This window comes from Phytohabitans aurantiacus, assembly GCF_027923225.1.
Classification (GTDB): domain Bacteria; phylum Actinomycetota; class Actinomycetes; order Mycobacteriales; family Micromonosporaceae; genus Phytohabitans; species Phytohabitans aurantiacus.
The window spans coordinates 56319-112783 of the sequence record NZ_BSDI01000021.1; the positions used below are offsets into that span (position 1 = coordinate 56319).

Genomic DNA, 56465 nt, shown 5'->3' on the forward strand with positions numbered 1-56465 from the left:
CGGCTGGCGCTGTCCAGCGACCCGCAGTGGATCCTCGGACTGCCCACGGCCGGCACCGAGCAGCTGGTCAAGGCGGCACTCGACGCGGCCACCCGGTGGCGGGTGTACGCGGTCGCCGGTGCCAGCCCCGCCCAGTCCCGGGTAGCCCTGGTCGCCCACCGCGGCTTCTACCTGCTGTCCCAGCGCGTCAGGGGCACCGCGTGACAGCGCCATCCCCGGCCTCGCTGACCAAGTTGCTGTCCGGTGCCGTCGACGCCTCCATGGCGTACCTGCGCAAGGCCGACCCCGACGCGGCCAGCGACGTCGACGCGCTGCGCCGCCGCGAACTGGGCCGGCCGTCCATCGTGGTCGTCGGCGAGACCAAGCGCGGCAAAAGCTCCCTGATCAACGCCCTCATCGGCGTACCCGGACTGTCGCCTGTGGACGTCGCGGTGGCCACCGCGACGTACCTGGAGTTCGCCCACGGGCCGCAACCCGCCGCGAAGGCCTGGCTGCCCGGTCGGGAAGACCCGGTGCCGTTCGGCCTCGACGCCCTGCGGGACTGGGCGACCCCGTTCGGGCGGCTCCCCGAGGGCATGCGGCCGCCCCGGCGGGTCGAGGTCACCCACCCGGCGCCGCTGCTGCAGTACCTGACGCTCGTCGACACCCCCGGCACCGGCGGCCTCGACCCGCTGCACGCCGAGATCGCCCTCGACGCGGTCGAGCGGGCCACCGCGCTGCTGTTCGTCGTCGACGCGTCCGCGCCGTTCGCCAAACCCGAACTCGACTTCCTCATCGAGGCCAGCAAACGCGTCAACTTCGTCGTGTTCGCGCTGACCAAGACCGACGCGTACCCGGGCTGGCGCACCATCTGGGAAGACGACCGCGCCCAACTGCAGGCCCACGCACCCCGGTTCGGAGCCGCACCCTGGTACCCGGTCTCCGCCCGCCTCGCCGAGCTGGCCATGACCCTGCCGAAGGAGGCCGCGCAGGAGCTGATCCGCGAATCCCGGATCGCCGAGCTCCAGCACGCCCTCATCGACCTGGCCGGCAAGGGCCACCTGCTGCAGCAGTCCAACGTGCTCCGCGCCGTACGCAGCGAGATCATCCGGCTGGACCTGCGCGTCGGCGAACGCATCAAAGCCACCGACCCCGACCCGGCCGACATGGCCAAGGCCAAAGAGGACCGCGCCGCCCTCGCCGCCCGCAAGCGCACCGAGTCCCGGCAGTGGTCCCTGGCCCTCAACACCGAGACCCAGCGCGCCCGCGTCGAGGCCACCGGCCGGCTGCGCAACTACATCACCTCCCTGCAGGAGGAGTACCTCAACCGGATCGACAAGGGCAAAGGCGACGAGATCAAAGGGCTGCCGCAGGAGGTCGACAAGGCCCTGCACGCCCTGTCCGTGCGGCTCTCCCACGACCTGGAGTTCCGGTTCCGCAAGGTCGCCGAACGCACCCTCACGCAGGTGTTCGGGCCGCACGAGCTGCAGTTCGTGCTGCGCCGGCTCAACGCCACCCTCCGCCACGCCCTCGCCACCAAACCCCGCCGCGAAGGCGCCGCCGGCGCCGACAACGTGATGATCGCGATGTCCGCCGGCGGCATGGCCTTCATGGCCGGTCGCGGCGCCATGGCCGGCGCCTCCGCGCTCGGCGCCGGCGCCCTCGTCGGCGGCGGCCTGCTGATCCCCGTCGCCGGACTCGGGCTCGGCCTGGCAGCGGGCGCTTTCATCCTGTACCGGCGGCGCGTGCAGAACGACCGCCAGCAGGCCCGAGTATGGCTGCGCGAGGTGCTCGGCGAGGCCCGGGCAGCCCTGTCCGACGAGATCATGCACCGGTTCACCGACCTGCAGTACGGGCTCACGCTCGCCCTCGACGACGCCATCGAGCGGCGACTGCAACAGCTCGACGCGCACATCGCCGAAATCGACAAGGCGCTCGCCGAAGACAAAGCCGAACGGGGCCGCCGCAAAGCCGCCCTCCAGGCCGAACGCGAAGGTCTGCGTGGCCGCCTCAAGCAGCTCGACGAGGTCCTGTCCCGCGCCCGGTCCCTGCTGCCGGCACCCGCCACAGAGGAGTGACGACCCATGACCGATCACGAGTGGCCGGACCCGGACTTCGACCCGGAGTACGGGAGCGAAAGCGCCGACACCGCTGACCTGAGCCAGCCCTTCGACTTCCCCGCCGACCCTCCCTACGGCTCCTCGCCCGACTTCTCGCCCGACTTCTCGTCCGACTTTTCGAACGACGCCTCAGCCGGCGCGCCGCTCGACGACCCCCTCGACGCTTCCTTCGACAGCTCCTTCGACGCTTCCCTGGACGGCTCCCTCGACAGCTCCCTGGACGCCGGCAGCGGCGACGACGCGTTCGGGGACGACTTCGACGACACCGACGCTCCCGGTGACGACGGCGGCGACCCGCCCGTCGGGGCCGACCCCGACCTCGACCCGACAGCCGACCACGACGGCCAGCCGGCGTTCCCACCCGCCCTGGACCTGGACCCCACCCCCGAGCCCGTCGACGGCTTCCCCTGGGCCGACCCGACCACCCTCGGCGAAGCCCCGCTGACCGACCCGGCCGCCGCGAACACCGCCGCCCCCGACCCTGCCGACCTGGCGTCGTACGCCGCCCAGGACCTCCCCCCAGGCGCCGACCCCTGGACCGCCCTGTCCCAGTCCGAAGACCCAGCGACGAGCTCGCTAGCCCGCTTCTGGACCCCCGGCACCTGACCCGTGTCCGCCGACCTTGCGCGCTAGGGGGCGGGTAGGTCGCCGACGATGGGTTCGAAGTCCTCGAAACGGCGAGCGGCGTAGGTTTGCTGGACGCGGTCGTCGTACTCGTCAAGCGTCAGGCGGCCCTCAGCGATCGCCGTCTGCAGGCGCCCCACCACCCGCTCACGGTCGGCGTCGGTGACCCGGGACAGGCGCGGGTTTGCCGGCGAGCCCTCGGCGCCGTGGAGCAGCGACCTGAGCACCACCGTGAGCCGGGACAGCTCGGCGTCAGTCGTCGCGGTCCGCGCGGCGTGCAGCAGGTCCAGAGTCTCGGCCGGCTCCAGCGCCCCGGCCCGGCCCGCCGCTTCGACGGCCCGGATGACCGGCTCCCGCTCGGCGTCGCTGGCGAGCCCGTCGAGGTTCTCGACCCGTGGCAGCAACTCGCCGTACGTCTTGGCGGCGTGCACGGCCTGGAGCCGCTTCCCGTACTCGACCGGGCTGAGCCGGCCGTCCGTGAGCGCCGCCATCAGCGCCTCACCGGCCCGCTGCCGGTCCGCGTTGGAGATCCGCAGATGCGCCCCGTCCCGCACCCCCGCCTGCCCCGACCGCGGCGGTACCGGCCAGCGCCGAGCCGCGAGCGGTCGAGCCGCCTGCCGCCCCTCCGCCAGCGTTCGCGGCGCCTCACTGGCCGCCGGCCGCCCCTCCGGCGTGAACCAGCGCGGCCCGGCCGGCGGTCGAGCCGCCTCACCGGTCTCCGCCGCTTGCGGCTTCCCGCCCGCTCCACCGATCCCCTCAGGCGCCCACCACGACGACGCCGACCGCCCGGCCGCCGCAGTCTCCTGCCGCGCCGGCGCCGGCTGCTCGGCATCCTGCTGCGACGGCGAGCGGTGTGGGGCCGCGGTCGCCTCCGGCGTGGGCCAGCGCGGCTCCGGCGACGGAAAGGTGGGGCGCGGAGGCGGCGACGGCCGGGACGCGGCCGCTCTCAGCGCTTCCAGCGACGCCGACAACGGCCCAGCGCTCTGCGTCCCACGGCCTGGCGCCGCCGCGGCTCCGGACCCAGCGGCCTCCGCCGCATCCGGCGACATTGGTGGCGGATTGGGCGCCCCCGACCCGCGCGCCCCAGGCTCCGTAGTGCGAGCAAGCGGCGTGGACCCCGGGTCGGCGGCGTTCGCGGACGCAGGCGTCGCACGTCGTGACGGTGGCAACGGCGGCGGTGATCCGGGAACAGCTGACCGCGGCGCCGCGGAGGACGCCGTCGCCCATGGTCGCGGTGGAGGTGGCCGGGAGACGGCGGCCCTCAGCGCGTCCAACGGTGAAGGCGACGGCTCGGACACCGCGGCTTCCAGCGCGTCGAGTGGCATCGGCCGCGATCCGGCGTCGGCCTCCGAGGGGACGACCACGACAGCACGGCCAGCGCCGGGCGCATCCGAGGGGCCGCCGACCCCGACGGTAGGGCCGGCGCCGGGCAGAGCGGACGGCGCCGCCTCGGCCGCTCTGGGTGGCGCTGTGGCTTCCGGCGTCTCGCGTGTCGGCGGGCTCGGATCGGCGGCGTAGGTGAGCCGGTCGCAGATCGACCGGTACTCCGATTTGGACAGCCGGCCGGCGGATCGATCCAGCCACGCCTGCTGCCACTGGGCGCGTCGCGCTAGGGCCGCCGCGAGCTCCGGAAAGGCGTCTGGTGCCGCGTCACCGTCGAAGAAGCTGGCCAGCACGGCGCGCAGCTCTCCGGCCGTGCGCGCGTTGGTGATCACGTCGCTCAGCCACCAGCCACCGTCGCGGGCGCCACGGTCCTCCGCGCCGACCAGGACGCCGACGTACAGGCGGTCGGCGGGATCCGGTGCCGTGTCGGCGGGAGCGTGCACGAAGCGGGGTGCCGGCAGCCCCTCCGCGTAGTGATCCGGGGCATGCTGGGAAGCAGTGTTGCCCAGTGCGCGCGTACGCCTCCGGTGCTCCTTGTCGGTCAGCTTCCCGATCGCGTGCGCGTACGCCAGCAGTGCCCGCACCTCTCGCCGGCTCGACCGAATCACCCTGACCACGCTGAGAGGGTAGCCAGCCGAGCCGGTGACCCGACATCGCGCTCCTTTCCCAGGCTGCGCGTTGCTTTGCTCTGCGCTTCCTTGAGAAGACACCTCGGCGGCCGCTGCTGACCGTGTTCGTGCTGCCCGTCAAAGCGCGGCTCCGGCGGCGGAAGGGCCGATCGCGGAGGCGGCGACGGCTGGGACGCGGCCGCCTGAGCGCGACGCCGAACTGCCGGGCGGGGTGCTTGCGTGTCCATGCCGCCCCGATCAAGGGCATTCGCATGGATCAAGGACAAACACACGCGGAAAGAGATCCAACCACGTGCATTCGCCCTTGATCGGCGTGCACGGCGTGGCGACACGCCGTCACGGGCCGGCCTGGGCGCGGACGCACGCGGAAAGGAGATCCAACCACGTGCATTCAGCCTTGATCGGCGGAGAGAGCAGCCGGCGGAGCGCAGCAATCGGCGGAGAGAGCGGGCGGCGGGCGACCCCTCAAGGACTACGCCGGGGTCAGCTGGCGGCCAGGATCACCAGGACGATCAGGGCGATCACCACCATCACGCCGAGCGCGACCGTCCACACCAGAGTCGGCTCCTCGTACCAGGCGCGGGGCGGGGCGGGGCGCGGCGAGACGGGTACCGCGCTGACCGGCGGCGGCTTGCCCACCGCCGCGCCGTAGCCGGCGGGGGGCGGGACCGGCTGGGCGGGCCTGCCGTGGCCGTACGCGCTGGGCAGGCTGTAGCCGGGGGCGACCTGGCCGCGCGGCTGAGCCGGCGGCTGGGCGGCGGCCGGTGGGTGTGCGACCTGGGGCGCCGTCATGGGTGGGCGTGGAGCCTGGGGGCGGCTGATCGTCGGCGGGCGGGGCGGCGCTACCGGGCGGGCGGGGGGCGAAGAAGCAGGGTGGGCGGGCGGCAAGGAAGCAGGGTGGGCGGGGGGTTGGGTAACAGGGCGAGCGGGCTGTGCAGTGACCGGGCGGGCCGGGGGTGGGGCGACGCGGGGTACGCCCGAGTGGACGGGGCCGGTCGGCTCGGCGGCGGCCGCCCCGAAGAACAGGGCGCCCTCGGCCACCACCGTCTCGGGCTGTTCGAGGGTCGTCGGTGCCACGCCCAGCTCGGTGTGGATCAGGTGTGCGGCGATCGGGATACGGCTGGAGCCGCCGACCAGGAAGATGCCCACCAGGTCCGGCGGGGCCATCCGGGCGGCGGTGATGGTCTGGGCCAGGCAGTGCACCGTCTGCATCACGTACTGCCGGATCAGCCCCTCGAACTCGTCGCGCGTGATGTGCGCGGAGATGTCCAGAGCGGGCAGGTGCACGTCGGCGCTGGTCGTGCGGGACAGCATCTCCTTGGCGCCGCGCACGTCGTCGTACAGCAGGGCGCGCTGGCGGCGCTGGCCGGCGTCGGCGGGGCTGACCAGGCTGTTCCACAGGGTGGTGCGGGTGTCGGAGTACCCGCGGCCGAGGTGTTCGACGAGGGCCTGGTCGAAGTCGAGGCCGCCCAGGTCGGACAGCCCGTGCTCGGCCAGCACGTCGAAGCCGGTCGCCGAGCGCCGCACCACGGTCGCGTCGAACGTGCCGCCGCCCAGGTCGTAGATGGCCAACGCGCGGCCGACGGGGACGGCGCTGCCCAGTACAGCGGTGTAATAGGACGCGGCCGCGACCGGCTCCGCGACCAGGCGCGGCGCGGGCAGGCCGGCGACCCGCGCGGACTCCAGCAGTACCGCGCGGCGCTGCTCGCCCCACCGCGCCGGGTGGGTCATGCGCAGCTCGTCGGCGGCGGCGCCGAAGTGGCGTTGCGCCTCGACGGCGACGCGGCGCAGCACGGCGCCGATCACCTGCGGCACCGACTGTTCCTGCTCGCCGAGCAGGACGACGCCGTCGTCGACGCGGCGTTTGGGGTTGGGTTCGAAGCGGGCCGGGTCGAGGCGGGCGGAGCGTTCGGCGTCGCGGCCGACCAGCAGCCGGCCGTCGGGGTTGAGGTAGACGGCGGACGGCAGCAGCGGCGAACCGTCGAACAGCAGCGGCCGGGCGCGGCCGTCCGCGCCGCGCACCATCGCGACCGTGTTCGACGTGCCGAAGTCGATGCCGAGCACCCGCATGGCCGTCACCCTACCGTCGCCGCGGAAGTGCATACTTCGCGCGTGAAGCGCGAGGACGAGCGTTCCGGGTCCGCCCCCGCGGTCGTGAACGAAAGGCAAGCACAGTGAGCGCGTACCTGGATGATCCACCGCTGGCTTTCGCGCACCGCGGCGGCGCGGCCGAGGGCGACGAGAACACCGCCGAGGCGTTCGCGCGGGCGGTGGCGCTCGGCTACCGGTACGTCGAGACGGACGTGCACGCCACCTCCGACGGCGTGCCGGTGGTGTTCCACGACACGACCCTCGCGCGGGTGGCGGGCCGGCCCGAACGGATCGAGGACCTGAGCTGGGCCGAGCTGACGACGGTGTGGCCGGCCGTGCCACGGCTCGACGACGTGCTCGCCGGGTGGCCGGAGATCCGGTTCAACATCGACGTCAAGGCGGCCAGCGCCATCGAGCCGACCGTCGAGGCCGTGACCCGCGTCAGCGCCGGCGACCGGGTGCTGCTGGCCTCGTTCAGCGACGCGCGGCTGGCCCGGCTGCGGCTGCTCGCCGGGCCGAAGGTCGCCACGTCGCTGGGCATGCGGTCGGTGGCGCGGCTCAAGGCCGCGTCGGTCGGCGGATGGCGGATCACAATGCCACCATCCGCGGTCGCCGCGCAGGTCCCGGTCCGCTACGGCCGCGTGCGGCTCGTCGACCGCCGGTTCATCGGGTACGCCCACCGGCTGGGCCTTCAGGTGCACGTGTGGACGATCGACGACCCCGCCGAAATGCACTACTTACTTGATCTTGGTGTGGATGGCATCATGACCGATCGCGTGGACGTGTTGCGCGACGTCTACATGAGCCGGGGCGTCTGGCCCACCGAAGGGAACCCGTGACCACCACCACCGAGCCCGCACCGACAAGTACCCGTTCCGAACGCACCGGCTGGTACTTCTACGACTGGGCCAACTCCGCCTTCCAGACCACGGTCATCGCCGTGTTCCTCGGGCCCTTCCTCACCGCGGTCGCCGAGAAGGCGGCCGGCTGCCCGCTCGGCGCCGACGAGTGCGACGCCAACGTGCACCCCCTCGGCATCACCGTCGCGGCCGGCTCCTTCTACCCGTACATGGTGTCGCTGTCGGTGCTGCTGACCGTGTTCGTGCTGCCCGTCATGGGCGCGGTCGCCGACCGGTCGGCGCACAAGAAGCGGCTGCTGGCCGGCGCCGCGTTCATGGGCGCCGCCGCCACCTGCGGGTTCGCGTTCGTGACCGGTGAGCGGTACCTGCTCGGCGGCGTGCTGTTCCTCATCGCCAACATCTCGTTCGGTGCCAGCATCGTCGTCTACCACTCGTACCTGCCGCAGCTGAGCGGCCCCGACGAGCGCGACAACATCTCCAGCCGCGGCTGGGCACTGGGCTACCTGGGCGGGTTCCTGCTGCTGGCGCTGAACCTGGTCGCGGTCACCCTGTTCAGCGTCGAGGGCGACGACCAGCGCACCCTCGACATCGCCCGGTGGTCGATCGTGTCGGCCGGCGTGTGGTGGGGGCTGTTCACCCTGGTACCGCTGAAGTGGATGCGCGAACACCCGGCGCTGCACGCGAGCACCGGCGCCAACGTGATCCTCGACGGTTTCGTCCAGCTCGCCCGCACGGTGCGCGGCATGCGCGCGTACCCGCTGACGCTGTTCTTCCTGCTCGCGTTCCTGGTCTACAACGACGGCATCCAGACGGTGATCGCCCTGGCCAGCCAGTTCGGCAGCGAGGAGCTCGGCCTGGAGACGAACACCCTCATCATCACCATCCTGGTCGTGCAGCTGACCGCGTTCTTCGGCGCGCTCGGGCTGGGCCGGCTCGCCGGGAAGGTCGGCGCCCGCAAGACGGTGCTGCTCAGCCTGGTGCTGTGGACCGTCGTGGTGCTCGCCGCGTACTGGCTGCCGTCCGAGGCGCCGCTGCCGTTCATCGCCCTCGGCGCCGCCATCGGCATCGTGCTGGGCGGCAGCCAGGCGCTGAGCCGGTCGCTGTTCAGCCAGCTCATCCCCAAAGGCAAGGAAGGCGAGTACTACGGGTTCTACGAGATCAGCGACAAGGGCACCAGCTGGCTCGGGCCCCTGGCGTTCGGCCTGGTGTTCCAGCTGACCAACAGCTACCGGGTCGGCATCGTCGCACTGGTGGTGTTCTTCGTGGTCGGGTTCGTGCTGCTGGCCATGGTGCCGATCCGGCGGGCGATCGTGGCGGTCGGCAACACGCCGCCGCGGCTGCTGTAGAGGTTAGGCTCGCTCATGGACCGCTTCGTGCAGCCCGTCCCGCCCCCCGACGACCCGTACACCGGCGACCCGCTGCTGCGCTCCTGGCTGGAACGCACCCTCGGCGCCGCCGGCCACGCCGCCGCCAAGAGCAGGCTGACCGCGCTCGCCGCCGACGTGTCCGGGCCGCTGCGGGCCGCCCACGCCGACGCCGAGGCACACCCGCCGAGGCTGGTCCAGTACGACGCGTGGGGCGCCCGCGTCGACAAGATCGAGACGTCCGCCGGGTGGCAGGCACAACGGGCCGCCGCCGCCCGGCACGCCGTGGTGGCGCTGCCGTACCTGCCGGAGGCGCGCGGCACGTGGGGTGCCGCGGCACGCACCGTGCAGCACGCCCTGCTGCACCTGTACGGGCCGGAGTCGGCGACGTTCTCGTGCCCGGTGGCGATGGCCGACGGCGCCGCCGCCCTGCTGGGCCACCCCGACGTCGACCGGCCGGCCCGCGACGAGTGGCTGCCCCGGCTCATCAGCACCGACCCGGACGTGGCCGTCACCAGTGGACAGTGGATGACCGAGTCGGCGGGCGGCTCCGACCTGTCCCGCTCGTCCACTGTGGCGGCTGTCAAAGACGGCGACTGGCGGCTCAGCGGCGAGAAGTGGTTCTGCTCGGCCGTCGACTCGGCGATCGCGGTCGCCCTGGCCCGGCCCGCCGACGCCGGGCCGGGCAGCCGGGTGCTCGCCCCGTTCCTGGTACCGCGATACCAGGAAGGTGTGCGGGTGCACCGCCTCAAGGACAAGCTCGGCACCCGGGCGCTGCCCACCGCCGAGGTGGGGCTGCGCGACGCGTACGCGATCCCGCTGGGCGACCCGCACGAGCCCGGCCTGGTGCGGGCGATGACCCTGGTCGTCGTCACCCGGGTGCACAACGCGGCGGCCGCCGCCGGTGGCATGCGGCGCGGCCTGGCGTACGCGCGGGCCTTCGCCACGGCGCGGCGGGTCGCCGGCGGGGTACTGGCCGACTCGCCGCTGCACCGGGCCACCCTCGGCACCCTCGCCGTCGACGCGGCCGGGGCGTTCGCCCTCGCCGCGCACGCGTTCGCGCTGCTGGGCCGGGTCGAGGTCGGCGCCGACCCGGACGCGGCCGCCGAACTGCGGATCGTCGCGCCCCTGGCCAAGCTGGCCACGGGGCGGCTCGCGGTCTCCAGCGCCAGCGAATACGTGGAGGCGTTCGGCGGTGCCGGCTACGTCGAAGACACCGGCGTGCCCCGGCTGCTGCGCGACGCCCAGGTCCTGCCGATCTGGGAGGGTACGACCAACGTGCTGTCGCTGGACGTGCTGCGCGCCACCGCCCGCGAAGACGCCGCCAAGCCGCTGCTGGCCCGCCTCGACGCCGCCGTCGACGTGGCCCGAGGCTTCTCACCGACCCTCGCCGACACGCTCGCCGCGACGACCGCCGCCCTGCGCGACGAGGCCGCCGAGATCGCCGGCGACCCGGGCGGCGCCGGCGTGGTGGCGGGGGCCCGCGGGTTCGCGCTGCGGATGGCGTACGCGCTGGCGGCGGCGCTGCTGTTCGAACACGCCGCCTGGGGCGACGAGCAGGGCGAGGCGGCCGCCCGCCTGTGGACCAGGCGCTGGCTACGCCGCGAAGACATCGCGGTAGACGCCCACCACGAACTAGACACCCTCGCCTAGCCCACCGCGACCTCGCCCCGGCGATGCAGCGACGGTGCAGGTTCGATGAACGGGCGTTGGGACCCTTGCGGTGCCGCCGGACGGCGGCACCGCAAGGGAGGTCCACATGCGCGCCAGAATCCTCGCCTCGCTCCTGACGGCGCTCGGCATGGCCGCCGCCGCGGCGGTGTCCGCCGCACCGGCTCAGGCGGCGCCGACGTGCTACGTGTCGTACCGGCTGGTCGGCTCCTGGCCGGCGGCCGGCACCAACCCGGCCGGCTTCCACGGTGAATTCATCCTCACCACCGACCCCGGCGTCAAAACGAAGGGCTGGCGCGTCGAGGTGCACTTCCGGGCCGGCGTGGAGCTGAACTCCAACTGGAACTCGGTGGTCGTACTCGACGCCGCCCCGGTCTACGTCTTCGGCAACGCGTCCTGGAACTTCGAGATCCAGCCGGGTGGGACGACCAAGTTCGGGATGTTCGGGAAGAAGACCGCCAACAACATCTCCAACCATCCGTACTCGGCGGTCTGCGCCCCGCTCTTCTAGGCGCGGCGGCGGGCGCGGGCGGCCCAGATGGCGTACGCGGGATCCCGGTCGAGGTTGTGGCGGTCACGGTCGTAGCGGCGGGTGGTGCGCGGGTCGGCGTGGCCCATCGCGTCCTGGACGTCTTCCAGCGGTACGCCCTCGGCGCGGGCCGTGGTCGCGAACGCGTGCCGCAACGAGTGCGGCGACAGCTTGGCCCACGCCGGGATGCCGGCGTCCCGGGCCAGGCGCCGGACCAGGCGGAACACCGCGTGCCGGTCCAGCCGCGCCCCGCTGGCGGTGACGAACATCGGCTCCGCGCCCGCTCCGGCCAGCGCCGGTACCGGTGTGGACGCGGGGCGGTCGGCCAGGTACTCGTCGAGGGCGGCCGCGGTACCCGGAGTCAGCGCGCGGCGGCGTGGCTTGCCGCCCTTTCCGATGAACCGCACGCTGCGATGTCCCCGCTCGTAGCCCAGGTCGTCCAGGTTGAGCGAGACCACCTCGCCCACCCGCAGGCCCAGGTCGGCCAGCAGCGCGATCACCGCGCGGTTGCGGACGGCGGTGGGCCCGGTCGCCGAGTCGGCGGCCGCCAGCAGCGCGTCGACCTCGTCCGGGGCGAGGCCGACCGTGGCGGAGTGGTCGCGGGCGACCTGGGGGCGGTCGGCGCCCGAGACCGGGTTGCCGTCGACGGCGCGCAGCTTGACCAGGAACGCGTACCAGCTCGACAGCGCCGACAGCTTCCGGGCGACGGTGGCCGGGGTCAGCGGCCGGCCGCTGCGCGGGTCGACGGTGGACTCCAGTGCGCGCGCGTACTCGTTGACGTCCAGGAACGACGCCGACAGCGGTGCGGTACCGCGGTTGTCGCACCAGGCGAGCCAGCCGGCGATGTCCCGGCGGTACGCGGCCCGGGTGTGATCGGACAGCCGCCGGTTACGCAGCCACGCCTCCGTGAAGTCGGCGCCGCCGCTCGAGAGGGACAGCTGAGCGGCAGGCGGGACGACCGGATGCATGCCGCCCATTGTGGTCCGGTCGTCACCACCCGCCGCGCACCTCGGTGCGCCGGGTGTGTCCCCCCATCACGCACCCGTGATCAGGGCGTCCCTCAAGTCGCCCTAACGACTTGAGGGACGCCCTGATCACGGGGTGGGCAGGATACCTGCCAGGTTCTGTCAGGGTCGCGGGCTAGCGTCGGGGTGTGCGGGCGAGCCGACTGCTGTCCCTGCTGCTGCTCCTGCAGAGCCGCGGCCGGATGACCGCGCCCGAGCTCGCCGCCGAGCTGGAGGTGTCGGTGCGCACCATCTACCGGGACGTGGAGTCGCTCGGCGCCGCCGGGGTGCCGGTGTACGCCGACCGCGGCCCGGCCGGCGGCTACCAGCTGGTCGACGGCTACCGGACCCGGCTGACCGGCCTGACCACCGACGAGGCGGAGACCCTGTTTCTCGCCGGGGTGCCCGGCCCCGCCGCCGAGCTGGGCCTGGGCGCGGCACTGGCCGCCGCCGAGCTGAAGCTGCGCGCCGCCCTCCCGCCCGAGCTGGGCGAACGCGCCGCCCGCATCCGCCAGCGGTTCCACCTGGACGCGCCGGGCTGGTTCCGGCTGGCCGAGCCGGTGCCGCACCTGGCCGCCCTGTCCGACGCGGTGTGGCAGGGGCGGCTCGTGAACGCCCGGTACCGGCGGTGGAAGGCCCCGCGCGAGGTCACCCGCACGCTCGCGCCGCTCGGTGTGGTGCTCAAGGCCGGCCGCTGGTACCTGGTGGCGGCCCGCGACGGCGAGCCGTTCGCATACCGGGTGGGCAACGTCCTGGACGTCGAGATCCTTGACGAGGGCTTCGAGCGGCCGCCCGGATTCGACCTCGCCACGTTCTGGCAGGAGTGGACCACCCAGTTCGAGGAGAAGGTGTACAGGGGCGAGGCCGTCGTGCGGATGACCCCGGACGGGCTGGCGCGGATGCCGCACATCTTCCCGCCGGCGATGTCCCGCGGCGCCGCCGCCCGCGCGGGCGAGCCCGACGAGACCGGCTGGCTGCGCACGGTCGTGCCGATCGAGTCGGTCCGGCACGGCCTCACCGAGCTGCTCAAGCTCGGCGCCGACGTCGAGGTACTGGCACCGGCGCCGCTGCGAGCGGCGTTCGCCCGCACCGCGCGGGAGTTGTCGACGCTGTACGACGAGGAGACCCTGTACGACAAGGAGGACGAGACGATGTCGCTGCCAGAGGACATGGGGGCACACAACGCACAGCTGATCGAGCAGTTCCGGGCCAACGGCGGCACGTCGCCGACCGGCGGGCCGATGCTGCTGCTGACCACGACCGGTGCCCGCACCGGCCAGCCCCGCACCACACCGATGATGTTCATCCCCGGCGACGAGCACCTGATGGTGATCGCCTCCAACGCGGGCGCCCCGAAAACCCCGGACTGCTACCACAACCTGGTCGCCGACCCGGCCGTGACCGTGGAGGTCGACGGCGACACGTACCGGGCCAACGCGGTGGTGCCGCGCGGCACCGAACGCGACCGGCTGTTCGCCGGCGTCGTCGACAAGTACCCGTTCTTCGCCGACCACCAGGCCAAGGCGGGCCGCACCCTGCCGGTCGTGGTGCTGGTCAGGAGCGACTGATCAGCGCCTCGACGCCGTCGAGCACCCGGGCGAGCCCGAACTCGAACGCCCGCTCGGGGTCGTTCGGGGCGTCGAACGCCTCACCGGCGGCGGTGCCGACCCGCGACGACACCGGGTACTTCTCCGGGTCGAGCACCTGGGCGAGCAGCGGCGCGTACCCCTCCCACCACTGGGCGTCGCTCATCCCCGAGCGCTGCTGGATCTGCACGGCCGCCACCGCCGCCCGGGCCGCCCCGTGCACGTAGTCGCCGACCAGGGTCACCACCAGGTCCATCGCCACGTCGGGCAGGCCGGTGCCCTCGACCGCGCCCAGCTCGTACTCGTACCGGGCCATCAGGTTCGGGCCCATCGGCGGCCGGCTCGTCGACACCTGCAGCAGCCACGGATGCCGCAGGTACAGGGCCCACTTGTCGCGCGCCACCCGCTCCAGCCGCGCCCGCCAGCCACCCGCGACCTCGGTGCGCGGCAGCTCACCGAGCACCGTGTCGAGCATGACGTCGACCAGCTCGGCCTTGCTGGGCACGTAGGTGTACAACGACATCGCCGTGACGCCGAGCCGCTCCGCGACCCGGCGCATGGACAGCGCCGCCAGTCCCTCGCCGTCGGCGAGCGCGATCGCCGCCTCAGCGATTTGGGGTACTGTCAGCCGCTGCTTCGGGCCGCGGCGGCTCGGCTCCCGCAGCCCCCACAGCAGCTCGACGGTGCGGGCGGGGTCACCGCTGCCACTGTGCCAGCCGTCTTTGGAATCAGTTGTCACTTCGTACAGCGTATGGCAGGTCGAACACGGACCCGAGCCGGTGCTTGGCCGGTACCCGATGAATGTTGTGCGGGTCGATGAGGAACGCGGTCATGCCCGCCCTCGACGGGCCCTCGAAGTCGGCGGCGTAGGTGTCGCCGACGAAGGCGGCGGCACCAGCCGTCACACCCAGCGCGGACAGCGCGGTGTCGTAGATGCTCGGGTGCGGCTTGCGCCACCCCACCTCCACCGACATGATCACCGCGTCGAAGCAATCCTCGATGCCCATCGCCGCGAGGTGGCCGGGCACCAGCGGCGGGTGGTAGGTGTTCGTGACGACGGCGAGCCGGTACCGGCCAGCGAGGCCCCGGATCAGGTCGGCGATGCCGTCCGGGTAGCGCACGCCGGTGCTCCACTCCCGCACGTACTCCTCGACGAACGCCTCGACATCGGCGCGCGCCGGCGTCGTGCCGAGCGTGGCGGCGAGAAACTCGGTGCCGACCTCCACCATGGAAAACTCGTGGTCGTCGACGTCGCTGCGCCGGTCGAAGTCGGCGCACAACGCCGCCCACCTGGCCAGAAACTCGGTGTAGCTCAGGTCGGCGCCGAACCGCCGCAGCATGGCGTGCGAGGCGTGGTAGCCCTGCTCGGTGCGGCTCTCGGAGTAGTGCACGAGCGTGCCGAAGAAGTCGAACAGCAGATGAGTGGGGTGGATGTCGGGCACGGCTTGCATCATGTCAGGCGGGCGGGTGCGCGGGCTCGACCGACCTGATGAAGACCGTCAGCGACGTCTACGACAGCGTGCCGTGCGACGAGATCTGATGGGCGTAAATCATTTGAGCCTTCCTCGGGCGTTGTCGTAGGTTGCGTGCGGCCCCGCCGTCGCCGTGAAGACAGAGGACGAACCGCGTGACCCCACCTGCTCTTTAGACCTGACCCTTCTCCACTCACCTGCGAGCTGACCCTCCGGTCGGCTCTGCCGGGCTGCCCGTGTGCGCCCGCTCATGCAGCGTTTCGAGGCCGCGCCTAATCGGCCTCGTGTCAGGTCTTCAGAGAGATCACCATGTCTTCACAACCTCATATCGTGCTGCCCTGGACCGTCCGTCGGACCAGGCTCCCGCTGCTGTCACTGCGGTGCCTGGACTGCCGGTCGGAGTCGGCCACCACCGGCGAGGGCAAGTTTCGCGTCAACGCCAACGGCAAACTGCTGGACGTGTGGCTGCTGGTCCGCTGCGTATCCTGCGATCGGACGAGCAAGCTCACCGTGTACGAGCGGGCACGGGTACGGTCCATTGATCCGGCCGAGCTGGACGGCTACCACACCAACGACCCGGAGCTGGTGGCGTCCACGCTGCTGGATCCGCTGATGGCCCGCCGCAACCGCTTCACCCTGGACTGGACGGACGCCTGGCGCCTGCACGCCCCGCCGGCACGGCTGGACGGGCCGTGGCCGGTACAGGTGGAGGTCGTCTTCGACGATCCGGTGCCGGTGCGCCCGGACTGGCTCATCGCGCACGGGCTCGGCCTGAGCAGAAACGAGGTGTTGCGCCGGATCAAGTGCGACATCCCGCTGCGCCGTACGACGATCGCCGGCTTCACCTTCACCGTGATGGCCGTCGACTAGGCCGGGCGTTTCGGGGGCGGCTTCGGTACTTTGGAGCCGCCCCCGGTGTTACGCGTAGTGGTGGGCCAGGTTGGTGGCGAGGGCGCGCAGGTGAGCGGTGACTTCGGCGGGGCCGTGCACGGTGATGGCGCTCCCGAACGGCAGTAGTGCTCGCACGTCCTCCAGACGCTGGAAGCGAATGGTCACCTTGTGGCCGGTGGCGGATTCCTCATCGTCGTCCCGGACCAGTCGCAGGCCGAAGATCCGTTGCGCCCGCTCGATCTGGGCCTGGTCGACGGTGGCGCTGACCTCGATCGGGTGGTTGTGTGCCCATTGCTCGACGAGCGCCGCGGCGACGGTGGCCAGGGACTGGTTCGCGCGGATCCGTCGTGGCTGGTCGACCTCCTTCCACGTCGTGATCCGTTCGAGTCGGTACATGCGTGGCACGCGGGCACAGTCGGCGACGAGGTACCAGATGCCGGCCTTGGCGAACAGCCCGTAAGGATCCACGACCAGGTCGCGTGGGCACGACTCGCGCGGGCTGTCGTACACGATCCGCAGCTGGCGACCCCGCCGCACCGAGCCGAGCAGCGAAGCCGGACTCGTGCCGGAAGCTCGGGTGTGGAGCCAGGGACGGCTGTCCACGTGCACCACGTCGGTGAGCGGCAGAAGCTCATCAGCTCGACGTGACCGGGTAGCGGCGATCTTGGCGAGCGCGCGGCGGCTTTCGACCGATGCGTCGAGCTCCGCGCGTTGCTTCTCATCCAGCCCGATGAGCGAGAGATGATCACGCTCGCCGGGCGTGAGTCGCGTGAGGTCGAGCCCGGACCCGGGCAGCATCGTCACGCCGCCGAGGCGGCCCCGGTGTGCGGTCACCGGCAGGCCGGCGTCGCGCAGCCAGTTCAGGTCGCGGGTGATGGTGCGAAGGGAAACCCCGAGCGCCGAGGCGAGTTCCTGTGTGGTCGCGCCATCCCTGGATTCGAGGAGCAGCATCAGGGTGAAGAAGCGGTCAGGGGTCACGAGATCAAGTTTTTCAAAAATTGCGACACGATACGGCGCATATTCCGGCCAGGCTGGTGGATGCCTACCTACGACCCGTGAGAAGGAACAACCATGACCAGCACATCCGTCGTGTCCATCGTCTACGTGAACGACGCTCCCGCCGCGGCTCGCTTCTACGGCGACCTGCTCGGCATGAGCCCCTCGTTGGAGACGCCGGGATATATCACCTTCGGCCTCGGGCCAGGCGCTGACCTCGCTGTGTGGTCCGGCCAGTTCGCGGACCTGTCACCGGACGTCCCGCGTACCAGTGAGGTCTGCTTGGCCATCGACGGTGGCGGACCCGACGAGATCAACGCGATCTTCGAGCAGTGGCGGTCCAAGGGGGTCACGATCCTGCAGGAGCCGCACGACGCGGGGTTCGGGCTGACCTTCCTCGCAGCCGATCCGGACGGGAACCGTATCCGGGTCGCACCGAAGGACTGATCTGAGCAGATCACCCGCCACTGGCTCTTACGGGCGCAGCGGCGTGCGGCGGGGAATCACCTTGCGGTACGCGATGCGCCACCCGGCGGCTTCTAGGCGGACGATGTCCTCGTAGACCACGCTGCCCGCCCGGCCGTCGGCGTAGATCCCGATCGCCTTCGAGCGCACCCGCACCGTGCCGTCCGGATCCTCGCTCACGCAGACGTTCGTGACGTGATGACCGACCGGGTTCGCGTCGCCCACCGCGAGGCTCGCCTCGCTGATCGCCTCGTACCCCCGCAGCTCACCGCGACCGAACGCGGACACGTCATAGACGACGTCGGCGCAGAACAGCTCGCCCATGCGCTCGAACTCGCCGCTGTCCATCAGATGACCGTGTAACGCCACCAGTTCGTGCACCGCAAGCCTGTCCTCCACCGACAGCCCCACCCTCAGCTCCTCCACGACCGACGACTTCGGGGAGTACGTTGGCAACCGGCCCCGCTGACGTCGATCTTCTTATCAGAGTTTGCGCCGGAAGGTGTCACCTACAGCGGGTCCGGTGTTGAGCGACACCGGAACGTCAGTGACCTCGCGGGTTGGCCTTCGGGTTGAGGGCGGCTACTGGCCGGCAGCGACTGCCGTTCAGGGTAGTTCGACGAACGGAAGTCCGACGGCGGCGAGTTTTGTTTGCAGGTTGATGTCGCTAGTGGCGGCGTAGAGGGCTGAGCCCGGGTGTTCGGACTGTAGGAGCAGGGTCGAGGCTACGAACCGGTCGTCGGGCACGGTTGGGTCGAGCCAGGACGGTAGCTGGTCGGCCTTGGGCTCGATGTGCTCGAAGACGGCGTACACGTCGCCGGCTACGCGGACGCCGGTGCGTACGTCTCCATTGGTTCGAAGGCCCTTGAGGCGTCGATCGGCGCGCTTGGCCGCCTCGCGGAGGTCCTGGGTTCGGCCGGCGCGCTTGAGGTCGTCGAGTTCGCGCAGCACGACGGGCAGGAGATGGGCCATGTACCGGCGGCCGAGCGTGCCAACGTGGGCCGCCAGGTCCGGGTTGTCGATGAGGGTGTTGGTGTCCACGACGAGCCGGGTAGCGTACTCGTCCCTCGGCAGCAGCTCGGTGAGGGCACGGAGATCCGCAACGTCAGCATTGATCATCTCGGCGGCCCACTCAAGAGCCGGTGGGATATCGTGATCGCCGCACTCTCGGACGAGCCAGCGCTCCAACCGGTTGAGGTGATCGTCGAGCCGTTGCGTGACGGTGGGCGTCGGGTGTGGGAAGAGGAGCCGAAAGCGTGGCTCCCAGTCCCGGGCGGAGTCGCTTCTCCCCCAGCCCCACTCCGGGAAGCCGAAGAAGGCTCCGTACGCGTTCCCGCGGTTGGGGTCGATGTTGTCGATCGCGGACGCGGCGACCACATTGACGTACGCCGTGTGGATCTCGTCGAGTTCTGTGAGTAGACGCTCGACGTAGGTGGGCGGCGACGTCCTGCGATTGACCATCTTGAGGGCGCGGACGATCTCCCGGGCTCACCTGCGCGGATGGCGGCATGCGGGCTAGCTAGCCGGGGTAGCCTCCCTGGGTGAGTTCACCGTCTGGCGACTACACCGCGGCGCTGCCGCGTAAGCGGATGGGTTCGGCTGTCCTGCTGCGCGATGCCGGCGGCCGGATCTTGTTGGTGGAGCCGGCGTACAAGGACTACTGGGAACTGCCCGGGGGTGCGGTGGACGCTGACGAGTCGCCGTACGACGCCGCGGTGCGTGAGCTGAAGGAAGAGCTGGGCCTGTCGGTGACGCCAGGCCGGCTGTTGGTGGTCGACTGGGTACCGCCCCGCGCAGGGCGTACCGAAGGGGTCATGTTCGTCTACGACGGCGGCGTACTCGACCCGGTGAAGGCCACCGAGATCCACCTGCCCGCCGACGAACTACGCAGCTGGGCCTGGTCGACGCCGGCTGAGGCGCAGAAGCGGCTGTCTGCGCTGCTTGCCCGGCGGGCCGCCGCCGCGCTTGAGGCGACGCACGGCGGCGGCACCGTCTACCTGGAGAACGGCAACCGGGTCGTCTGACCCCGAGGCAGACCCCCGCTGGTTAGGTGGCCGCGGCCGGCATCCGCCCACTGATGCCCGTCGCGTGGCCGCGCAGGCGTGCCACCGGATCGGATCAGGCTGATTCCGCCGGAGCGGTACAGACTGTCGTGCACGCCGTCGGCGTAGAGCAGCCCGGTGAGGTCGGCGCGGGCCTTGGCGATCGGGCTGGCCTGCTGGAAGCCGCACGCACCCAGCAGCGGCGCGAGCTCCGTCACGGCGCGGTGGGCGGTGTCTACGCCGGCTGCCTTGCCGACCCGGGCGGCCAGGTCCGCGTGCGGGTGTCCGAGTGCCGACAGTCGGCTCGCGGCGGTCGCCGCGAGCAGCGCCGCGGTGATCTCGGCATGGGTGCGGCCGAGGCTGATCAGGGCGTTGTCGCGGACCCGGGGCAGCACGCCGACTTTCTGCCGGGCGGCGAGCGTGTCGGTGACGTAGGTGTGCACCCCGGCGGCGGTGCCGAGTGCGGTCGCGGCGACCAGCGGCCGGAACCGGGCAAAGTGCCGGCGGAATACGTCCAGGCCGGCGCCGGCCGGCCCGACCAGATCCGCAGCCGGGTCGACGGGCACGTCATGCAGGCGCAGCACACCCCAGGACCAGCCGCCCAGCCCGAACGGCTCGATCATCTCCCGTTCCAGACCTCGGTCGGCGGCGTCGACGACCGCGGCGGTGATCCGGCTGTCTGGGTCGCGGAAGAACACCACGAAGCCGGCCGACTCGACCAGCCGGGACACCCAGCACTTCTCTCCGCTGACCAGCCACCGACCACCGCGGTGCAGGCGGGCGCGTGTGGTGAGCTCCTGGATGCGGGAGCCGCCGTGCCGCTCAGACGCGGCGATTCCCATCAGCTCGCCCCGACCAAGCCGCGCTCGCCAGGTCTGCACGGACGGTTCGCTGGCGTCGGTGAGGACCATCGCGCCGTGACCCGGCCCGGTCGCGTCCCGCAGGTCCAGGTCGTGGCTGCCAGCGCAGAACTGCGCCAAGGTCTGCCACACCGCCCCAGCGACAGGGCCGGCCGGCGGACGGTGGCCGCGCTCGGCCAGGTAGCGACGCAGCGCCAACAGCCACCGCGACCGCGCGGACTGGTCACCGACCGGTGGCGCCGTTGCCACCCGGCCAGCCAGATCCTCCGAGAACCGCTGCAGCGTGTCCCATGCGTCGCGGTCCAGCTCAGGAACACTGGAGTGCATCGGCTCCAGCCAAGCCACCGCGGCGGTCATGGTTTCACCTGGCCGTGCTGGCGGGCGGGAACCCCGTACACGACCGCGTCCGCCGGGACGTTCTGGGTGACGACCGAGCCGGCCCCTACCAGCGCCCGGGCGCCCACGGTGATCCCAGCCAGCAGCACGGCGCCGGAGCCGACCTTGCAGCCGTACTCGAACACCGGCGGATCGAGGGGCTGCTCGTGGTCCGGGTCGCGCCAGATCAACTGCTTGTCGTTGACGGTACGGACCCCGGCGCCGAGAAACACCCGATCCGCCACCCTGGTGTCGGCCGTCAGGTGCGAGCCCGGCGAGCAACGCACCCCGTCACCGATCCGGGTACCCCGCTCGACGGTCAGGTTGGCCGCGAGCTGACTGCCGGAGCCGACGACCACATTGGTGCGCAGCAGCGTGTGGTGACCGATCGTGGTGTCGTCCCCGACCCGCACCCCGGCGTAGATGGTGGCGCCGGCCCGCACAACCGCGCCGGCGCCGATCGTGGTGGCGTCGCCCACACCCTGGTACACCTGCCGCATCGCGTACCCGTACTCTGGCTCACCGACGATCGCCCGGTGGCCCAGATGGGCGTCGGCGCCGACCCGGGCGCCGCCATGCACCACCGCGAACGCGCCCACGACGACGCGGGCACCCAGGACGATGGGCCGCAGTGTGCCCAGCATGTCGACCGGTATGAACACCGCGCTCGGGTGGATCCGGCAGCCGTTGCCGATCTCCAGAAGCCCGGCACGGATCAGGTCCGTCGCGGTGACCGCGATGTCCACAGTGGTGTTGGCATGCATCATGGCCACTCCCTCGCATCGCCAGCTCCGGCCCGCTCGGCGCGAGCGGGCCGGCTCCAGTGCACCGGAACGCGGTACCGACCCTGAGACCACAAGACGCCGCGTGCAACGCGTTTGCACAACCCGTAAGCATCGGTCACCCTCAAAGCGCACCCTCGGTGAGGAGGTGGGCTGGTGAACACCGAACCCGCCTGGACGGCGATGCCAGCCATCGCCGCGGCCGCCGCATCCGGCGACGTCGGCGCGCTGCTGCGCGTCGTCCGTACCGCCGCCGGGCTCACGCTCGAAGAGGCCGGACAGCTGACCGGCTACTCCACCGCCACGATGTCGCGGATGGAGAACGGCCGCCGCCGGGACTGGACCGTCACCGAGCTGCGCCGGCTGGCCGAGGTGTATGGGATCCCACCGCACCTGCTCGGGCTGGCCGCGTCATCCAACACCACAGCGGCCAACGCGGCTAGGGTGACCGAAGGACCGAACAACGGTGGTGGTGATTGGATGCGTCGACGCGACCTGATCGCGGGCACCATCGGTGTCACCGCCGGCGCCGCCCTGATCCCCACCGACGCCGCCGCCGGAATGGCCTCCACCATCGAGGACGTCGTCTTCGGCAAGGTCAAAGCTGCTCCGCTGCCCGGAAACCAGCTCACCGCGCAGATCGCCGCCGCGAACGCGGACTTCCGGGCCTGCCGCTACAGCCAGCTCGGCCGGCGGCTGCCCCTCCTAATCGCCCAGGCCACCGCCAGCCGCGACCACGCCCCGACCGGCGAAGCTGAACGCGCGTCACAGCGGTTGGCTCAGGCGTACGGCGTCGCAACCCAACTGCTGATCAAGCTGCACGACGACGGAATGGCCACTTCGACCGCAGATCGTGCCGTGCAGGCCGCCCGCGCCAGCGCCGACCCGCTGACCATCGCCGAGGCGGCCCGGCTCGCCGCGACCGTGCTACGCCGCACCCGCCACCGTGACGGCGCGCAGCACCTGGTCCTGCAGGCCGCCGAACAGCTCGACGACGACACCGGCCTGACCGACCCGCAGCAGATCGCAATGTACGGACAGCTACTCGCGGTCGCCGCGTACACCGCGGCAATGCGGGATGACCGTGACACCGCCTGGACCCTGCTCGACGAGGCCGAAGACGCTGCCCGTCGCGCAGGCGCCGCCAACCGGTTCAACCCGCTCGACCTCGCCGTCTACAAGATCAGCGTCGCGCGGGTACTCGGCGACTACGGCACCGCCGTGGACTACGCCAGACAAGTGGACCCAGCACGCATCACTGCCCCGGAGCGGCGCGCCCGCTACTGGGAGGACACCGCCCTGGCCCTGCATGGCCGGGGCCGACCGGCTGGAGCCTTCCAGGCGCTGCTTGCCGCCGAGCGCGACACCCCGCAGGAAGTCCGCTACCGGCCCTGGGCACAACACCTCACCGAACACCTCATCTCCACAGACGCCCGGGCCAGCCTGCCCGGCATCCGCGAGTTCGCCCAGCGGATCGGCGTCGGATAGCCGTCGGCCCTCTTAGCCGCGAGGGCGTTTTGACGAGCGGTTTCGCGGATCAGGTCAGGGACGGTGGACGGCCCGGTGGGTCCTACGTGGACGGGGACGGCGCTGGCGGACCGGGCAAGAGCCGGCTGCTCATGTCGAGCTTGACCTCGCCGTACGGCGCGACGTACGTCCAGAACAAGAGCGTGAGGCCGCGCCGATCGGCGTCGGGCAGCGCGGACCCACACCGCGGCCTTACTAGCGCCCATCTGACCAGGGAGAACAGGGATCGGATCTCGATAGCCCTGACCAGGAACTGTCGGGTTGTTTGTTGGTCAGAGGCCGACACCCGCCAGCGGATTCGCCTGCCAGCGGTCGATGTAACCGAGGAGGGTGGCGAAGCCGTCTTTCCAGCCGCCAGCGCGGGCGATGCGCAGCGGGGCTGCGCCGGCGCACAGATCGCCGTGCTGCTGGAGTAGTTGCCGCAGCGCGTCGGCGAGCCGCTCGTCGTCACTGAGGTAGATGGGCCGCCGGAAGCACCCTTACGGTCGGCGCACCAGGACAGGAAGCGGCGCAGGTCGCCGGTGTAGGCGCGGCGGGTGCTGTCGGGCATGGCCCGGCTCAGCCGGTCAGGGGCGCCCGCCGACGGGACCTGAGGGACGCTCGCGTACCCCAAGCGGCACCTTACCCACATCACATAACCGTCATTATGGTGCGCGCTCGCGCGGCGTCCATATGTCCGTTTTCGGATTACTGGATTACCGGTAATAGCAATCCAGTAATCCGACCGAAGAGTTGGTGCCGCGTGCCACTGATGCCGTCCGGCCGGCAGGGACCGCTCGGGCTGTGAACGTTTGTGGTTGCTCCAGCAGCCACAAACGTTCACAGCCCGGCGTCCTGGCATCGAACCCGCGGCGTTGTGGCTGGCGCGCGGTCGACGGGCATGGCGTCGGTGAGTAAGGCCTGCCTCCGCCGGATCACGGAGGCAGGCCGGTATCACGTCGCGGTTGATCCTGCTGCCGGCGGCTATGCCCTTACCCCGCATCCGCCGCTTCGGATGCGGCTCGAACCGCTCCGGCTGCGCCGCGGGGTCTCCGGGGTGCGTCCCGCGTAGCGGGCGCGGTCTCCCGGGAGACGCCGCCGGCGATGGCGACCGCCGTCGGCGGTCGCCGATCAAGGAGATCTCCATCGACCAAGGGCAAAAGCACGCGGAAATGAGATCCAACCATGTGCATTCGCCCTTGATCGGCGGGGAAAGGCCGCAAGGCCCGCGCGGCGGAGCAGCGGATCGGCGGGGAAAGGCCGCGCGGCCCAGCGCGTGGGTCGCAGCGCGTCGATGCGGCCCCGGTGGAAGGATTGACGGCATGACCGACGCCAGACGGCTGGGCGCCGACGAGGCCACGTTCATCGCGGCGGTCCGCTCAGGCGATGCGGCGCGGTTCGCGGTCCTGACCGAGCGCCACCGGCGTGAGCTGCAGGTGCACTGCTACCGGATGCTCGCGAACTACGAGGACGCCCAGGATATGACGCAGGAGACGTTCCTGCGAGCGTGGAACAAGCGTGAGTCGTTCAAGGGCCACGCGGCGCTGCGGACCTGGCTGTACCGGATCGCGACGAACGCCTGCCTCGACTTCCTGGAGAAGCGCAACGACCGCACGCCCGTACTGTCCGAGCTGCCGGACTCCGGCTCCGATGTGCTGTACCTGCAGCCCTACCCCGACCGGATGCTCCCCGAGGACCCGCAGGAATCGGTGGTGGCGCGGGAGACGATCGAGCTGGCGTTCATCGTCGCCGTCCAGCACCTGCCGCCGCGGCAGCGGGCGGTGTTCATCCTGCGCGACGTCCTCGGCTGGCCGGCGCCGACGGCCGCCGAGGCACTCGAGCTGACCGTCGCGTCGGTGACCAGCGCACTGCAGCGGGCGCGGGTGACGATGCGTGAGCAGCTGCCCGACCGCCGCCTCGATTGGCGGAGCCCCGCCGCCCACGAGCTGTCGAATGACGAGCGCGGCGTGGTGCAGTCGTACATCGGCGCCCACGAGCGTAACGATCTTGACGGGCTGGTGTCTCTGCTGCGCGACGACCTGCGCTTCGCGATGTTGCCCGATCCGGGAACCTCGGTCACCACGGCCAAGGACGCGGTGGACGGCTGGGTCACCGGTGGGCTCTTCCAGCGCGGTTACGACGACTGGCGCGGTATCGCCACGACGGTCAACCGCATGCCTGCCGCCGCGCTGTACCTCCGCACCCCCGACGACCCGGAGTACCGGCTGTTTGCCGTCGCGCTCCTGCACATCGTCGACGGGAAGATTGCCGAGCTCACCGGTTTCGACGCCACCGACAAGCCATGGCTGGACCTGCCTCCGACTCTGCAAGCAGAGAATGTCCCCTGAACACCCCGTGCTCATCGCCTCGTCTCGTATCGGGTCAGCAGCAAGCCGCCGGGAAACGTCCGCGTCTCCACCAGGTTCAGGTTCACCCAGTTGTCCAGCGCGGTGAAGAACGGCGTGCCGCCGCCCACCAGGACCGGGTGGGTGACCAGCACGTACTCGTCGATCAGCCCGGCTCGCATGGCCGCCCCGGCGAGCGTGGCACCGACCATGTCCATCGGGACGCCGTCTTCGGCCTTGAGTCGGGTGATCTCGGCGACCGCGTCGCCGGTGACCAGCCGGGTGTTCCAGTCGACCTTGTCGATCGTCGAGGAGAACACCACCTTCGGCATGTCCCGCCAGCGGCGTGCGAACTCGATCTGCGCCGGGGTGGCGTCAGGCTTCTGGTCAGCGGTCGGCCAGTGCGAGCTCATCGTCTCCCACAGTTTGCGCCCGTACAGCGCCAGGCCGGTCGCCCCCACCCGGTCGGACCACCACTGGAACACCTCGTCGCTCGACACGCTCCAGCCGAGGTCGTCGCCGGCCGCGGCGGTGTAGCCGTCCAGGCTCAGGTTCATGGCGAAGGTCAGTTTCCGCATCGTTTCAGCCTCTCGTGAGTCGATCTCACAGGTACTGACGGGCACGGCGCGAAAAGCTAATCGGTGCGCGATCTAGGCCTCGCGAACGACAGCGAGCCCAGAGGTCTGGGTGCGCTGACGGCGGCCCAGCCAGCCCATGAACCGGACCGTCGTGCGGCGCGGCAGGAGCTTGCTGACGATGGCGAGCGGCCGGCCGTTGGTGATCACCGACGGCGGTGCGGAGCGGCGGTCGAGGGTGTCCAGGGCGATCTTGACGACCTGCTCGGGGGCGGCCCGTTTCGTGCCGTAGTCGGCGTTCTGGCCTGCGGCGTCGTAGAACTCGGTCCTCGTGGCGCCGGGGTTCACGGCCAGCACGCGCAGGCCGGTGCCGTGGCTCTCTTCCCACAGGGATTCGGTGAAGCTGAGTACGAAGGCTTTGGTGGCGCCGTAGACGGCCATGTACGGGGTGGGCTGGAAGCCGAGCAGGCTGGCGACGTTGATCAGGATGCCGTTGCCGGTGGCGGTCAGCGGGCCAATGAAGGCGCGGCTGAGGTCGACCAGCGCGGCCATGTTCAACGCGATCATGCTTTGCAGCCGGTCGGGGTCTTCGTCGGTGAACGCGTCGTGGGTGCCGAAGCCGGCGTTGTTGACCAGCCCGGTCGCGAAAATGCCGCGGGATTCCAGTTCGGTGCGCAGACTGCGGCCCGCATCGGGTAGGCCGAGGTCGCGGGCGATGGTGGTCACGGTGACGCCGTGGGCTTGGGTGAGTTCGGCGGCCAGGGTTTCCAGGCGGTCGGCGCGGCGGGCGACCAGGACCAGGTCGGCGCCGCGGCCGGCCAGTTGGCGGGCGAACTCGGCGCCGAGGCCGGAGCTGGCGCCGGTGACGATGACGGTCTGGTGGCGGTAGTCAACTGTGCTCATGCCATTCACTCTACGCACGCTATTGCACTGAGTGCAACAGACTGCATGATGTGAGATGACATACCATCGGTGCATGGCACAGAAACCGACACCTCTTCGCGAACAGACCCGCTCGGTGGTCCGCTCCCTGCTGGCCCGGACCGCGATCGACCTGTTCGCGACCAAGGGCTACGACAACACCACCCTGGAAGAGGTCGCCGCCGCCGCCGGCATCTCCCGCCGGACCCTGTTCAACTACTTCGGCAGCAAGGAAGACCTCGCCCTCAGCGGCCTGGCCGAACAAGGCGACCTGATCGCCGCCCGCTTGGCCGAACGCCCGGCCGACGAGGACGCCTGGACTGCGCTACGCGCGGCGTTCCAGGTACTGGAAGAGATCGACATGACTCCCGAAGCGCGCCTGGAATTCATCACCCTGCTGTTCGGCAACGACTCCCTCCGCGCCGGGCACGCCGAGAAACAAGCCCGGTGGCAGAACCTGCTCGCACCGCTGATCGAACCGCGGCTGCCCGACTCCGAGCACCGCACCCTGCAGGCCCGCGCCATCGCGGCCGCGGCCATCACCTGCCTGCAGGTAGCCAACGAGGAATGGGTACGCCTGGACGGACAGGCCGACATGCTCGACCTCTACGACACCGCCGTCCAGGCCATCCACCGCCCCTGAGGGAAGGGGCTATTCGGTGCGTAAGGCGGTGGCGGTGCGCACCTTGGCGGCCCAGCCGGCCGGGAGCACGGCACCGAGTACCGCGATCACCAGTCCGCCCAGGATGAGCATGACCAGCCAGGCCGGCTGGTACACGTCCATCACCACCGGCGGCAGCTTCAGCCCGGAGACGTCGCCCATGGCGGGCATCACCGCGGCGTGCATGGCCGCGCCGAGCGGGGTGCCCACCAGGCCGCCGGCCAGGCCGACCACCACCACGGACGCCACCACCATGGCGATCGTCTGCCGCGGCACCATGCCCAGCGCCTTGTGGATGCCGATCTCGCGGACCCGTTCGCGGGTGTCGAGGACGGCGGCGTTGAGCACCCCGAGGGCGGCGATCGCGACGAGCATCAACGCCAGGGTGGTGGCCAGGCCGGTCACCGCGAGGGCGACGTCACCGCCGGCGCGGTTGACGCTCGGGTACGCGCTGAGTCCCAGCGAGTCCACGGCGGCGTCGAGTGCCTTGCTGTAGCTGGTCAGCTCGGTGCCGGGCTTGACCGCGATCTGGTACTCGTTGGGGTTACGGTCGGGGTAGGTGGCCGCGTCGGTGTAGACGCTGCGGCCGTCGTTGCTGGTGTCGAAGACCTCGCCGACGATCCGGGCGGTCACGATGCCGTCCGCGCCGTTCAGGGTGAGGGTGTCGCCGATCTTCGTGCCGGTGGCGGTCAGCACCGTGGTGGGCACGACGACCTCCCCGGCCTTGTCGAACCAGCGGCCCGAGATCAGCGCCCAGTAGCCGGCGGAGTCGCCGACGATCGAGTACACGGTCGCGGCACCGGCCAGGCCGCTGACCGCCGCCTCCTGCCGGGCCATGCCGTAGAAGCTCTCGGTACCGGACTGGGCGTCGATGGCCGCGGCGACCGTGGCCGGGTCGGGACCGTCGGCGAACGGGTCGCGGCCCTTCGGCTGCGAGTCCGAGGGCGGCGGTTCATCCCCGGGCGGTGGCGGCCCGCCCTCGGGGCCTTCCTGCGGCGGGCCCATGGTGTCGACGGTGACGTCGGCGTTGCTGTTGCGCAGGGCCTGCACTTCGGCCAGCGAGGCGGCCAGCCCGGTGCCGAACGTGACCGCCGCCGCGCCGAACCCGATCGCCGCGACCATCGCCAGGGCCCGCGCCGGCCGCGCGAACGGGCGGGACAGGCCGAGCGTGATCGGCCGGGGCAGCGGCAGCCGGGCGCTGAGTCGGGCCGCCCACCGGCCGCGGGTGGAGTGCGGGGTACGGCCGACGGCGAGCGCGTCGATGGTGCGCAGCCGGCCGGCCCGCAACGCGCTGATCCACGCGGTGACCGCCACCAGCGCCAGCACCCCGGCCGGTACCCCGAAGTCGACCCACAGCGGGACCGCGAGCCCCGTCGTCGCGTACACCGACTCGGTCTGGGTCAGCACCGGCCCGGCGGCCAGGTTGCCGACGATGACGCCGACCGCGACGCCGGCCGCGGCGGGGATCAGCGCCTGGATGACGTACGCCCGCACCACCTGCGCCGGGGTGAAGCCGATCGCCTTGAGGATGCCGATGCGGCGGGTCGCGGCGCCGACCGCGCCGGCCACCACGTTGCCGACGACGAGCACCGACATGATCAGCCCGAGTACCCCGAACGCGGTCAGGAACGGCACGAACAGCGCGATCGTGCGCACCGCCTCCTGCTTGACGGTCAGCCAGGAGGTGGCCCCGGTGAGAGCACCGTCGGGCACGGCCGCCGCGATCGCGTCGCGGCCCGCGTCGACCTGCGCGGTGGTCGAGGCCGTCGTGAGGCGATAGAGCATCTGGTACCCGGTGGGCTTACCCAACGCGGCCAGGCCGGCCGGGGACATCCAGGCGCCAGCGGTACGGCTGACCGATCGGGCGACACCGACGATGGTGAGCGTCGGGCTGCCCAGCGCGTCCGGTACCCGCAGCGACTTTCCGACGCCGATCGTCGGGCCGTCCGCGGACAGCACGATCTCGCCCGGCGCGGTCGCCCAGCGGCCGTCGGTGAGCGTGACCGCGTCGACGTCGCCGCCGGCCTCGGCGCGGCCCACGACGGTCACCGGCGGCAGCCGGAACTCGCCGTTCGGGCCGACGCTCACGCTCACCGCCATCGTCGGGTACGGGCCGGCCACCGCGGCCACCCCCGTGGCGTGGACGGTGGCCGACAGCTGGTCGGTGGTGACCTTGCCGGCGTCGAAGCTCGCGGCCAGGTGGGCGCCGCGCTGCCCGGTGAACGCCCTGTCGAACGGTCCCGACGAGGCCACCAGCAGCGCGAGGCCGAGGACGGCGGCCGAGACCGACAGTGCGGCGGCAACCCCGACCGCGATGCTCGGCACCCGCCGCGGACGCCCCACTCCCTTGCTCATCGGACCGGCTCCACGGTGGTGTCGGCGGCGACGCGGCCGTCGACGAGGCGGATGGTGCGGGTGGCGCAGTCGCGGGCCAGTGACAGGTCGTGTGTCACCAGTACGACGGTCTGGCCGTCGGCGTGCAGGTCGACCAGGAGCCGTTTGACGTCCTCGCCGGAGGCGGTGTCCAGCGCGCCGGTGGGCTCGTCGGCGAGCAGCAGCGCGGGGCGGTTCATCAACGCGCGGGCGACCGCGACGCGCTGCCGTTCGCCGCCGGACAGCCGGCCCGGGTACGCCTTGGCGTGCCGGCCGATGCCGAGCATGTCGAGCAGGTCGGCGGCCCGCTTGTGGGACTGCCTGGCCGGTACGCCGGCGAGCTGCGCGGGCAGCACCACGTTGTCGGCGACGGTCAGGTCGTCGATCAGGTTGAAGAACTGGAAGACCATGCCGACGCTGGCCCGCCGGTACTTGGCGGCGGCCGCCTCGCCGAGCTTGTCGACGCGTACCCCGTCGACGGTGACCGTGCCGCTGGTGGGCCGGTCCAGGCCGGCGACCAGGTTGAGCAGCGTGGACTTGCCGCTGCCGGACGGGCCGAGGATGGCGACGGCCTCCCCGCGCGCCACGCTCAGCGACACGTCGTTCAGGGCGGGCGGCCCGCCGTCGTACGCACGGCTCACCGCACGCAACTCGATCAGCGTCATGGTTTTCTCCAGTCTCGATGGGGTCCGCCCGAACGCTAGGGGCGCGGCGGGTGCGGGCGCGTCGGTCCGGGGAGCCATTGCCGGTACCGCGCGCGGATGACCCGCGCCGGCGTCATCCGTGCGATGTAGTCAGCCGGACGGACGTCGCCACCGGCGCGGTCGGCGAGAATGGTCGGCGTGACGGCCGGGACGCTGGTGGGCCGGCTGCGGGCGGCGGCCGGCTCGCTGCTGCGCCCGCTCGACCCGCTGCCCCGGCCGAGCCTGTCCAACCTGCTGTTCGACCTCGGTGTGGCGGCGCTGCTGGCCGTCCTGGGCCTCTGGTACGCCATCGAGGAGATGGACCTGCACGAGACCGAGGTGATCATCGGTCAGGACGGACCGTTCCCGCGGCCACCGCAGGCGCCGATGATGCCGCCGACCGACGACCGCGAGATAGCCGGCGCCGTCCTGGTGGTACTGCTGGCCTGCGGCGCGTTGGTGTTCCGCCGCCGGTACCCGCTGGCCGTGCTCTGGGTGGTCATCGGGGCGACCGTGGTGACCCCGCACCCGCGGCTCACGTTCTTCGCCTGCGTGGTGGCCGCCTACAGCGCCGCCGCCTACAGCCCATACCGGGCGCAGACGATGGCGAGCCTGGCGGTGGCGGCGCTGGCCGTCAGCGTGTTCCAGGACGACGCGCTGCCGACCGTGCCGAACAAGTACGCCACGTTCCTGATCCTGGTGCCGATCGTCGTGGCGAGCCTGGGCCGGCGTACCTGGCGGATGCGGGCCCTGGCCCTGGAACGGGAGCAGTCCGAGGCGGTACGCCGCGCCGCCGAGCAGGAGCGCGCCCGCATCGCCCGCGAACTGCACGACGTGGTGACCCACAACGTGAGCGTGATGGTCATCCAGGCCGGCGCCGCCCGCAAGGTGATGGACGCGGCACCCGACCAGGCCAGGGAGGCGCTGCTCGCGGTCGAGGCCGGCGGGCGGGCCGCGATGGCGGAGCTGCGACACGTGATGGGTCTGCTGGCGCCGGCCACGGACGCGCCCGACCTGGCGCCGCAGCCGGGCCTGGACGGGCTCGACGCCCTCATCGACCGGGTCCGCGCCGCCGGGCTGCCGGTCGACGTCTGCGTCGAGGGCCGCTCCCGCCCGGTACCGGACGGGGTGGCGCTGACCGCGTACCGGGTGGTGCAGGAGGCGCTGACCAATACGGTCAAGCACGCGGCCGGCGCGACGTCGACGGTGACGCTGGTGTACGAGCCGGAGCAGCTGCGGGTCGAGGTGCTCGACAACGGCGGCCGCCCCAACGGAGCCACCGCCACCGGCAACGCCCGCGGCCTGGTGGGGCTGCGGGAGCGGCTGGCCGTCTACGGTGGCACTTTGGACGCCGGCCCGCGCCCCACCGGCGGATACCGGGTGCGTGCCGTCATCCCCCTGGAACCGAGTGAGGTTGAGACCGAGTGAGGAGAATCAGTGCGCGTTGTCGTCGCGGACGACCAGGTACTGGTCAGGACGGGCTTCCGGATGATCCTCGCCGCTGACGGAATCGACGTGGTGGCCGAGGCGACCACCGGTGTCGAGGCCGTCGACGCGGTCCGCCGCACCAAACCCGACGTGGTGCTGATGGACATCCGGATGCCCGAACTCGACGGTCTCGCGGCCACCCGCCGCATCCTGACCGGGGCGCCCGAGGAGCCCCGCGTGATCATCCTGACCACGTTCGACCTCGACCACTACGTGTACGCGGCGCTGACCGCCGGCGCCAGCGGCTTCCTGCTCAAGGACGTCACCCCCGAGCACCTGGTCGCCGCCGTACGCATGGTGCGCACCGGCGACGCCCTGCTCGCGCCCGCGATCACCCGGCGGCTCGTCGAGCGGTTCGCCCGACGCGACCCCGACGCCCAGAGCCTGCACCGCGACCTGGGCGCGCTCACCCCGCGCGAGGTGGAGGTGCTCAAGCTGCTCGCCCAGGGCCTGAGCAACGCCGAGCTGGCCAGCGCCCTGCACCTGTCCGAGGCGACGGTGAAGACGCATGTGGCCCGGATCCTGTCCAAGCTCGGCCTGCGCGACCGCGTCCAGGCCGTCGTCGCCGCCTACCAGACCGGCCTGGTAACCCCTCTCACCCCGTGATCAGGGCGTCCCTGAAGTCGTTAGGGCAACTTGAGGGACGCCCTGATCACGGGGTGAGCGGGGCGGTCGGGGCGGTGGCGGCCTGTTCGTAGCGGGTGGCCAGGGTGCGGAGGTGGGCGCGGAGTTCGGGTGGGTCGAGGACGGTGAACGGTACGTCCAGGCTGCCGAGGAAGCCGGCGAGGTCGTGCAACGAGTCGCCGCCGGTATGGAACAGGCACCCGCCGTCGCCGTCGGGCTCCAGCAGCCCGGCCGCCGGCGGGAGCCGCTCGGCCATCGCGGCGTGCGGGGCCGCCAGCCGCACGGTCGCCGGGTACCGCCACGCCTGGGAGCCGGCGCCGCGCACCACATGCCGGACGGCGCCGCCCTCGGGCGGCTCGCGTGGGGGAAAGCGCGGGCCGGTGGGGAGCCTGGGCCGGATCCGGTCGGCGCGAAACGTGCGCCAGTCGCCCCGATCGGTGTCCCACGCGACCAGGTACCAGCGGCGGCCCGTGTACACGACCCGGTGCGGCTCGACGCGGCGGATGGTGCTCTGCCCGTCGTGGTTGACATAGTCGAAGCGCAGGATCTCGTGGTCGCGGGCGGCACCGGCGATCGTGGTGAGGACGTCGGCGTCGACGGTGGGCCCGCCGGCGGTCACCGAGATCGTGGCGGCCCGCAGCCCGTCGACGCGGCGGCGCAGCCGGGCGGGCAGCATCTGTTCGAGCTTGGCCAGGGCGCGCAGCGACGTCTCCTCGATGCCGGTGACGGTGCCGGCCGCCGCGGCGCGCAGACCCACCGCCACGGCCACCGCCTCGTCGTCGTCGAGCAGCAGTGGGGGCAGGGCTGCGCCGGCCACGAGACGGTACCCGCCAGCGGTGCCGGTGGTGGAGCGCACCTGGTACCCAAGCGTGCGCAACCGTTCGACGTCGTTGCGGACGGTTCTGGTCGTGACGCCGAGCCGTCCGGCGAGGTCGGCACCCGACCAGTCGCGGCGGCCCAGCAGCAGCGACAGCAGCCGAAAAAGCCGCACGGAGGTCTGCATTGAGGAACGATACGTTCCGCAACGGCTCTTAGGGTAGGAGACATGTTGAAGGGATTCGCGACGATCAACTATTTCGCGGCCGACCTGACCGCCGCCCGTGACTGGTACACGGAGGTGCTCGACGTGCCGCCGTACTTCTCGGTGGGCGAGCCGGCCGCGTACTACGAGTTCCGGATCGGCGACTACCAGCACGAGTTGGGCCTGGTCGACGCCCGCTACGCGCCACCGGGCGCGGCCGGCACCGGCGGCTCGATCATGTACTGGCACGTCGACGACCTGGAGGCGGCCCTGGAGCGGCTGCTGTCCCTGGGCGCCACCGTGCAGGACCCGATCCGGCCGCGCGGCGACACTGGGTTCGTGACGGCGTCGGTGGTGGACCCGTTCGGCAACATCCTCGGCATCATGACCAACCCCCACTACGTCGAGATCCTGAAGTCCGCATGGACGTCCTGACCTGCGCCGACGCGGCGGAGTGGGATTCGTGGCTGGCCGCCCACCACGACTCCCACCGGGAGGTGTGGCTGAGGATCGCCAAGAAGGGCGCCGCGGTGCCGTCGGTGAGCATCAAGGAGGCCCTCGACGTGGCGCTGTGCTACGGCTGGATCGACGGCCAGCGCAAGGGCGGCGACGCCGAACACTACGTGCAACGCTATTCGCCGCGCGGCCCTCGCAGCTCCTGGTCGCGGATCAACGTCGACCGGGCCGAGGAGCTGATCGCGGCGGGACGGATGCGTCCGCCGGGGCTGGCCGAGATCCAGCGCGCCAGGGCCGACGGCCGCTGGGACACCGCGTACGCCTCGCAGGCCACCGCCGAGGTGCCACCGGACCTGGTCGCGGCGTTCGCCGCCAACGAGCCGGCCCGGGTGGCGTTCGATTCGTTGGGGCGCACCGACAGGTACCAGGTGATCCTGCCGTTGTTGAAGGCCCGCACCCCCGAACGCCGCGCCGCCCTCATAGCCCGCGCCGTCGCGGACCTCACCCCACGGTGATCAGGGCGTCCCTGAAGTCGTTAGGGCGACTTCAGGGACGCCCTGATCATGGGAGCCACGTGAAGTCGAACGTGCCCGCCTCGACGCGGGCCAGGAACGACGCCACGTCCGGAGCCTGCCGCACCGATCCCTCCCAGCCGCCGCTGGTGATCTCGACCATCATCACCGGCACGGGATCGGCGCGCAGGTCGAGCGCGAGGTGTTCGCGGCCGCCGTCGCCACCGATGATCGCGATGCCCGGGTGGGCGGCGATGGACGGCTCGCCCCACGCGTCGAGCAGCTCGGCGCCCTCGGCTGGCGGATACAGCCACAGGTAGCATCCGGAGTCGAGCCAACCGCGGCGCAGCCACGACGGCCCCGCCAGGTAATCGCGCCAGGCCGCGGGCAGTGCCGGGTCCAGCTCCTCCTCGGGTACCGGTCCGCGGTAGTCGGCCATCTCGACGATCGCGCCGGACAGCTGGTCGTTGAGCGCGGCGACGTCGCCGGAGGGAATCGTGTACTGGCCACCCACCGCCGGGTACCGCTCAAGAAACCGCCGCGGCACGTCGAACGTGGTGACGAACCCGGCACCATCGGCGGGCACATGCCGCTGCCGCGCCTCCGTCGTGGCGACCGCCCGCGACAGGCTGGCCCGCAACTCGCCCACCGGCTCCCCCGCCGGCCAGGCACGCCAGCCCGCGGCGGCAACCCGCTCCAACTCACCCCGCCCGACCGCCCGCCACAACGTCACGAGATCCACGGCCCGCACCCTAACCCGCACCCCGCCGCGCGGCCACCCGGCCTTCCGCCCGCCGCGTCCTCCGCGCGCCGGACCCGCGCTCTCGTCGCCGATCAAGGGCGAATGCACGTGGTTGGATCTCTTTCCCGCGTGCATTCGCCCTTGATCCATGCGATCACCCTTGATCGGCGCGGCAAGGGCTGAGCCCGCACCACCAGCACCGAGGTCCAGGCAGCGTGCTGGCCGGACCGGCTGGTGTGCCGCTACTGCAGCGCGCGGGTCTGGCCGGCCACCTCCCGGACTTCGCCGGCACCGAGCTGGTACGACATGCCGACCACCGCGCACGTGCCGGCCGCGACGGCGCGCGCCAGCGGCTGGGAGTGCGCGAGCAGGTGGTCGACGGTGCGCTGGATGTGGATGTCGACGATCTGGTCGATATCGTCGATGTTGCGGCTGGTGGCGACCGAGACGCTGGGTACGATCGCGTCGACGACGGCGCGCAGGTGCCCGGTCGGCTGGGTGCCGCCGGCCACGGCGTCGCGGGCGGCGGTGACGGCGCCACACGAGTTGTGTCCGAGTACGACCACGAGCGGCGTGTGCAGCACGGTCACCGCGTACTCGATGCTGCCCAACACCTCCGGCCCCATGGTGTGCCCGGCGGTGCGCACGACGAACAGGTCGCCCAACCCACGGTCGAAAATGATCTCCGCAGCGAGGCGAGAGTCGGAACAGCCAAAGATCACCGCGAACGGTGTCTGCGCCCCGGCCAGCGCCGCCCGATGCTCGGCGTCCTGGTTGGGATGGATGCGGGTACCGGTGACGAATCGTTGGTTGCCGTCGCGCAGCTCGGCAAGGGCGCGGTCGGGGGTGACGGGCGGGCCCTCAGGCCAGTGCCCGGCGTGCGGATCGATCATGGCCGCTCCTGGAAAGTGGTCACGTAACTCGCAGCTTTGAGCCTGGCCTCCCGGCGCGCAGTAGCGCACGCCACAGCCGACAAAATCCTCTCAGCTTCTGGACTCCGAATCGGGAGATTCCGGTCAACCGCGCGCGCCGCCCTCCCCTCCCCGTCCCCGGGTGCCACCGTCGCCCCCCGCGACCCGACGTCCGCCACCGATCCTCATCGAGGCCGCGCGGCGGCGGGCGCCGCACGTACGGCACCGCGAGCGGCCTGCGCGGACGGCGTCCGATCCGGACGTACACCGTCCGGATCGGACGCGCGCTGTGCGGCGATCTTGCAGTTGTCACGTCCCAAAGCGGGCATTCCGCCATGACAACTGCAAGATCGCCGCACCCGGAGGCCACGGCCCGCGCGGACGCACAGCACGGACGCCCCCCACGCGCGCGGCGCGAGTCAGCGCACCCGTCCTCGCGACGCCGATCAAGGCCATCTGCACGGATCAAGGGCGAATACACGCCGAAAAAGATCCAACCGCGTGCATTCGCCCTTGATCGGCATACCCGGGCGTGGCGACACGCCGCCGCGGGCGGGCCGGGGGGCGGGCGGGGGGAGACGGGGGCGCTGCTAGGCGTGGGGGCCTACTTTTACCTCGCCGATTGTCAGGGTGGCGGTCGCCTCCAGGATTTCGCCGATCCTTGCCACCTCGGCCTCCAGGTCACGCTTGCGCGCCGCGTTCAGCCGCCCGAACGGTTCCACTGTCACCGCTATCCGCTTGCCGCTGCGCCGCTGGTGCCACACCCCGCCGACCGCGCCGTCGATCAGCAGCAGCGGGTAGTTGCCGGCCTGCCCGCCGGCCAGTGCCCGCTCGAACGCGCGACCGGGGAAGACGCGTTCGCGGGGGAAGCAGCCCACTCCGTACGCGTCGAAGTATGGGAGCAGCCGCACCCCGGCCGGTGGCTCGTCGGGCATGCCGGTGTCGCCGGCAATCACGAATGCCGGCTCGCCGTCGACCGTCACCTGTTCCAGGAAGCCGAGGGACGAGAAGAGTTGGGCGGCCCAACCCGGCGGGGCCGCCATCCAGCGGGCGAAGTGGGCGGGTGTCGCCGGCCCGTACGCGTACAGGTAGCGGTGGACCACCTCGGCGAGCGCCGCGTCGGCATCCATCGGGGTGAACCCGGGCAGCCAGCGTGCCGGGTGGGTGTAGGTGACGTTGCGGCCGCGGTTGGCGCCGAAGCACATGACGCCGCGGCGGCTCGCGAGGGGCATCGCCTCGATCCAGCGGGGCCACTTGCCCTGGAAGGCGTCCATGACCGGGTCGCCGGCCCAGGATCCGGTGCGGGCGACGACGTGGTCGGTGAGCTCGCCGGTGGTCCATTCAGCATCGGCGAGCACGTCGGCGAGGGCGGCGACGACGAGTTCGGCCTGTTCGTCGGTGAGCAGTTCGAGGCGCCGGGTGGGCAGTGCCGACAGCGCGCCGGTCCACATCGGAAGGTCGGTGGCGGCGAGCAGGTGCACCGTGTACCGGGGTCCGCGGGTCTTCACCAGTGTGCGCTCGGTCCACAGCGCGTCGCGTACCCCCGCTCTGGTCAGGCCGGCGACCCGCAGCCCCACGGAGACCTCGGCCGCCGACATGATCTGGGCGTGGATGCCGCCCACGGCAGCCGCGGCCTGGGCCGCGGACGCCGCCGGAGCCGCCAGGTGGTGCCGTGCCAGGCGCCGCGCGCAGACCTGCGCCCAGGTAAGCATTTCAGCGCACCTTCGCGAAGAACTCGGCCATGTCGGCGGCCATCACGGTGGGCGATTCCATGGCGACGAAGTGGTGCCGGGCGGTGTTGGTCTGCGGCCAGTGCACGATCGTGTTGTGGCGTTCGGCGAGGCGCCGGATGCCGGGCGGGCCGCTGAACACCCCGGTCGGCACCGCCTTCTGCCCCTGCGGCCACGCCGACACCTTCGAGTCGTACATGGGCCAGGACGAGGTGCCGAAGGTGTCGGTGAACCAGTACAGGCTGAGGTTGGTCAGCAGGGCGTCCCGGTCCAGGACCTTGTCGAGGGGCTCGCCGGCGGTGTTGAAGTCGTGGAACTTCTGCAGCATCCACGCCAGGGCGGCGGCCGGGGAGTCGTGCCACCCGTACGCGAAGGTCTGCGGTGCGGCGCGCAACAGGCCGTGGTGGTCGACGCCGTGCGTCCAGTCGGCGTTCAGCAGGGCGTCGAGCATGGCCCGCTCGCCCTCGTCGAGATCATCGCGATCCGATTCGGTGGGGAACCCCAGGCCGCCGATCACGTACACGCCGGCCACGTGTGACGGGTCGGCGACGGCCACCTCGGGGGCGATGTAGGCGCCCAGGTCGCCGCCCTGCACCCCGTACCGGTCGTAGCCGAGCCGCCGCATCAACTCGGCCCACATCCGGCCGACCCGCGCCACGGTGAAGCCGGCCTCGCGCGGCGGCGCCGAGAACCCGAACCCGGGCACCGACGGCACCACCACGTCGAAGCCGTGCGCGGTCAGCGGCCCGATCATGTCGACGAACTCGACGAACGAGTTCGGCCAGCCGTGCGTGAGCACCAGCGGCAACGGGTCCGGCCGCGGCGAGCGTACGTGCAGGAAGTGCACGTCGAGCCCGTCGATCTCGGTGACGAACTGCGGGTACGTGTTGAGCCGCGCCTCCTGGGCCCGCCAGTCGAACGCCTCACCCCAGTACGCGGCCAGCTCGCGCAGGTGCTCGACCGGCACGCCGCGGGTCCAGCCGTCGCCGGGCAGCTGCCGGGTCCAGCGGGTGCGGGCGAGGCGTTCGCGCAGGTCGTCGAGGTCGGCCTGGGGGATGTCGATGCGAAATGGCGTCATGCCTCTCACGCTAGAGGCCATATAGGTCAGATACTGGCACACATGACCTCTGGCCGGCTCCTGAAACTGCTGTCCCTGCTCCAGACGCCCCGGGAGTGGCCGGGCAGCGAGCTGGCCGAGCGCCTGGAGGTCAGTCTGCGCACCGTGCGGCGGGACGTGGAGCGGCTGCGCGACCTCGGGTATCCGGTGCGGGCCACGATGGGCGCGATCGGCGGGTACAAGCTGGTCGCGGGCGCGGCGATGCCGCCGCTGCTGCTGGAGGACGACGAGGCGGTGGCGATCGCGGTGGGCCTGCGCACCGGCGCCGTCCAGGCCGTCGACGGCATCGAGGAGGCTTCGGTACGCGCGCTGGCCAAGCTGGAGCAGGTGCTGCCGTCCCGGCTGCGGCAGCGGGTCGGCGCGCTCGGTGCCGCCACCGAGCCGATGCTGGCGTGGGAGCGACCCACGGTCGCCCCGGAGACCCTGACCACGGTCGCGGGGGCGATCACCGCCCACGAGCGGCTGCGTTTCGGGTACCGGTCACACGACGGCACCGCCACCGACCGGCTGGTCGAGCCGCACCGCCTGGTATCGGCGGGCCGCCGCTGGTACCTGGTCGCCTTCGACAGCGAGCGCGGCGACTGGCGCACGTTCCGGATGGACCGGGTGTCGGAGCCGGCCCGCACGGGGGTGCGGGTGCCGCCCCGGCAACTGCCGGCCGACGACGCGGCCACGTTCGTCACCCAGCAACTGTCGGCGCTCGCCCCCGTGTACCGGGCGGTGGTGACCCTGCACGCCCCGGCCGCCCAGGTGGCCGGGCGGGTCGGTGACCGGCCCGGCGACGTCGAGCCGATCGACGAGCACTCGTGCCGGGTACGCAGCCACTCCGACACCTTGGAGTGGCTGGCGCTGCGCCTGGCGACGCTGGGCTGCGACTTCGAGGTGCACGAGCCGCCCGAACTGGCCGAGTACCTGCGCAAGCTGGGCGAGCGGGTCACCCGGGCGGTCACATCAGCTTCGTGACCAGGCGGCCCTCGATCCGGTCCAGCGACACCGGGTCCCAGGTGCGGGCCACGCCCCGGTTGTCGCCCAGCACGTACACCGCTCCGGCTGGCACGGTCAGCGGCGCGCACTCGGTGACGCCCTGGGCGTAGGGCTCGTCGACGGGTACGCCGTCGCGCAGCAGCCGCCCGTCGCGGCAGCTGATCCGGTCCCCGGGCAGCCCGACGACGCGCTGCGCCACCCGTATCCGGTCCGGGCCGGTGCCGGCCACGGGTACCTCGACGGCCTGCTCGAACACCACGATGTCGCCGCGGTCCAGTCCGGTGAGGCGGAAGCCGACCCGGTCCAGCAGCCAGCGGTCACCGACCTCGATGGTCGGTTCCATCGCCGGCGACGGCTGGTACACCGGGCTGAGCACCCACCGGCTGGTGGCCGCGAGGGCCAGCAGCGCCAGGATGCCGGCGGCCACCAGCCGGCTGCGGCGGGACGAGCCGCGGATCCGTTCGCGGAGCGCGGTGCGGATGCCGCCGGCCGCCCACCGCACCGCCTGCCACCGGCCGCTGGTCTGCGCGAACTCGGCCAGTGCCGCCTCACCCCACGGTCCGCCCCGGGCGCGGCGGCCCCGTACCGCCAGGCGCAGGCCGAACCCGGCCATCCGCCGTACCGCGCCGCCGCTCACACGCCACCGCCCAGGGCCGGGCGGGTCGCCGGTCGGGCCGTGCCGCGTGCCGCCGCCGCGGCCAGGCGCTCGCGGGCGAGGGCGGCGCCGTCGCCGGTGAGCCGGTAGGTGTGCCGGGGCGGTCGGCCGGGTTCGTCGGACGGCTCCCAGGCGGTCTCGAGCAGGCCCTGCGCCGACAGTCGCATCAGGATCGGGTACATGGTGCCGGAGGCCAGCCCCGTCTGCCGGCTCAGGTCGTACCCGTACCGCCACCGGGCGGGGTCGGCCAGCAGCGCCGTGAACAGCAGCAATGTCTGCGATGAGGTGTGCGGTTTCCGCGGCATATCGAAAGTCTACATACAGAGACTATGCTGGTCCAGCGCGGCGCCGCCGGGTGGGCGCCGACCGGGCCTAGTATTCGGTGGCGATGGACACCGATGTCGCCGCCGAGACCCGACCGTGCGCCAACTGCGGGCGGCCGGTGCCGCAGCGGGCCGCCGCCGGGCGCCCGTACCGTTACTGCCGCGACAACGACGGCGCCTGCCAGAAGGCGTCCCGTAACGTGCGGATGCGCCAGCGCAACGCCCCCGGCCTGGCCGGCCAGGTGGCCCGCGCCTGGGAGGTCGTCGACCGGCTCGACCAGGTCGTCGAGACCCTCGGTGAGGCGCTGCACGCCGAGCTGTCTCCGGATGGCGTGGAGCGGCAGGTCGCCGAGGTCCGCGCCGAGGCCGCCGCCCAGGTCGCCGACGTACGCGCCGAGGCGTCCACCCAGGTGGCGGCCGCCCAACACGAGCGCGACGACGCCCGCCGGGAGGCCCGGGCCGCCGAGGTGGCGCTCACCAACGCGCGGCGGGCCGCTGACGAAGCGGTACACGAAAAACTGGCCGCTCAGGCGGAGGCCGGGCGGTCGGCGGAGGCCGCCGCGCGATCAGCCGATCTGGCGAGTGCGGCCGAAGCGGCCCGCGACGAGGCGCACCGCGCGGCGACCGCCGCCGACGCGCTGCGGCACCAGGCCGACCGGGACCGCGACGAGGCCCGCCGGGAGGCGCAGGCGCTGCGTCAGGAACGCGACAGTGCCCGCCACGAGCTCGCCGCCGCCCACCGGGAGCTGGCCGAGGCGGCCCGCGACCGGGACGCCGCCCGCGCCGACGCCGAACGCGCCACCCGGTCCGCGACCGAGGCGCAGGCCCTGGCCGAACGCTGGCGCGCCGACGCCGGGACCGCCGCTGACCAGGCCCGCGGCGCGCAGGCGCAGGCCGACGCCGCTGGCGCCGCGGCCGCCGACGCCCGCGCCCAGCTGGCCGCCGCCGACACCGACCGGGAGCGCCTGCGGGCCGACTTGCGGGCCGCGCTGGAGACCGCGGCCGCCGCCGAGGGCCGGCTGGCGGAGCTGGCGGTACGCCTCGCCGCGGCCGACGCCGACCGGGACGCCGCGCAGGCCCGCGTCGCGCAGCTGTCCACCCAGGTCAGTGACCTGGCCGCCGCGCTGGCCAACCTGCGCCCGGCGCCCGCGGCGCCCGCCCCCGCGCCGTGATCATTGCGTCATTCAAGTCGTAAGAGCGACTTGAATGACGCAATGATCACGGGGAGCGTAAAACGGACAAGATGCCACGAACGCCGCCCGCGGTCGATGACGAGATCCAACTCCGGCTACTCTCGAATTGTCACCATGACGAAACAGACCCGGGGCCGGTCGGGAATCGCCTGACCGACCCCTGTCGTTACATCCAGCAGACCAGCACCACAACCGAGGGGAAAGCCGATCATGGGCGAGCGCATGCTGCGCGGGAGCCGTCTGGGAGCAGTCAGCTACGAGTCCGACCGCAACACCGAGCTGGCCCCGCGACAGACCCGCGAGTACCTCTGCGCCAAGGGTCACCGGTTCGAGGTGCCCTTCGCCGTCGACGCCGAGGTCCCGACGACCTGGGAGTGCAAGTTCGACGGCAGCGTCGCGCGCTTGGTCGACGGCAACGAGCCTGAGGCGAAGAAGGCCAAGCCCCCGCGCACGCACTGGGACATGCTTCTGGAGCGCCGTTCGATCGCCGAGCTGGAGGACATCCTCGCCGAGCGGCTCGAAGAGGTCCGGAACCGACGCGGCCGTTAGGCCCGACGAAAGGCGCCCCCGTCGACGACGGGGGCGCCTTTGTTACGCCTAAACGATCTCGCCCTCGATGGGGGTGTCGCTCTGCGGGGCGCCCTGACGCACGTTGACCTTGCGCGGGCCGAACAGGTCACCGGCGACCACGGCCGACACCCGCTTCTCCGCCCACCGCTGCACCCCACGGCGCGCCACCGCCCGCACCGGCGGGACCACCAGCAGCAGCCCGGCCACCCCGGTGACGAACCCGGGCACCGTCAACAGCCCACCGGCCAGCAACCCGACCAGGCCGTCGGTGACCCGCTCACCGGGCGGCTGCCCGGCGTTGGCGGCGGCGACGAAGCCCCGCCAGGCACGCATGCCCTCGCGGCGCAGCAGGGTGGCGCCCAGCACCGACAGGGCGGCGACGGCCAGCAGCGTCCAGCCGAAACCGATCCACTGCGACATCAGCACGAACGCGGCGATCTCCAGGATCGCCGTCAACGCCAGAAGCAACGGGGTGAGCGCGAGCGAACGCCTCATCTATCCAGCATGACACGGCGCAACGACGCGGTGCGTGCCCGTAGCCCCCAGCCGGCGACCCGCACGAGAGCCTCACCGATGATGGCGGGGCTCATCTTGCTGGCGCCGCGCTCCCGTTCGACGAACGTGATCGGCACTTCGACCACGCGCAGCCCTTCCCGTACCGCACGCCACGCCAGGTCGACCTGGAAGCAGTACCCCTGCGACGAGACCGAACTCACGTCGATCTTGTCGAGGACGGCGAGCCGGTACGCCCGGTAGCCGCCGGTGGCGTCGCGCAGCGGGATACCGAGCACCAGCCTCGTGTACAGGTTGCCGCCGCGCGAGAGCAGCAGCCGGTGGGCCGGCCAGTTCTTGACGGTGCCGCCCTCGACCCAGCGGGAACCGAGGACCGCGTCGGCCTCACGCAGCGCGTCCAGCAGCCGGGGCAGCTCCTCGGGTGCGTGGGAGCCGTCGGCGTCCATCTCCACCACCGCGTCGTACCCGTGCTCGCGCGCCCACTCGAACCCGGCCACATACGCCGCGCCCAACCCCTGCTTGCCGGCCCGGTGCAGCACGTGGATCCGGGTGTCTTCGGCGGCGAGCCGGTCGGCGAGCGCCCCGGTGCCGTCGGGGCTGTTGTCGTCGGCGACGAGCACGTCGACACTGGGGACCGCCCGGCGCAGCCGGTCGACGATGACACCCAGGTTGTCGGCCTCGTTGTAGGTGGGGATGACGACCAGGACCCGGCCCACGCCGGGGTAGCCGGCCTCAGCCACGGAACCGGATTCGCACAGCCCCCGCCAGCACACCGACGAACAGCACCACCAGCAGCACCTCCGGCCAGTACCCCAGCCGGGTTGCGAGGGTGCGCGCCGTCGACGGCGCCAGCTCCCGGACCACGACCTCCTGGGTATTGAAGTCCGTCGCATCGTAAACGGTGCCGTGGGCGTCGACGAAACCCGACACCCCGACGGTGGAGGCCATCAGCGCCGACCGGCCGTGCTCGACGGCCCGCAGCCGCACCATCGCCAGCTGCTGCCGCGCCTCGGCCTCGTCGAAGGTGGCGTTGTTCGTCTGTACGACCAGGATGCCGGCGCCGCCGGTGACGGTGTCGCGGACCACCTCGTCGTAGGCGACCTCGAAACAGATCACGTCACCGATCACCACCGGGCCGGTGCGGATCACGCCGGGCCGGTCGCCGGCCACCATGTCCCGTACCCGGTCCACCTCCTTGCTGACCTTGCGGGCCAGGGAGCGCAGCGGGATGTACTCGCCGAACGGCACCGGGTGCCGCTTGACGTACATCTGCTCCTCGTCGACGCCGGTGCCCGGCTGCCACAGCAGGCCCGCGTTGCGCACCTGCCCCTGCCCGGGGCCCTGCAGGACGGCACCGACGAGGATCGGTACGCCGATCGCGGCGACCGCGTCGTCGATCCGGCCGGCGGCGTCGGCGTTGCGCAACGGGTCGATGTCGGAGGCATTCTCCGGCCAGATCACCAGGTCGGGTCGGGGTTCCTGGCCGGCGGCGACCCGCCCGGCGAGGGCGACGGTGGCGTTGACGTGGTTGTCGAGGACGGCGCGGCGCTGGGCGTTGAAGTCCAGGCCCATCCGGGGCACGTTGCCCTGCACGATCGCGACCCGCACCGGCGTCCCTTGCGGCGTGTGCAGCGGCACCAGCAGCCCCGCGGCCGCGGTGGCGACCGCGCCGGCCGCCAGGCCGGCGCTGCGCCAGTGATCAGGGCGTCCCTCATGCTGTTCTAGCGACTTCAGGGACGCCCTGATCATGGGCCACGCGGCCGCTACCAGCAGGCCGCCGGCCAGCGCGACCGCGAACGTGACCAGCGGCGCCCCACCCAGGGCCGCCAGGTTCACGAACGGGGAGCCGTCCTGGCTGAACGCCAGCCGCCCCCACGGAAACCCGCCATACGGCGCCCGGTCGCGAAACGCCTCCTGCGCCACCCACAGCAGCGCCACCGCCGGCGGCCACACCCACCGGTGCCGGTCGACGAGCTTGCTGAGCGTGGCGCCGACCCCGCCGAGCAGCCCGATGAACGCCGCCTCGAGCGTGGACAGCAGCAGCCACGGCACGAAACCGGTGTGCAGGTTCGTCCAGCGCAGCAGCAGCGCGAACAGGGCCAGCCCGGCCAGCATCCCCAGCCCGAAACCGGCCCGGAACCGGCGCCGGTGCACCGCGGCGGCCAGCAGCGCCACCCCGACCGGTGCCAGGAACCACAGCCCGTACGGCGGGAATGCCAGCAGCAGCACCAGACCGGCGGCCACCGCCGCAGCGGCCGCGACCGGCAACGGCAGGCTGTGTCTACTGCTGTCGCCGTCGTTGACCGCGGTCGTCGTCTCGGCTGGCTCCACCATCGTCACCCGCCGAACAGTACCGCCGAACGATCACCGGATGGGAAATCGGGGCGCCACCTGTGGTGACGCCCCGATGCTCCGAAGCCCTCCCCCGGCCGGTGCGGCAGTTGACCCGCCGCGACCTTCGGACCGACGGGACGCGCACTGGCTGCCCACGCCGCGCCGTTGTCTACTGGCCGCGGAACCCCCCTGCCCACACACCGGACAACGACCGGTTCGCGCCGCCCCGCCGACCCCCGCCCCCTGGACCTGGTGAGACTCGGCCCGTCGAAGGGCACCGCTCGGCCAGCGGGCGAAGGGACGAAGCGAACAACAGCCGCTTTCCCGTAGTAGGACCTAAAGACGGTACGCGCCAACCCGGGTGGGCTGTCAACTACCTCGGCGTGTCGGCGCCCGGCGTGTTTCTTCTTTCTCCAGAAGGTCGCTCAGCAGAGCGAGCGCCGCCGCAGGATGGTCGGCCGCGAGCAGGCCGGCGGCGGCCAGCACATAGTCACTGTCGATGACCCGGCGCGCGGCCCGCGGCACCGGCCACCCGCCACCGTGGTCCGATAAAACCGCATCGAGTACGCCCAGCGCGTCCGCCGGCTCGGCGTGCCGCAACACCCCGCCGGAGCCCACGACGAGCCGCACGTCCCGCAGATCCCGCCGCCCCCTGCCACCCGCGTCCCCGCGTGCGTGGCGGCGCACCGCGACCGTCGCGGCAAGGATGGCGAGATGCCGGTCGACGCCGTCCATGGTCAGCAGCCCCGGGTCGGCCGCCCGCGCCTCGGCGGCCGCCACGAGTCCACTGTGGGCGATCCGCTCGGCGGTGGCGGCGGCGAGCACCCCGGTAGCGTTCCACCGCACCCCGAGATCCCCTTCGACCGTGCGCGCCCGCGCGAGCGTCCCCGCTGCTTCGGCGTCCTGCTCCGCACCGGGTGGCAGAGCCGAGTACACGTCGGTGGTGGCGCCGCCGACGTCGACGACGAGCAGGCCGCCGCCGGTGTGGTCGGCCAGCACCTCCACGGCGGTCAGCACCGCGTCCGGCGTAGCCGCCCTGACCAGCCGCGCGAACTCCCGGCCGAACCGCCCACCGATCACGTGCCGCAGGAACACCTCCCGGATCGCCGCCCGCGCCGGCCCCGGATTCAGCACCCCGATACGGGGCAGCACGTTGGCGGTCACCACGGCGTGGGGCAACAGTTCACCCACCTCGCCGGCCGCGTCCGCGTTGCCGGCCACCACGATCGGTACCCGCCACCGGCGCAGCCGCGCCGCGTTGTGCACCAGCGTCTCCGCGTCACCACCATCGGTACCGCCAACCAGCAGCAACACGTCCGGCCGCGCCGCACGCACCCCAGCCAGCCCCGCCCGGTCCAGCCGCCCGGCCGTCACGTGCACCACCCGCGCACCCGCCGACAACCCGACCCGCTGCCCGGCCTCCGCGGTGACAAGCTGCTCGTACCCGATCACCGCCAACCGCAGCCCGCCACCGGCCGACGAGCACACATACCACCGGTCCGCTTGATGTCGGGTCGCGGCCACGGCGGCCTCAAGACCCGCCAACGGCCCGTCGGCGAGCGTCGTCGGGTGCGCCGCCGTCGCGACCAGTCCGCCGCCGGCCACGTCGACGACGGCCACCTTCGTGTACGTCGAGCCGACGTCGGCGCACACGACCCTCACGGGACATCCTTCATGGGACGACGACGGTCCCCACGGCGGTGACGGCGACGATCGGCGGGTCCAGCACCTGCGCCTTCGACCCCTCGGTGCCCCGGCATACCACCTGGCACGTGAACTCGATCGTCCGGCTCCGCGTGCCCACCCTCGTCACCGTGGCGGTCGCCTCGACCACGTCACCGGCCCGGATCGGCGCCGTGAACTGCACATCCGAATAGGACGCGAACAGTCCCTCGTCCCCGTCGGTGCGGATGCACACCTCGGTGGCGACATCCCCGAACAACCCGAGCGCGTACGCCCCGTCGACCAGGCTCCCCGCATAGTGCGCATGCGCGTACGGCACATACCGCCGATGCGTAACCCTCAACCCCACCGTCACCTTTACCCCTCCGCCCCGCGCTCCGCGCAGCCCGCCATCACCCTGCCGCCCCCGCCGGCACGAGCGCCGACACCAGGTAACTCGCCACCTCTCGCGGCGTCGTACCGCGGCCGAAGATCCGGTCCACGCCCAACTCGCCGGCCATCGTCTCGTCGAACCGTGGCCCGCCCACCACCAGCAACGGCCGCCGCGCCGCCGGGAACGCCTCCCGGAACGCCGCCGACATCTCCCGCGTGTTGGTCAGGTGCGCGTCCCGCTGGGTGACCACCTGCGACACCAGTACCGCGTCGGCCTTCTCCACCCGGGCCGCCTCGACCAGTTCCGGCACCGTCACCTGCGCGCCCAGGTTGGTGACCTTGAGCTCCCGGTAGTACTCCAGGCCCTTCTCACCGGCGATGCCCTTGACGTTGAGGATCGCGTCGATCCCCACGGTGTGCGCGTCGGTGCCGATACACGCCCCGACCACCGACAGCTTGCGTCGCAGCCGCCGCTTCACCACCGTGTTGACGTCCTTGGCGGTCAGCAGCGGAAAATCCCGCTCGACCACGTTGACCTTGCCGAGGTCGACGACGTGGTTGACGCGCCCGTACACGACGAAGAACGTGTACCCGTCACCCATCTGCCGGGCGTGCACCAGCATCGCCGGTTCCATGCCCATCTTGGCGGCCAACTGCAGCGCCGCCCCCTCGGCCCGCTTGTCGTGCGGCACCGGCAGCGTGAACGACAGCTGCACCATCCCGTCCCCGGTGGTGTCCCCGTACGGCCGCACAACGGTCTTGGTCATGGCTTCTCCCTGATCGTCTCCACCAGCCGCCACACCCCGGTCGACGGATTGACCGCATGGTCGACACCCAGCGCCTTGGCCCGCGCGGTCGCGTCATCGACGCCGGCGGCGTAGTCGGCGAAGTCCAGCCGCGCCTTGTCGTAGCCGGGCACGTGCTTCCTGAGCCGGCCGGCCACGTCGGCGTATCCGGTGCAGTGCGATGTGCACTTGTCGTGGTGCAGCAGCAGCCACAGCTCGAAGCACGGGTTCGAGACAGCCAGGCTGACGCCGCGCCTGCGTGCCTCCGCCAACGCCGCGTCGATGTCGAACTCGTCCGTGTCCACGACACACCACACCTCGTCGTACGCGCCGGGGGTCTTGTCGCGGTAGGTGGCGGCGATCCGCACGAGCTGCTTCGGTGCCACGCCGTCGTAGCGGATCTTCACCGTGACGGTTTGGCTGCGAAGGTGCCGCTTCAGCCCGTTGAAGTAGTCCGGCTCGGTCCGCGCGGCGCCGCAGTAGACCAGGACCGTGTACCGGCGCTTCGGCGAGACCCGGCGACTGGTGCTCTCACGCCGTCGCATCGGAGTCCTGCCGGCGAAGAACCGCCTCGCGGAAGTCGAAGTCCGACAGCACCGGGATGGCACCGTAGCCGCCGGCGAGGTACCGGCCCTCGGTGTTCTCCTGCTTGCGGGGGTGGAAGTCGGTCAGCGGGTAGAGGCGGGTCGCTCCGGTGTCCGCCTCTTTCTCGACGAACCACACCTCGTCGCGCGACAGCGTCTCGTCGTCCAGCAGAGTGGCATCGTGCGTGGTGAAAACGAGCTGGCCGCCGCGCGAGTTCGTCTCCGCGTCGCGGAAAAGGTTGATCAGCCGCGCCGAAAGGTGTGGATGCAGGCTCGCGTCGACCTCGTCGATCAGGAGCAGGCCGCCGTTGTCGAGGGCGTCCAGCGCATGCGACATCAGCGCGATCCAGCTCCGTGTGCCCGCCGACTGATCCTGCACGCCCAGCGGCACTTCGCTGCGCCCGTGCCGGAACACGAGTTGACGGGGGAAGACGATGTCCAGGTTCGACATGTGGCCGCGGCCGTGCGCGGCGGCCGCGATGTGGGGGGCCCGTTCTTCCAGCAGCTTCACCAGGGCGTTGGTCAGTTGTGCTTCGGCGTCTGCGGGCGACGTGGTTCCCGGCGTCAGATAGGCGGCGAGGTCCGTGACGCCAACGTCGGCGATTCCGAGGTCGGCTGCCCGGATGAGCGCGACGATCGAGCGACGTTCGCGTTCGTCCTCGAGCCGCCTGATCATTTCGAGCTGGTTGATCCGCTCGGCGTCACCGAAGGCGATGCCCTTCCGGAACCACTGGAAGACGGGCTCGGCCTCGGCGAGGTCGTTCTGAGCCGCCACGGACAGGAACAGAGCGTTGTCACGGGTCTGCCGGGCCAAAGGCTCGGCACGCGTGCGGTAGTCGGGCACCGTCGAGCCGAGGCGGATGCCGTTGTCGTCCCGTTCGAAGATGGCACGCCGCCGGTTGTGCGGATACGTGTAGAGCCACTCGGCCCGCACCCGCTCATCGTCGGCCTCGACACCGTAGCTGTACCGGATGCCGTCCACGACCAGATCGACCGCGTAGCCGGACACCCGCGCGGCTGTCTCCGGGTCGAGGCGGAAAGGCGTACGGGGGACACCTGAGCCGGACAGCCAGCCGGCGTACGACGTGAGCACCGCACTCTGCAGCCAGCGGAGGGCGTCGAGCAGGTTGGACTTGCCGGACGCGTTGGCGCCGAAGACGGCGGCCACGGACACGACAGGGCGGGCCTTGTCGTACGCGGGCAGCAGCGACAGCTCCTGCTCGTCCCTGATCGACTTGTGGTTCTCCACCCGGAAACTACGCAGCATCGCAAGCCTCAGCCCTCATCTTGCAAGTAAACCGCAAGACTCAGCCTCTGTCTTCCAGGATTTCCGTGGCGGGGTTGTAGTAGTCGTCAGCGTGCGGGTGGACACCGTCCAAACCTTTACCCCGATCCGCCGGCCGCTTCATGATCCCGAACGTGCCGTCGGCGATCGCCGCCAGCAGCCCACCCGGCGACGAGTCGATGCGCTCCAGAAGCGATACCGCCGACCCCAACACCTCGTGCGCCCGCCGCTGGATGAACCCGCCCGGCGCCGGCGCGAAGTCCTCATGCAGGTTCCCGGCCGCACCCAGCACGTACCGCACGTTCTGCAGCGCGATGTCACGGTCCGACAGCCACGGCGTCACCACCGCCTCGGTCATCATGCCCACCAGCAGGATGCCCTGCCCGGTCAGCGCACCCGCCAGGTTGAAGAACCCGTCGAGCAGGTTGCCCCGGAACACGTCACCGGTCATGTGCCGGGTCGGCGGCATCCACTTCAGCGGCGCGTCCGGAAACAGCTCCCGGGCCAGCAGCGCGTGCGCCAACTCCAGGCGGAACGACTCCGGCACATCCGGGTTGATCTCGAACGCGTGCCCCAGCCCCAACTGCCAGTCGGCCAGCCCCGCCTCGTGCGCGAAGAACTCGTTCAGCAGCTGCGACACCGTCACCGTGTGCGCCTCGTCGACGGCGTCGGCCGTGGTCAGGTAGTTGTCCTCACCGGTGTTGATGATGATCCCGGCCCGGGCGTGGACCTGCCGCGAGAACCGCTGATCCACGAACGTACGCACCGGGTTGATGTCACGGAACAGGATCCCGTACATCGAATCGTTCAACATCATGTCCAGCCGCTCCAGGCCAGCCAGTACCGCCATCTCCGGCATGCACAGCCCGGACGCGTAGTTCGTCAGCCGCACATACCGGCCCACCTGCGCCGACGTCTCATCCAGCGCCGCACGCATCAGCCGGAAGTTCTCCTGCGTCGCGTACGTCCCCGCGAACCCCTCCCGGGTCGCACCCTCCGGCACATAGTCCAGCAACGACTGCCCCGTCGACCGGATCACCGCGATCACGTCCGCGCCCGCCCGCGCCGCCGCCTGCGCCTGCGGGATGTCCTCATAGATGTCACCGGTCGCCACGATCAGATAGATCCACGGCCGCTGCGAGGGGTCACCGTGACGGCGGACCAGGCGCTCGCGCTCCGCGCGCCGCCGGTCGATCCGGCGCAAGCCAGCACGCACATGCTTCCGGGCCGCCGCACGCGCCGTCCGCGACTTCTCGGGTACCGCGAACCGCACCGACCCGGCCGCCGCCTTCTGCGCCAAGAGGGTGAGATCGTCCAGGCCTTCACGAGCCAGAGCGTCGAACACCGGCACCGCCACACCATGGCTGAGCCCGACATCGGCGGCGACCGCGTCGACGAGCCGGTTCACCCACGGAATGCCGTCCGGGTCAGCACCGCTCACCCCGGCCAGCCGCAGCACCGCACGCTCCACCGACACCGTGGTGTGCGCCCGCGCCAACTCCACCACCGGCCGCCCCGCGATGGCCGCCAACTCCCGAGCCCGCGTCACGAGGTCGCCAGGCAAGCTCAGCTTGCCTGGCGACCTCGTGCTGCTTGCTGGTTCACTCGGTCGTGCGGCGCCTTTAGGCGACGCCTTCCCAGCAGCGGCGGTGGCCGTCGATGGGCGCTGCTCGTGACGCTGCTGGGAAGACGTCGCCGCGCCAACTCCCTCGCTCACGTGTCCAGCCTCGGCGGGTGGGTGCGGTGGTCGCGACGGGTTACGCAATTTCACTCCTCGAAGATCACGTTGCCGCGGAGGACCGTGCGACGGCACACCGGCAGCTCGGCTGGTTCGCCGTCCTCGCCAGTCAGCACCGGCAGCCCACCGTCCACACCGGCCGGGGTTGCCCATACCGCGAACGTCGCTGGGGCGCCCAACGCCAGTACGCCCTCATGGTCGCGGTGGACCGCCCGCCAGCCGCCCCGGCTGTGTGCCGCGAACGCCGCCTTCACACTCATCCGGTGCACCGGGTTGAAATGCCGCACCGCCGCCCGCACACTGCCCCACGGATCCAGCGGCGTCACCGGCGAATCCGAACCGAACGCCAGGGACACACCCACACCGTGCAGCGCACCCATCGGATTCGAATCCAGCGACCGCGCCACCCCCAACCGCTGGGCGTACATCTGCTCCTCGCCGCCCCACAACCGGTCGAACGCCGGCTGCATGCTCGCCACGATCCCGTACTCGACGAACCCGGCGATCAGCCGCTTGTTCATGATCTCGGCGTGCTCCACCCGGTGCCGCGCCTGCCGCACCCGCTCCACACCCAACTTCCGGGCCGCGTCGGCGAACCCGGCCAGCACCGTCGAGATCGCCGCGTCCCCGATCGCGTGGAACCCGCCCTGGACCTCGTGCGCCGCGCAGTCCAGCAGATGGTCCCGCACCTGCTCCACCGACACGTACCCGTGCCCCCGGCTGTCCGCGTCCACATACGACTCCGACAGGTGCGCCGTCTGCGACCCCAACGCCCCGTCCGCGTACAGGTCACCGCCAGCCCCCACCGCACCCAACTCCTTGGCCTTGCCAGCGGCGAGCAGCTCACCCCAGTACCCGTACACCTCGGGAAGCTGGCCCCCGGCGACCCCGAGCAGGCCCGTGAAGTCGGCCTCGCTCGACGTGCCCGGCCCACCGCACTCGTGCACGGCGGCGATCCCCAGCGCCGCCGCCCGGCGCAGCGTCACGCGCTGCGCCTCCCGGCGCTGCGCGTCCGGGATCGAACCCAACGCCACCTCACGCACCGCGTGATGCGCGTCCCTGCGCACCCAGCCGGATTCCTGGTACCCGGGCAGCCCGACCGCCGCCGGCAACAGCGCACTGGAACACAGCGCCGAATGGATCGACGCCTGCGACAGGTACACCCGGCGGCCACCCGCGGCCCGGTCCAACTCCGCCGCGTCCGGCTTGCGCTGGTCGTCCCACGTCGTCTCGTCCCAGCCGTGCCCGACCACCACCGCGTCACCGGGCAGCCCCGCCGCGTGCCCCGCCACCGCGTCCAGGACCTGCGCCGCCGACCGCGCCCCCGACACGTCCAATCCGGACAACGCCAGCCCGGTACCGGTGGCGTGCACGTGCGCGTCGACGAACGCCGGCGTCACCAGCGCACCATCCAGATCGACGGTGACGTCCGCGGCCGGAGCGTCGGCGTCCGGACCCAGCCAGGCGATCACGCCGTCGCGCACCAGCAACGCCGTCGCCGACGGGTCGGCGGGACAGTAGACACGACCATTCCGGTATAGGGTGGAATTCATAGCGTCAGTCTGCCCTCGAAAAGTTTCCGTACGCCGGGAACTTCGCGCACCAGCTCGAGGGCATATTCCGCGTGCCCGGGGACGTACCCGTTGCCCACCAGCATCGTCACGTCCGCCGCCAGACCCTCCGCGCCCAGCGCGGCCGCCGCGAAGCTCGTCGCCATCGAGAAGAACACCACCGTGCCGCCCGCCGCGGTCGCCAGGATCGCCCCGTGCTCGCAGCCCGGCACGTCCACGCACACCACCGTCACGTCCACCGGCTCGCCCACCGCCGCCGCCAGCGCCACCGGGTCGCGAGCGTCCGCGACCGCGACGTGATCGGCGAGGCCGGCATCGCGCAGCAGCGCGGCCTCCGCCTCCGAGGGGACCACTCCGACGGTACGGGCGGCGCCCGACCGCCGCGCGGCCGCCAGGGACAGCGAACCGCTCTTGCCCGCGCCCCCCAGCACCGCCACGCTCGCACCCGGCCGCACCACCCGCGCGGTCAACGCCGGCGCCCCACACACGTCCAGCACCGCCAGGGCCAGCCGCGAATCCAGGTCGTCGGGCAGCACCGCCGCCACCGACCGGGCGAACAGGATCGCGTGCCCAGCACACGGCACCTGCTCGCCGCGCCCGTCCCAACCGGCCAACCCGTCGGTGACCGCGAGGGGCGTGAGGGTGAGCGAGACCAGCGTGGCGACCCGGTCACCGGGCTTCAGGCCCAGCGGGGAATCCGGGCCCACCTCGTCGACCGTGCCGATCAGCATGCCGCCCGACCCGGTCACCGGGTTCTGCATCTTGCCCCGGCTTCCGATGATCTCCAGGACCTCGGCGCGCACCTTGTCACCGTCGCCGCCGTGCTTCTCGGCGAGCTGGCGGAAGCTGGCCGCGTCCAGGTTGAGCCGCTCGACGGCGATCCGCACCTCGTCCGCGCCGATCTCAGGGCGGGCGTCCAGCCGCTCGGCCGCCTGCGGCAGCACCCCCGCAGGAGTCACCACGCGATGCAGCCCTACCGGTGAAGTCACGCCCGTTGCCTCTCTCTACGGGAAGTCTTACGGTAGATTAACTAGATCGCCGGAAGATTTCTACCAGGGGGCGTGGAGTGACGCAGCCATACGAGTACCGCCGCCGCGAACTCGTCGAACCCGACTGGACCCGATTCCCAGGCTGGCGCGACGTCACCCGCGAGCAATGGGAATCCGCCCAATGGCAGCGCGCCCACTGCGTCAAGAACACCAAGCAGCTCCACACCGTCCTCGGCGACCTCGCACCCGACGCCTTCTACGACGACCTGCTCGCCGACCAGCAAGGCGCCGCCACCATGTCCATGCTGGTACCGCCCCAGATGCTCAACACCATGAACACCGGCGACCTGTACGGCGACCCGATCCGGCGGTACATGATCCCCATCGCCAGCGACCGCCGCACCGACTGGCCATCACACCCCAACGCCAGCCGCGACTCGCTCCACGAACACGACATGTGGGTCGCCGAAGGACTCACCCACCGGTACCCCACCAAGGTGCTCGCCGAACTGCTCTCCACCTGCCCCCAGTACTGCGGCCACTGCACCCGGATGGACCTCGTCGGCAACTCCACACCCACCGTCGACAAGCTCAAACTCACCCTCAAACCCGTCGACCGGTACGACGCACACATCGCCTACCTGCGCGCCCACCCCGGCGTACGCGACGTCGTCGTCTCCGGAGGCGACGTCGCCAACGTCCCCTGGAAACACCTCGAGTCGTACCTCATGCGGCTGCTCGACATTGAAACCATCCGCGACATCCGGCTCGCCACCAAAGCACTCATGGGCCTGCCACAGCACTGGCTCCAACCCCAGGTCGTCGAGGGACTCGAACGCGTCGCACGCACCGCCGCCCGCCGCGGCGTCAACCTCGCCATCCACACCCACGTCAACCACGTACAGTCGCTGACCCCACTGGTCGCCCGCGCCGCACAGACCGCCCTCGAAGTCGGCGTACGCGACGTGCGCAACCAGGGCGTCCTCATGCGCGGCGTCAACGCCACCTCGACCGACCTCCTCGACCTGTGCTTCGCCCTGCAAGGCGAGGCCGGCATCCTGCCGTACTACTTCTACATGTGCGACATGATCCCCGGCGCCGAACACTGGCGGGTCGCCGTCTGGCAAGCCCAGCAACTCCAGCACGACCTGATGGGCTACCTTCCCGGGTACGCGACACCACGCATCGTCTGCGACGTGCCGTTCGTGGGAAAGCGCTGGGTTCACATGATCACCGAGTACGACCGCGAGCACGGCATCTCATACTGGACCAAGAACTACCGCACGTCGCTCGAGTCCGAAGACGCCGAGGCCCTGGCCCGCCAGTACCCGTACTACGACCCGATCGACACCCTGCCCGAGTCCGGCCAGAAGTGGTGGCGCAAACAAGAAGAGGGCGCCACCCCCGACGGAGGCAGCGCCCTCTGATCAACCTTTAGCCGCGAAACGCATCCCGGACATCCCGCCCGGCGTCCTTGACGTGCTCGCCGGCCTGCTTC

The 56465-nt window shown here is 71.7% G+C and carries 55 protein-coding genes (2 of these 55 cut by a window edge); 22 read left to right on the forward strand and 33 right to left on the reverse strand.

Translation table 11 applies throughout. The features are described 5' to 3' along the window. The 3 genes in view from QMG73_RS22195 to QMG73_RS22205 are tightly spaced (at most 6 nt apart) and all read left to right on the forward strand, a layout consistent with a single transcriptional unit that may run on beyond the window. On the forward strand, window positions 1–204 hold the 3' portion of the coding sequence (locus tag QMG73_RS22195) for a dynamin family protein (RefSeq protein WP_281898616.1). The gene continues 1299 nt to the left of window position 1, outside the view; 204 of the gene's 1503 nt are visible here — the last part of the coding sequence; its start codon lies off the left edge, out of view; the stop codon is at window positions 202–204. Then, window positions 201–2057 carry a dynamin family protein gene (locus QMG73_RS22200; protein WP_281898618.1) on the forward strand — a complete coding sequence of 619 codons (1857 nt, stop codon included), beginning with the start codon at window positions 201–203 and terminating at the stop codon, window positions 2055–2057. The genes QMG73_RS22195 and QMG73_RS22200 overlap by 4 nt, the downstream gene beginning before the upstream one ends. A 6-nt stretch (window positions 2058–2063) precedes the next feature. After that, on the forward strand, window positions 2064–2705 hold the full coding sequence (locus QMG73_RS22205) for a hypothetical protein (RefSeq protein WP_281898620.1): 642 nt from the start codon (window positions 2064–2066) through the stop codon (window positions 2703–2705). A 23-nt stretch (window positions 2706–2728) separates the two neighbouring features. Here QMG73_RS22205 and QMG73_RS22210 read toward each other — a convergent pair whose 3' ends face one another. Both QMG73_RS22210 and QMG73_RS22215 read right to left on the reverse strand, forming a co-directional pair. After that, window positions 2729–4723 (reverse strand): DUF1707 SHOCT-like domain-containing protein, encoded by a 1995-nt coding sequence (locus tag QMG73_RS22210; protein WP_281898621.1) that lies wholly within the window; start codon window positions 4721–4723, stop codon window positions 2729–2731. Window positions 4724–5218: 495 nt separating this feature from the next. Then, window positions 5219–6805: an Hsp70 family protein gene (locus QMG73_RS22215; protein WP_281898623.1), complete on the reverse strand. Its 1587-nt coding sequence runs from the start codon at window positions 6803–6805 to the stop codon at window positions 5219–5221. Window positions 6806–6909: 104 nt separating this feature from the next. On the opposite strand from QMG73_RS22215, the gene QMG73_RS22220 reads away from it, so the two are divergent. The 4 genes from QMG73_RS22220 (at window position 6910) to QMG73_RS22235 (ending at window position 11232) form a co-directional block, all read left to right on the forward strand. Continuing rightward, window positions 6910–7665, forward strand: a complete 756-nt coding sequence (locus QMG73_RS22220) for a glycerophosphodiester phosphodiesterase (RefSeq protein ID WP_281898625.1) — start codon at window positions 6910–6912, stop codon at window positions 7663–7665. Further along, complete coding sequence (locus QMG73_RS22225) at window positions 7662–9032, forward strand: MFS transporter (RefSeq protein WP_281898627.1); 1371 nt, start codon at window positions 7662–7664, stop codon at window positions 9030–9032. The genes QMG73_RS22220 and QMG73_RS22225 overlap by 4 nt, the downstream gene beginning before the upstream one ends. A gap of 15 nt (window positions 9033–9047) precedes the next feature. Continuing rightward, window positions 9048–10703: an acyl-CoA dehydrogenase family protein gene (locus tag QMG73_RS22230; protein WP_281898629.1), complete on the forward strand. Its 1656-nt coding sequence runs from the start codon at window positions 9048–9050 to the stop codon at window positions 10701–10703. A gap of 106 nt (window positions 10704–10809) precedes the next feature. Then, complete coding sequence (locus QMG73_RS22235; RefSeq protein ID WP_281898632.1) at window positions 10810–11232, forward strand: cellulose binding domain-containing protein; 423 nt, start codon at window positions 10810–10812, stop codon at window positions 11230–11232. On the opposite strand, the gene QMG73_RS22240 is transcribed toward QMG73_RS22235, so the two are convergent. After that, window positions 11229–12218, reverse strand: coding sequence for a tyrosine-type recombinase/integrase (locus tag QMG73_RS22240; protein ID WP_281898634.1), 990 nt, complete (start codon window positions 12216–12218; stop codon window positions 11229–11231). The two genes, QMG73_RS22235 and QMG73_RS22240, sit on opposite strands and share 4 nt — an antisense overlap. A 185-nt stretch (window positions 12219–12403) precedes the next feature. Between QMG73_RS22240 and QMG73_RS22245 the strand changes: the two genes are divergently transcribed. Continuing rightward, window positions 12404–13822: a nitroreductase/quinone reductase family protein gene (locus tag QMG73_RS22245; protein WP_309299513.1), complete on the forward strand. Its 1419-nt coding sequence runs from the start codon at window positions 12404–12406 to the stop codon at window positions 13820–13822. Here QMG73_RS22245 and QMG73_RS22255 read toward each other — a convergent pair. Beyond that, complete coding sequence (locus QMG73_RS22255; RefSeq protein WP_281898636.1) at window positions 13809–14579, reverse strand: TetR/AcrR family transcriptional regulator; 771 nt, start codon at window positions 14577–14579, stop codon at window positions 13809–13811. The genes QMG73_RS22245 and QMG73_RS22255 overlap by 14 nt on opposite strands. After that, window positions 14569–15282 (reverse strand): HAD family hydrolase, encoded by a 714-nt coding sequence (locus QMG73_RS22260; RefSeq protein WP_281898638.1) that lies wholly within the window; start codon window positions 15280–15282, stop codon window positions 14569–14571. The genes QMG73_RS22255 and QMG73_RS22260 overlap by 11 nt, the downstream gene beginning before the upstream one ends. Before the next feature lie 360 nt (window positions 15283–15642). On the opposite strand from QMG73_RS22260, the gene QMG73_RS22265 reads away from it, so the two are divergent. Beyond that, complete coding sequence (locus QMG73_RS22265) at window positions 15643–16182, forward strand: DUF1062 domain-containing protein (protein ID WP_281898640.1); 540 nt, start codon at window positions 15643–15645, stop codon at window positions 16180–16182. A 48-nt stretch (window positions 16183–16230) separates the two neighbouring features. Here the strand turns inward: QMG73_RS22265 and QMG73_RS22270 are convergent, their stop codons facing one another. Continuing rightward, window positions 16231–17181, reverse strand: a complete 951-nt coding sequence (locus tag QMG73_RS22270; protein ID WP_281898642.1) for a helix-turn-helix transcriptional regulator — start codon at window positions 17179–17181, stop codon at window positions 16231–16233. A gap of 93 nt (window positions 17182–17274) precedes the next feature. On the opposite strand from QMG73_RS22270, the gene QMG73_RS22275 reads away from it, so the two are divergent. Further along, entirely contained in the window at window positions 17275–17646 is a 372-nt protein-coding gene (locus QMG73_RS22275) for a VOC family protein (RefSeq protein ID WP_281898645.1), read from the forward strand. A gap of 27 nt (window positions 17647–17673) precedes the next feature. Here the strand turns inward: QMG73_RS22275 and QMG73_RS22280 are convergent, their stop codons facing one another. Both QMG73_RS22280 and QMG73_RS22285 read right to left on the reverse strand, forming a co-directional pair. After that, window positions 17674–18063: a nuclear transport factor 2 family protein gene (locus QMG73_RS22280; RefSeq protein WP_281898646.1), complete on the reverse strand. Its 390-nt coding sequence runs from the start codon at window positions 18061–18063 to the stop codon at window positions 17674–17676. A 207-nt stretch (window positions 18064–18270) separates the two neighbouring features. Next, window positions 18271–19125: a PIN domain-containing protein gene (locus tag QMG73_RS22285; RefSeq protein ID WP_281898649.1), complete on the reverse strand. Its 855-nt coding sequence runs from the start codon at window positions 19123–19125 to the stop codon at window positions 18271–18273. An 80-nt stretch (window positions 19126–19205) separates the two neighbouring features. Between QMG73_RS22285 and QMG73_RS22290 the strand changes: the two genes are divergently transcribed. Further along, complete coding sequence (locus QMG73_RS22290) at window positions 19206–19688, forward strand: NUDIX domain-containing protein (protein WP_309299515.1); 483 nt, start codon at window positions 19206–19208, stop codon at window positions 19686–19688. Here the strand turns inward: QMG73_RS22290 and QMG73_RS22295 are convergent. Together QMG73_RS22295 and QMG73_RS22300 are read right to left on the reverse strand one after the other, a co-directional pair. After that, window positions 19658–20923, reverse strand: coding sequence for an acyl-CoA dehydrogenase family protein (locus tag QMG73_RS22295; RefSeq protein ID WP_281898651.1), 1266 nt, complete (start codon window positions 20921–20923; stop codon window positions 19658–19660). The two genes, QMG73_RS22290 and QMG73_RS22295, sit on opposite strands and share 31 nt — an antisense overlap. Next, window positions 20920–21708, reverse strand: a complete 789-nt coding sequence (locus QMG73_RS22300) for a DapH/DapD/GlmU-related protein (protein WP_281898653.1) — start codon at window positions 21706–21708, stop codon at window positions 20920–20922. Before QMG73_RS22300 ends, QMG73_RS22295 begins: the two co-directional genes overlap by 4 nt. Before the next feature lie 171 nt (window positions 21709–21879). On the opposite strand from QMG73_RS22300, the gene QMG73_RS22305 reads away from it, so the two are divergent. Both QMG73_RS22305 and QMG73_RS22310 read left to right on the forward strand, forming a co-directional pair. Continuing rightward, on the forward strand, window positions 21880–23211 hold the full coding sequence (locus QMG73_RS22305) for a helix-turn-helix domain-containing protein (protein ID WP_281898656.1): 1332 nt from the start codon (window positions 21880–21882) through the stop codon (window positions 23209–23211). Window positions 23212–24551: 1340 nt separating this feature from the next. Next, window positions 24552–25577 (forward strand): RNA polymerase subunit sigma-70, encoded by a 1026-nt coding sequence (locus QMG73_RS22310; RefSeq protein WP_281898658.1) that lies wholly within the window; start codon window positions 24552–24554, stop codon window positions 25575–25577. An 11-nt stretch (window positions 25578–25588) separates the two neighbouring features. Here the strand turns inward: QMG73_RS22310 and QMG73_RS22315 are convergent, their stop codons facing one another. Continuing rightward, the gene (locus tag QMG73_RS22315) at window positions 25589–26152 is read right to left on the reverse strand and encodes a dihydrofolate reductase family protein (protein ID WP_281898660.1); all 564 of its coding nucleotides are present in this window, start codon (window positions 26150–26152) and stop codon (window positions 25589–25591) included. Between the two features lie 72 nt (window positions 26153–26224). Further along, window positions 26225–27052 carry an SDR family NAD(P)-dependent oxidoreductase gene (locus QMG73_RS22320; RefSeq protein ID WP_281898662.1) on the reverse strand — a complete coding sequence of 276 codons (828 nt, stop codon included), beginning with the start codon at window positions 27050–27052 and terminating at the stop codon, window positions 26225–26227. A gap of 73 nt (window positions 27053–27125) precedes the next feature. On the opposite strand from QMG73_RS22320, the gene QMG73_RS22325 reads away from it, so the two are divergent. Next, a complete protein-coding gene (locus QMG73_RS22325; RefSeq protein ID WP_281898664.1) occupies window positions 27126–27713 on the forward strand; it encodes a TetR/AcrR family transcriptional regulator in 588 nt (195 codons plus the stop codon). Window positions 27714–27722: 9 nt separating this feature from the next. Here the strand turns inward: QMG73_RS22325 and QMG73_RS22330 are convergent, their stop codons facing one another. Beyond that, entirely contained in the window at window positions 27723–30086 is a 2364-nt protein-coding gene (locus tag QMG73_RS22330) for an ABC transporter permease (protein WP_281898666.1), read from the reverse strand. Continuing rightward, window positions 30083–30769: an ABC transporter ATP-binding protein gene (locus QMG73_RS22335; protein ID WP_281898669.1), complete on the reverse strand. Its 687-nt coding sequence runs from the start codon at window positions 30767–30769 to the stop codon at window positions 30083–30085. Before QMG73_RS22335 ends, QMG73_RS22330 begins: the two co-directional genes overlap by 4 nt. A gap of 177 nt (window positions 30770–30946) precedes the next feature. On the opposite strand from QMG73_RS22335, the gene QMG73_RS22340 reads away from it, so the two are divergent. Next, entirely contained in the window at window positions 30947–32215 is a 1269-nt protein-coding gene (locus QMG73_RS22340; RefSeq protein ID WP_281898671.1) for a sensor histidine kinase, read from the forward strand. A gap of 9 nt (window positions 32216–32224) precedes the next feature. Next, window positions 32225–32881 carry a response regulator gene (locus QMG73_RS22345; RefSeq protein ID WP_281898673.1) on the forward strand — a complete coding sequence of 219 codons (657 nt, stop codon included), beginning with the start codon at window positions 32225–32227 and terminating at the stop codon, window positions 32879–32881. Between the two features lie 46 nt (window positions 32882–32927). Here the strand turns inward: QMG73_RS22345 and QMG73_RS22350 are convergent, their stop codons facing one another. After that, the gene (locus QMG73_RS22350; RefSeq protein WP_281898675.1) at window positions 32928–33902 is read right to left on the reverse strand and encodes a helix-turn-helix transcriptional regulator; all 975 of its coding nucleotides are present in this window, start codon (window positions 33900–33902) and stop codon (window positions 32928–32930) included. A 42-nt stretch (window positions 33903–33944) separates the two neighbouring features. On the opposite strand from QMG73_RS22350, the gene QMG73_RS22355 reads away from it, so the two are divergent. Both QMG73_RS22355 and QMG73_RS22360 read left to right on the forward strand, forming a co-directional pair. Next, a complete protein-coding gene (locus QMG73_RS22355) occupies window positions 33945–34355 on the forward strand; it encodes a VOC family protein (protein ID WP_281898677.1) in 411 nt (136 codons plus the stop codon). Further along, window positions 34343–34891 carry a YdeI/OmpD-associated family protein gene (locus QMG73_RS22360; protein ID WP_281898679.1) on the forward strand — a complete coding sequence of 183 codons (549 nt, stop codon included), beginning with the start codon at window positions 34343–34345 and terminating at the stop codon, window positions 34889–34891. The genes QMG73_RS22355 and QMG73_RS22360 overlap by 13 nt, the downstream gene beginning before the upstream one ends. 46 nt (window positions 34892–34937) lie before the next feature. Here the strand turns inward: QMG73_RS22360 and QMG73_RS22365 are convergent, their stop codons facing one another. The 4 genes from QMG73_RS22365 to QMG73_RS22380 form a co-directional block, all read right to left on the reverse strand. Continuing rightward, a complete protein-coding gene (locus QMG73_RS22365) occupies window positions 34938–35630 on the reverse strand; it encodes a hypothetical protein (RefSeq protein WP_281898681.1) in 693 nt (230 codons plus the stop codon). Between the two features lie 242 nt (window positions 35631–35872). Continuing rightward, window positions 35873–36523, reverse strand: coding sequence for a carbonic anhydrase (locus tag QMG73_RS22370; RefSeq protein ID WP_281898682.1), 651 nt, complete (start codon window positions 36521–36523; stop codon window positions 35873–35875). Between the two features lie 608 nt (window positions 36524–37131). After that, window positions 37132–38253 carry a winged helix DNA-binding domain-containing protein gene (locus QMG73_RS22375; RefSeq protein ID WP_281898683.1) on the reverse strand — a complete coding sequence of 374 codons (1122 nt, stop codon included), beginning with the start codon at window positions 38251–38253 and terminating at the stop codon, window positions 37132–37134. Between the two features lies 1 nt (window position 38254). Beyond that, window positions 38255–39349: an epoxide hydrolase family protein gene (locus QMG73_RS22380; protein WP_281898685.1), complete on the reverse strand. Its 1095-nt coding sequence runs from the start codon at window positions 39347–39349 to the stop codon at window positions 38255–38257. Between the two features lie 42 nt (window positions 39350–39391). Between QMG73_RS22380 and QMG73_RS22385 the strand changes: the two genes are divergently transcribed. Then, the gene (locus tag QMG73_RS22385; RefSeq protein WP_281898688.1) at window positions 39392–40351 is read left to right on the forward strand and encodes a helix-turn-helix transcriptional regulator; all 960 of its coding nucleotides are present in this window, start codon (window positions 39392–39394) and stop codon (window positions 40349–40351) included. Here QMG73_RS22385 and lepB read toward each other — a convergent pair. Together lepB and QMG73_RS22395 are read right to left on the reverse strand one after the other, a co-directional pair. Then, window positions 40335–41009: a signal peptidase I gene (lepB, locus tag QMG73_RS22390; RefSeq protein ID WP_281898690.1), complete on the reverse strand. Its 675-nt coding sequence runs from the start codon at window positions 41007–41009 to the stop codon at window positions 40335–40337. The genes QMG73_RS22385 and lepB overlap by 17 nt on opposite strands. Beyond that, window positions 41006–41332 carry a PadR family transcriptional regulator gene (locus QMG73_RS22395; protein ID WP_281898691.1) on the reverse strand — a complete coding sequence of 109 codons (327 nt, stop codon included), beginning with the start codon at window positions 41330–41332 and terminating at the stop codon, window positions 41006–41008. The genes lepB and QMG73_RS22395 overlap by 4 nt, the downstream gene beginning before the upstream one ends. 83 nt (window positions 41333–41415) lie before the next feature. On the opposite strand from QMG73_RS22395, the gene QMG73_RS22400 reads away from it, so the two are divergent. Next, window positions 41416–42522, forward strand: coding sequence for a coiled-coil domain-containing protein (locus tag QMG73_RS22400; protein ID WP_281898692.1), 1107 nt, complete (start codon window positions 41416–41418; stop codon window positions 42520–42522). Window positions 42523–42753: 231 nt separating this feature from the next. Further along, window positions 42754–43092, forward strand: a complete 339-nt coding sequence (locus QMG73_RS22405; protein WP_265255278.1) for an RNA polymerase-binding protein RbpA — start codon at window positions 42754–42756, stop codon at window positions 43090–43092. 48 nt (window positions 43093–43140) lie between these two features. Here QMG73_RS22405 and QMG73_RS22410 read toward each other — a convergent pair whose 3' ends face one another. The 11 genes from QMG73_RS22410 to kdd form a co-directional block, all read right to left on the reverse strand. After that, complete coding sequence (locus QMG73_RS22410) at window positions 43141–43608, reverse strand: FxsA family protein (protein ID WP_281898694.1); 468 nt, start codon at window positions 43606–43608, stop codon at window positions 43141–43143. Beyond that, window positions 43605–44366 (reverse strand): polyprenol monophosphomannose synthase, encoded by a 762-nt coding sequence (locus QMG73_RS22415; RefSeq protein ID WP_281898695.1) that lies wholly within the window; start codon window positions 44364–44366, stop codon window positions 43605–43607. The genes QMG73_RS22410 and QMG73_RS22415 overlap by 4 nt, the downstream gene beginning before the upstream one ends. Then, window positions 44359–45960, reverse strand: a complete 1602-nt coding sequence (gene lnt, locus QMG73_RS22420) for an apolipoprotein N-acyltransferase (RefSeq protein ID WP_281898779.1) — start codon at window positions 45958–45960, stop codon at window positions 44359–44361. Before lnt ends, QMG73_RS22415 begins: the two co-directional genes overlap by 8 nt. 369 nt (window positions 45961–46329) lie before the next feature. Next, on the reverse strand, window positions 46330–47622 hold the full coding sequence (locus tag QMG73_RS22425; RefSeq protein ID WP_281898696.1) for a glutamate mutase L: 1293 nt from the start codon (window positions 47620–47622) through the stop codon (window positions 46330–46332). A gap of 10 nt (window positions 47623–47632) precedes the next feature. Beyond that, window positions 47633–47992 carry a 3-aminobutyryl-CoA ammonia lyase gene (kal, locus tag QMG73_RS22430; protein WP_456107256.1) on the reverse strand — a complete coding sequence of 120 codons (360 nt, stop codon included), beginning with the start codon at window positions 47990–47992 and terminating at the stop codon, window positions 47633–47635. 43 nt (window positions 47993–48035) lie between these two features. Next, window positions 48036–48782, reverse strand: coding sequence for a lysine 5,6-aminomutase subunit beta (gene kamE / locus QMG73_RS22435; RefSeq protein WP_281898699.1), 747 nt, complete (start codon window positions 48780–48782; stop codon window positions 48036–48038). After that, on the reverse strand, window positions 48779–49345 hold the full coding sequence (locus tag QMG73_RS22440) for an RloB family protein (protein ID WP_281898701.1): 567 nt from the start codon (window positions 49343–49345) through the stop codon (window positions 48779–48781). The genes kamE and QMG73_RS22440 overlap by 4 nt, the downstream gene beginning before the upstream one ends. Next, window positions 49332–50651 carry an AAA family ATPase gene (locus tag QMG73_RS22445; protein ID WP_281898702.1) on the reverse strand — a complete coding sequence of 440 codons (1320 nt, stop codon included), beginning with the start codon at window positions 50649–50651 and terminating at the stop codon, window positions 49332–49334. The genes QMG73_RS22440 and QMG73_RS22445 overlap by 14 nt, the downstream gene beginning before the upstream one ends. Window positions 50652–50691: 40 nt before the next feature. Further along, window positions 50692–52239, reverse strand: coding sequence for a lysine 5,6-aminomutase subunit alpha (kamD, locus tag QMG73_RS22450; protein WP_281898781.1), 1548 nt, complete (start codon window positions 52237–52239; stop codon window positions 50692–50694). 197 nt (window positions 52240–52436) lie between these two features. Further along, complete coding sequence (locus tag QMG73_RS22455) at window positions 52437–53960, reverse strand: amidohydrolase (protein ID WP_281898704.1); 1524 nt, start codon at window positions 53958–53960, stop codon at window positions 52437–52439. Next, on the reverse strand, window positions 53957–54967 hold the full coding sequence (kdd, locus tag QMG73_RS22460) for an L-erythro-3,5-diaminohexanoate dehydrogenase (RefSeq protein WP_281898705.1): 1011 nt from the start codon (window positions 54965–54967) through the stop codon (window positions 53957–53959). Before kdd ends, QMG73_RS22455 begins: the two co-directional genes overlap by 4 nt. Before the next feature lie 77 nt (window positions 54968–55044). Here kdd and QMG73_RS22465 point away from each other — a divergent pair, with 77 nt between their 5' ends. Further along, window positions 55045–56394: a KamA family radical SAM protein gene (locus tag QMG73_RS22465; RefSeq protein ID WP_281898706.1), complete on the forward strand. Its 1350-nt coding sequence runs from the start codon at window positions 55045–55047 to the stop codon at window positions 56392–56394. 7 nt (window positions 56395–56401) lie between these two features. On the opposite strand, the gene QMG73_RS22470 is transcribed toward QMG73_RS22465, so the two are convergent. Continuing rightward, a protein-coding gene (locus tag QMG73_RS22470) for a CsbD family protein (RefSeq protein WP_281898707.1) crosses the window boundary here: on the reverse strand, window positions 56402–56465 show its 3' end. The gene runs 131 nt beyond the window's last position; 64 of the gene's 195 nt are visible here — the last part of the coding sequence; its start codon lies beyond the right edge, outside the window; its stop codon occupies window positions 56402–56404.

Coding starts and splice junctions, on each gene's coding strand:
- QMG73_RS22205 (WP_281898620.1), top strand. CDS start 2,064: ATGACCGATCACGAGTGGCCGGACCCGGACTTCGACCCGGAGTACGGG.
- QMG73_RS22400 (WP_281898692.1), top strand. CDS start 41,416: ATGGACACCGATGTCGCCGCCGAGACCCGACCGTGCGCCAACTGCGGG.
- QMG73_RS22215 (WP_281898623.1), bottom strand. CDS start 6,805: ATGCGGGTGCTCGGCATCGACTTCGGCACGTCGAACACGGTCGCGATG.
- QMG73_RS22300 (WP_281898653.1), bottom strand. CDS start 21,708: ATGATGCATGCCAACACCACTGTGGACATCGCGGTCACCGCGACGGAC.
- QMG73_RS22240 (WP_281898634.1), bottom strand. CDS start 12,218: ATGCATCCGGTCGTCCCGCCTGCCGCTCAGCTGTCCCTCTCGAGCGGC.
- QMG73_RS22330 (WP_281898666.1), bottom strand. CDS start 30,086: ATGAGCAAGGGAGTGGGGCGTCCGCGGCGGGTGCCGAGCATCGCGGTC.
- QMG73_RS22230 (WP_281898629.1), top strand. CDS start 9,048: ATGGACCGCTTCGTGCAGCCCGTCCCGCCCCCCGACGACCCGTACACC.
- kamE (WP_281898699.1), bottom strand. CDS start 48,782: ATGACCAAGACCGTTGTGCGGCCGTACGGGGACACCACCGGGGACGGG.
- QMG73_RS22370 (WP_281898682.1), bottom strand. CDS start 36,523: ATGATCGATCCGCACGCCGGGCACTGGCCTGAGGGCCCGCCCGTCACC.
- QMG73_RS22405 (WP_265255278.1), top strand. CDS start 42,754: ATGGGCGAGCGCATGCTGCGCGGGAGCCGTCTGGGAGCAGTCAGCTAC.
- QMG73_RS22285 (WP_281898649.1), bottom strand. CDS start 19,125: ATGGTCAATCGCAGGACGTCGCCGCCCACCTACGTCGAGCGTCTACTC.
- QMG73_RS22410 (WP_281898694.1), bottom strand. CDS start 43,608: ATGAGGCGTTCGCTCGCGCTCACCCCGTTGCTTCTGGCGTTGACGGCG.
- QMG73_RS22295 (WP_281898651.1), bottom strand. CDS start 20,923: ATGACCGCCGCGGTGGCTTGGCTGGAGCCGATGCACTCCAGTGTTCCT.
- QMG73_RS22275 (WP_281898645.1), top strand. CDS start 17,275: ATGACCAGCACATCCGTCGTGTCCATCGTCTACGTGAACGACGCTCCC.
- QMG73_RS22380 (WP_281898685.1), bottom strand. CDS start 39,349: ATGACGCCATTTCGCATCGACATCCCCCAGGCCGACCTCGACGACCTG.
- QMG73_RS22310 (WP_281898658.1), top strand. CDS start 24,552: ATGACCGACGCCAGACGGCTGGGCGCCGACGAGGCCACGTTCATCGCG.
- QMG73_RS22355 (WP_281898677.1), top strand. CDS start 33,945: ATGTTGAAGGGATTCGCGACGATCAACTATTTCGCGGCCGACCTGACC.
- QMG73_RS22235 (WP_281898632.1), top strand. CDS start 10,810: ATGCGCGCCAGAATCCTCGCCTCGCTCCTGACGGCGCTCGGCATGGCC.
- QMG73_RS22385 (WP_281898688.1), top strand. CDS start 39,392: ATGACCTCTGGCCGGCTCCTGAAACTGCTGTCCCTGCTCCAGACGCCC.
- QMG73_RS22350 (WP_281898675.1), bottom strand. CDS start 33,902: ATGCAGACCTCCGTGCGGCTTTTTCGGCTGCTGTCGCTGCTGCTGGGC.
- QMG73_RS22360 (WP_281898679.1), top strand. CDS start 34,343: ATGGACGTCCTGACCTGCGCCGACGCGGCGGAGTGGGATTCGTGGCTG.
- lnt (WP_281898779.1), bottom strand. CDS start 45,960: ATGGTGGAGCCAGCCGAGACGACGACCGCGGTCAACGACGGCGACAGC.
- QMG73_RS22375 (WP_281898683.1), bottom strand. CDS start 38,253: ATGCTTACCTGGGCGCAGGTCTGCGCGCGGCGCCTGGCACGGCACCAC.
- QMG73_RS22455 (WP_281898704.1), bottom strand. CDS start 53,960: ATGAATTCCACCCTATACCGGAATGGTCGTGTCTACTGTCCCGCCGAC.
- QMG73_RS22315 (WP_281898660.1), bottom strand. CDS start 26,152: ATGCGGAAACTGACCTTCGCCATGAACCTGAGCCTGGACGGCTACACC.
- QMG73_RS22395 (WP_281898691.1), bottom strand. CDS start 41,332: ATGCCGCGGAAACCGCACACCTCATCGCAGACATTGCTGCTGTTCACG.
- QMG73_RS22445 (WP_281898702.1), bottom strand. CDS start 50,651: ATGCTGCGTAGTTTCCGGGTGGAGAACCACAAGTCGATCAGGGACGAG.
- QMG73_RS22320 (WP_281898662.1), bottom strand. CDS start 27,052: ATGAGCACAGTTGACTACCGCCACCAGACCGTCATCGTCACCGGCGCC.
- QMG73_RS22325 (WP_281898664.1), top strand. CDS start 27,126: ATGGCACAGAAACCGACACCTCTTCGCGAACAGACCCGCTCGGTGGTC.
- QMG73_RS22335 (WP_281898669.1), bottom strand. CDS start 30,769: ATGACGCTGATCGAGTTGCGTGCGGTGAGCCGTGCGTACGACGGCGGG.
- QMG73_RS22440 (WP_281898701.1), bottom strand. CDS start 49,345: ATGCGACGGCGTGAGAGCACCAGTCGCCGGGTCTCGCCGAAGCGCCGG.